This window comes from Streptomyces sp. G5(2025) (assembly GCF_049542075.1).
In the GTDB taxonomy this organism is placed as follows: domain Bacteria; phylum Actinomycetota; class Actinomycetes; order Streptomycetales; family Streptomycetaceae; genus Streptomyces.
Map to the genome: position 1 here is coordinate 2061189 of NZ_JBMUZT010000002.1, position 46578 is coordinate 2107766.

Genomic DNA, 46578 nt, shown 5'->3' on the forward strand with positions numbered 1-46578 from the left:
GGTATGGCGGTCACGACGGTCACCCTCTTTCATACGTTCCGTCATGCTACGGCCCACGCTTTGAACGCGACGACCGGCGCTTCGATCGACGCTTCGACCGGCTCCTCGGCCCGCCGCCTACGATGGCTCCGACCCACCGATCAGCCGATCAAGTCCGTTCCTGGGGAGGAAACCGTGACCGAGCAGCACACCGCAGCCACGACCGACACAACAGCCGCAGCAGACCCGCACGCCTTCATCGCCGGACTGCCCAAGGCGGAACTGCACGTGCACCACGTGGGCTCGGCCTCCCCCCGCATCGTCTCCGAGCTGGCCGCCCGCCACCCCGACTCCTCCGTGCCGACGGACCCCGAGGCGCTCGCCGACTACTTCACGTTCACGGACTTCGCGCACTTCATCCAGGTCTACCTCTCCGTCGTGGACCTGATCCGCACCCCGGAAGACGTACGGCTGCTCACCTACGAGGTGGCCCGCGACATGGCGCGGCAGAACGTCCGCTACGCCGAGCTGACCCTCACCCCGTACTCCTCGGTGCGCCGCGGCATCGACGACCGTGCCTTCATGGACGCCATCGAGGACGCCCGCAAGGCCGCGGAGGACGAGTTCGGCACCGTACTGCGCTGGTGCTTCGACATCCCGGGCGAGGCCGGGATCGTGTCGGCAGAGGAGACGCTCCGGCTCGCCACCAGCGAGAAGCTGCGCCCCGAGGGTCTCGTCTCCTTCGGCCTCGGCGGCCCCGAGATCGGCGTGCCGCGCCCGCAGTTCAAGCCCTACTTCGACCAGGCCATCGCGGCCGGCCTGCACTCCGTGCCGCACGCGGGCGAGACCACCGGCCCCGAGACGGTCTGGGACGCCTTGGTCCACCTCGGCGCCGAACGCATCGGCCACGGCACCACCTCCGCCCAGGACCCGAAGCTGCTCGCCCACCTCGCCGAGCACCGCATCCCGCTGGAGGTCTGCCCGACCTCGAACATCGCGACACGCGCGGTGCGCACCCTCGATGAGCACCCCATCAGGCAGTTCGTCGAGGCGGGGGTCGTGGTCACGATCAACTCCGACGACCCGCCGATGTTCGGCACCGACCTGAACAGCGAATACGCGGTCGCCGCCCGCCTCCTGGGCCTCGATGAGCGCGGCATCGCCGCCCTCGCGAAGAACGCCGTGGAGGCGTCCTTCCTCGACCCGGCCGGCAAGGCCCGGATCGCCGCCGAGATCGACACGTACACGGAGACGTGGCTCGCCCCCTGACCCGGCACCACAATGGGGCCATGCGCACCGTGACAGCCGTGGCCCACCGAGGCGATCCCTATCGCTTCCGCGAGAACACCCTCCCGTCCCTGCGCTCCGCGCTGGAACGGGGCGCGGACGCGGTGGAGATCGACGTCCGCCTGAGCAGCGACGGAGTACCCGTACTGCTGCACGACTCCACGCTCAAGCGCCTGTGGGGGTACGACCGGCCGCTCAGCGTCCTGTCCTCCGCCGAGCTGGACGGTCTCACCGAGGGAGCCGTGCCGACGCTGGAGGCGGCCATCGCCGCCACGGCGGGGCACCGGCTCATGATCGATCTGCCGGGCGCCTCGTACGAGGCCGTGCGCACGGTCGTCGGGGTCATCGCCGACTGCGGGGCGGCCGAGCGCACGTACTACTGCGCGGGCCCGCGGACCATGCTCGCCGTGCGGGAGGCCGATCCCGCCGCCGAGATCGCCCTGACCTGGACGACCCTGGCGCCGCCCCGCCGCGTCCTGCTCGACGCGGTGAAGCCGCGCTGGCTCAACTACCGCTTCCCGCTGGTCGACCGCGAACTGGCCCGCCACGTGCACCGCGAGGGCTTCCTCATCTCGGCGTGGACACCCGACACGCGCCGCTCGATGCGCCGCCTGATCGACGCGGGCGCCGACGCCATCACCACCAACCGCATCGACGTCCTGGCGGCACTGCGCACACCCTGACCCAGGTGCACACACCCTGAGCCAGGTGCGCACCTCCTGAGCCAGGTGCGCAGCCCCTGATCCCTCGGGGCCATCGGGGTACCCGTACCGGATGAGCGAGATTCTGGTGGGGACCTGTTCGTGGACGGATCGCGCGCTGATAGCCAGCGGCTGGTATCCGCGGGGCAGCAAGGACGCGGAGGGGCGCCTGCGGCACTACGCCGACCGCTTCCCCGTGGTGGAGGTCGACTCGACGTATTACGCGCTGCCGAGCGACCGCAATGCCCGGCTGTGGGCGGACCGTACGCCGGACGGTTTCCGCTTCGACGTGAAGGCGTTCTCCCTGCTGACCGGCCACCCCACCCGGCAGGCCGCGCTCCCCGCGGACCTGCGGGGCGAACCGGTCGGCCCCGAGCTGCTGGACGCCGTGTGGCAGCGTTTCAGCGCGGCGCTCGAACCGTTGCGCCAGGCGGACCGGTTGGGGACCCTGCTGTTCCAGTTCCCGCCGTGGCTGTCCCCCGGCCCCCGCGCGGAGAAGGCCCTCGCCGAGAGCGCGCGGCGGGCCGCGGGCTGGCCGGTGGCCGTGGAGTTCCGGCACCCCGACTGGTGGCGGGAGGGCGAACGGGACCGCACCACCGCCCTCCTGTCCGACCTGGGCATGGCCGCGGTGGCGGTCGACACGGTGCAGGGGCTGCCGCACTCCATGCCTCCGGTGGCGCCGGTCAGCGTGGCGCGGCACGCGGTGATCCGCTTCCACGGGCGCAGTGCCGCGTGGGGCACGGGGTCCAAGGAGGACCGGTTCCGCCACGTCTACGCCACGGCCGAACTGGCCGAGTGGCTCCCGCGCGTGCGCTCCATGGCCGAGCGGGCCGACGAGGTCCACGTCCTGTTCAACAACTGCTGTGCGGACGCCGCCGTACGCGCGGCGGAGTCCATGGCGCAGCTCATCGGCTCGGATCACCTAGGGGACATCCCGGTCAACGCCCCGGTGCGCAAGGGGGCTTGAGCGCGTGCCGACCCTGAGTCGGCAGAGGGGCGGCATCCTCCGCACCGACGATCCCCGGCGCCCCCGGGATCACCAGGATGGGAGCTGTACAGCGAAGTCAACGGCTTCATCGACGTCGTGTCCTACAACCCCGACAACACCCTCAATACCCCGGGCCCCCCGGCCCCTCTGCCCGAAGTGGGGGAATTCGCGGAAGGGAGCGTGTCGGTCCATGTCGACCGGGACAGACAGATCCGGATCCGCGTCGGCCGTCCGTTCTGGGAGGACTGAACTCCTCACGATGGCGTCCGAGTGGAACGGGGAAACCGCTGAACGCCTGCCGAGCATCGACGATCCCACTGCGCGCGGAGCGACCCGGCTGGACGATCAAGGCGTACGGAACCCCCGGAACGTCACGTCCTTGCGGGTCTTGAAGCCGAGCCGTTCGTAGAGGGCGATGGCGGCGGTGTTCGCCTCGGCCACGTGCAGGAAGGGCCGCTCGTCCCGCGCCACGACGCGCGCGACGAGCGCGCTCACCAGGCGCGCGGCATGGCCCTGCCCCCGTGCCTCGGGGGCGGTGCAGACCGCGCTGATCTCCGTCCAGCCCGGCGGACGGAGCCGTTCGCCCGCCATCGCCACCAGCGTGCCCTGGTCACGGATGCCGAGGTAGGCGCCGAGTTCGTGGGTGCGCGGCCAGAACGGTCCCGGGCGGGTCCGCTCGACGAGGTCGAGCATCTCGGGCACGTCGTCGGCGCCCAGTTCGACCACGCCGGTGTCGGCCTCGGCGTCCGGCGGGCCGGGGCGGCCGCTGCCGGGCCAGATCATCTGCCGGCCTTCGAGGACGAAGACCGGTTCCCAGTCCGACGGCGGGATCGCCGGGCAGCTGAACATGTCGGCGAACGCGTCCGGACCGAGCAGCCGCGCGAGGTCGGCCCACTCCGCCGCACCGGCGTCGGCGGGCACCGCGGAGAAGGTCGCGACGTCCGGCGAGTACGTGGCGGCCCGGCCGACGCGGCGGCCGAGGTGTGCGTGCGCACCGCGGAGAGAAGCGCCCACCGGGTCGTCGAGTGCGACGACGTCGCGGTCCTCCATCGTGCTGTACCTCTCCTGTCGCGCGCGGGCAGTCGATGCGGCGTCGACTGGTTTACGAACTCCTGTACCCATCCCGCAGTCTAAGGGGGCTAGAGCCCCGCCAACGCGTTCCACCGCTTCGCGAGCTCCGTCCGCTCCTTCGACGTGATGTCGCGCGCGATGGCGAGCCGCCCCGCATCGCGTCGTCCGGGAAGATCAGCGGGTCCTCGGCGAGGGCCGCGAGCTCCTTGTCCTTGGCGGAGGCGAGGACGTCGCGGGCGGCGGGGACGGGGCAGACGTAGTTGACCCAGGCGGCCAGCTCCGCCGCCACCTCCGGCTCGTAGTAGTGGTCGATGAGCCGCTCGGCGTTCCGCTTGTGGCCGGCCAGGTTGGGGATCATCAGGGACTCGGCCCACAGCTCCGCGCCCTCCTCGGGGACCACGAACTCGATGTCCGGGTCGTCCGCCTGGAGTTGGATGACGTCACCGCTGTAGGCCTGGCAGGCCAGGACGTCGCCGCTGGACAGGTCCTTGATGTAGTCGTTGCCGGTGAAGCGGCGGATGTGGTGGGAGTCCACCAACTTCTCGACCCTGTCGCACATCCGGTGGAAGTCGTCCGCCCGCCACTTGGTGATGTCGACGCCGTCGCCCTGGAGCAGCAGCGCGAACGCCTCGTCGAGACCGGACAGCAGCGTGACTCGGCCCTTGAGATCGTCGGCCCACAGGTCGGACACCTGCTTGATCTCCCGGCCGACCTTCCGCTTGTTGTACGCGATGCCGGTGATGCCCGACTGCCACGGCACGGTGAACTTCCGCCCCGGGTCGAAGTGCGGCGAACGCAGCAGCGGGTCCAGGTGCTTGGTGACGTTCGGCTGGCGCGACCGGTCCATCTCCTGCACCCAGCCAAGGCGTACGAAGCGGGCGCACATCCAGTCGCTGATGACGATGAGGTCGCGGCCGGTGTCCTGGTGGTTCATCAGGGACGGGCTGATCTTGCCGAAGAACTCGTCGTTGTCGTTGATCTCCTCCGTGTAGCGGACGTCGATCCCGGTCCGCTTCTCGAAGGCCTCCAACGAGGGGCGCCTCGTCTCGTCCTTGTCGTCCGTGTCGATGTACAGGGGCCAGTTGGCGAACGTCAGCTTCTTGTCCCGTGCCGAGCGGTCGGTGGCGGACCGCTCGTCCGGGGCGATGTACGCGGCGGGGACTCCGCACCCGGCGAGCGTACTGACGGCCACCCCGCCGCCCAGGGCGCGCAGCAGGGAACGGCGGGACACGAAGGAGGCTCTGGGGTTCGCTCGCACACCCGGCAGCATGCGCCCCCGCTCCCCCGCCGGGCAATGGACGCTGCGTCGAGCCGGGCGCGCCTGACCCGACACCCTGTCGATCACCGCGCCGCTCACCCGGCGGGCTCCAGCCACGCCGCCAGGTCGCCCGCCGTGATCCGCTCCAGCGGCGCGGCGTCGACCGGGCCCGGGTAGAGGCGGTACGCCGTGCCGGAAGCGACGTCCTGCGCGCCCGCCAACTCGCCGTGCAGGAGGGCGAGGAGAGCACGGCGGCCCGTCAGCTCCGGCTCGGCCCGGAGCGTGTCCGGCTCCCAGCCGTCGCGGACGCGCACCGCGAAGTCGGCGCGCGGTTCGTCCGCCGCGCGGCGGTAACCCCACAGGACGTGGCCGCGGCCGCGGACATACACCTCGCCGTCGGTGCGGGCCGCGGCGGTCCAGCAGGCCAGGTCCCACAGGGTGGTCCGGCCGCGCGGCTGGAAGGTGTCGAGCAGGTCGTTGCCCAGGCGGCCGATCTGCTTGCGGTAGCGCCACACGTCGTGGTCGACGCCCGTCGTGGCGAGTGTGACGTCGGCCCACCACGCGTGCCGCGTCCGCAGGTCGACGAGCATCGGCACGCGCAGCTTCGCGTCACCCCCGAGGTCGAAGCGCTGCCGCACGGTCCGCGGGTCGTAGACGGCCCGCTCCTTGCCCCGCACCGCCATGAACCCGGCGAAGGCGTCCGGGAGTTCGTCGAAGGGCACGTCGTTGTACGAGATGACCGCCGGCACGACGAACCGCACCCCCGTGCTCGCGAGCCGCGGCAGGTCGAGGTCCAGGTACTCGGTGGCGCCGTGCGGGGCGGGCGCCGAGGTCAGGTCGCCGGAGTGCCGGGCGGCGCCGCCCGCGTACTCCAGGTGTGTGTAGTCGCACAGGCCGATGAAGCGCCACAGGTCGTCGTAGAGCACGACGGACAGGTCGAGGTCGACGCGGGTGCCCTTGGGCTGCGTCCAGTGCAGGAAGAGCCGCACGGTCTCGCTGTCCGCGGGCATGGGCAGCGAGCTGCCACGCGCCATTGCGACCAGCGAGGCCGCCGACGCGCGCTCGGCGAACGGCACGGGCAGGTCGGTGAGCGAGGCGTCCAGGACGGCCACGTCGTACCGCTCCCCCTCGCGCGCGGCCAGGCGCCGGACGGCCTCGGCCTCGATCAGCTCGGTGGCACGGCCCGCCACGCGGGCGGGCAGCGGCGGGCGGTGGTCCTCGACGGCGTACGCCTTGGTGACGCGGCCGCGCGGGAAGAAGACGCGGCGGTGCCACGGCACGGAGCGGATCCGCAGTTGGCCGTACGCGCCGAGGAGCGGGCCGGGAGCGGTGCGCGGCAAGGCGTGCGCGAGCGCCTCGCCGACCGGCTCCGGGAGGGTCGCCGAGCCGGAGCGGGCCAGCAACAGGTCGAGGCGGCGCAGCAGTTCACCGGGGCGGGCGCGCAGGAGCCCGGCGGCGGCCGTGGTGTCCCAGCGGCCGAGCGCCTCCTCGACACGGCTCTGCCAGGTGACGGCGCGCAGCCGGTCTCCGGCGAGCCGGACGCCGTCGTGCCGGGCGGCTTCGGTGAGCAGCACCTCGCTGAGCGGGCCGTCGTCGAGGCGAGTCTCGCGCAGGACGGCGAAGGCGAGCGCCACGCGCGCGTGCCGGTGGGCGCCCTCGAAGGGGTGCAGGAGCTCGCCGACGCGCTTCCACGCTCGCGGGTGGCGGGCCATGTCCTCGGCGAGGCGCGCGAAGTCCAGCCGGTCGAGTAAGGCGAGGAGTTCACGGCGCACGGGACGCGGAAGACCGCGCAGGCGCGGCAGTTCGAGCAGGTCGGGGTCGCCGCTGGAGCGTACGACAAGGAGGCGCAGCACGTCCGTGGCGGTGTTCGCGTACCGCCCGACGAGTGCGCGTGTCTCCGGGAGGTCCAGGAGCGGGGCGAGGGCGAGGGCCTTGCTCTCGCGCAGCGGTATGGACGGGGGCAGCCAGGCGGCGGCGTCGGCCGGGTCGGCGTGCCCGAGGAGCAGGACGAGGTCGTCGTGGTCCTGCGGGCTCAGCGGGGTGCGGCGGGCGAGCAGGGCGGCGAGTTCGGCGGCGGCCTCACCGGGCTCGGCGAGGCGCAGGGCGCGCAGGACGGGGCCGCCGTCGCCGCCGAGGCCGGCGCCGGAGTCGATCCACGGGTCGATGGGCCCGTCCGCCTCGTAACGCTGCTCGCAGATCGGGCAGGCGTACCACTCGCAGCACTGGTCACAGCAGCCCCAGAGGTCCTTCTTCTCGCCGCGGCAGTCGTCGCACAGCAGGTGCGCGCAGGGCGTGAGCGCGCGGACCGGAGCCTTGGTGCCCGCGCAGTTCATGCACGGCTGGTACGGCTGGGCGGCGAGGTACTGGACGACGACGGAGGTGTAGCGGTCGTACGCTTGCTCGTACGCGGTCTCGGCGGGGAACCGCGCGAACAGCGGCGCGTGGCGCCGGTCGGAGCCCATCAGGGCGTCGACGTCGGTGAGGAGTTTCCGCCCGGTCGCGGCGAGGTCGGCCGGGGTCAGCGCGGTCAGGGCGCGGCGCAGCGGGGCGGTCAACAGGTGCCCGCGGTCGACGAGTTCGGCTTCGAGGACGACGACGGCGGCGTCAATCTCGGCGGACCGCCCGGAACCGGAAGGCACGTACACGCTCTGTCGGCGGCGCAGGAGCAGCCCCGCGAGGTCGTCGGTCGTCGTGCTCGTCGTCATCAGGTCCACCCCCGTGGTGCAGAGAAAAGCGGGGACGGGAAGTGGGTGCGCTACGAATCTTTTTGCAGAAGAAGAAAGAAGGAAGCACACCACGGAGCCGCCCCCGCGTACGCAACGGTACGCGGGGGCGGAGACGCGGTCACACGAATTAAGGCGCCGCGGGAGCGCCCCGTCAGGGGCGCGGGGAACTGCGCGAGCAACCCCCACGGCCCGCGTAGGCGAACGGCGACCGACCCGGCAGACGAGCAGGCCGGACCGCCCACGCCGCCCGAGGCGACTAGCCCTCGATGGACGTCATCACGTGCTTGATGCGGGTGTAGTCGTCGAACCCGTACGACGAGAGGTCCTTGCCGTAACCCGACTTCTTGAACCCGCCGTGCGGCATCTCCGCGACCAGCGGGATGTGCGTGTTGATCCACACGCAGCCGAAGTCGAGCACCTTGGACATCCGCATCGCGCGCGCGTGGTCCTTGGTCCACACCGAGGAGGCGAGCGCGTAGTCCACGCCGTTCGCGTACTCGACGGCCTGCGCCTCGTCCGTGAAGGACTGCACGGTGATGACGGGGCCGAAGACCTCGTTCTGGATGATCTCGTCGTCCTGCTTGAGGCCCGAGACGACGGTCGGGGCGTAGAAGTAGCCCTTCTCGCCGACCCGCTGGCCGCCCGCCTCGACCTTGGCGTGCGCGGGCAGCCGCTCGATGAAGCCGGAGACCTGATTCAGCTGGTTGGCGTTGTTCAGCGGGCCGTAGAGCACGTCCTCGTCGTCCGGCTGGCCGGTCTTCGTGTCAGCGGCGGCCTTGGCCAGCGCCGTCACGAACTCGTCGTGGATGGACTCGTGGACGAGCACGCGCGTGGCGGCCGTGCAGTCCTGGCCCGCGTTGAAGAAGCCCGCCGTCGAGATGTCCTCGACGGCCTTCGCGATGTCGGTGTCCTCGAAGACGACGACCGGGGCCTTGCCACCCAGCTCCAGGTGGACCCGCTTGAGGTCCTTGGAGGCCGACTCGGCGACCTGCATGCCGGCGCGCACGGAGCCGGTGATGGAGGCCATCGCCGGGGTCTTGTGCTCGACCATCATGCGGCCGGTGTCGCGGTCGCCCGTGACGACGTTGAAGACGCCGGGCGGCACGATGGAGCCGATGATCTCGGCCATCAGGACGGTCGAGGCGGGGGTGGTGTCCGACGGCTTCAGCACGACCGTGTTACCGGCCGCGAGCGCCGGGGCGAACTTCCAGACGCCCATCATCATGGGGTAGTTCCACGGCGCGACCTGCGCGCAGACGCCGATCGGCTCGCGGCGGATGATGGAGGTCAGACCCTCCATGTACTCGCCGGCCGCGCGGCCTTCGAGCATCCGGGCCGCGCCCGCGAAGAAGCGGATCTGGTCGACCATGGGCGGGATCTCCTCGGACCGCGTGAGTCCGATCGGCTTGCCCGTGTTCTCGACCTCGGCGGCGATGAGTTCCTCGGCCCGCTCCTCGAACGCGTCGGCGATCTTCAGCAGGGCCTTCTGCCGCTCGGCGGGCGTCTGGTCGCGCCAGGCGGGGAACGCGTCGGCGGCGGCCTTCATGGCGGCGTCGACGTCGGCCTGGCCCGACAGCGGCGCGGTGGCGTACGCCTCGCCGGTCGCCGGATTGATCACCTCGGTGGTCCGTCCGTCGGCCGCGTCCCGGAATTCTCCGTTGATGTAGTTGCGCAGACGGCGCAGCTCGGTGCTCACTTCCGGCCCTCCAAGTCAGATGTCCAGTGGATGAGACACCCACCCTAGTCGCTATACCGACGCTTTCAACATACCCAGCGCCCCAGAACTGCGAAATCCGTGACGATCGACATCGCAGACAACGAATTTCATCGATCTGACCTTGCGGAAGTGACGAGACGTCGTGCACAGTGGGGTCGTGGCCAGTCGCAGCGCAGACCCCAGTAACCCCCGCAGCTCCCGCACCGGCAATCCGGGCGGCAGCGGCAGTGGGAACGGCACCCCTCCCGTGGACGCCGTCTCTCTGGCGATCATCGAGCAGCTCCAGGAGGACGGACGCCGTCCGTACGCCGCCATCGGCAAGGCCGTGGGCCTCTCCGAGGCGGCCGTGCGACAGCGCGTCCAGAAGCTGCTCGACCAAGGCGTGATGCAGATCGTCGCCGTCACGGACCCGCTCACCGTGGGCTTCCGCAGGCAGGCGATGGTCGGTATCAACGTCGAGGGCGATGTGGACCCGGTCGCGGACGCCGTGGCCGCCATGCCGGAGGCCGAGTACGTGGTGATGACCGCGGGCTCGCACGACCTCCTCGTGGAGATCGTCTGTGAAGACGACGACCACCTGCTCGACGTCATCAACAAGCGCATCCGCGCCCTCCCCGGCGTGCGCTCCACCGAGAGCTTCGTCTACCTCAAGCTCAAGAAGCAGACCTATATGTGGGGAACCCGATAGCCGTGAGCAAGGACCTGAGCCAAACCGCCTACGACCACCTGTGGATGCACTTCACCCGCATGTCGTCGTACGAGAACGCGCCCGTTCCCACCATCGTGCGTGGCGAGGGCACCTACATCTACGACGACAAGGGCAAGAAGTACCTGGACGGCCTGTCCGGCCTCTTCGTCGTCAACGCAGGACACGGCCGTCACGAACTCGCCGAGACCGCCTACAAGCAGGCGCAGGAGCTGGCCTTCTTCCCGGTCTGGTCCTACGCCCACCCGAAGGCCGTCGAGCTGGCCGAGCGCCTCGCCGACTACGCGCCGGGCGACCTCAACAAGGTCTTCTTCACCACCGGTGGCGGCGAGGCCGTCGAGACCGCGTGGAAGCTGGCGAAGCAGTACCACAAGCTCACCGGCAACCACACCAAGTACAAGGTCATATCCCGCGCGGTGGCCTACCACGGCACCCCGCAGGGCGCCCTGTCCATCACCGGCCTGCCGGCGCTCAAGGCCCCCTTCGAGCCGCTGGTCCCCGGCGCGCACAAGGTGCCGAACACCAACATCTACCGCGCCTCGATCCACGCCGACGACCCGGTGGCCTTCGGCCGCTGGGCCGCCGACCAGATCGAGCAGGAGATCCTCTTCGAGGGCCCGGAGACGGTCGCGGCCGTCTTCCTGGAGCCGGTGCAGAACGCGGGCGGCTGCTTCCCGCCGCCGCCCGGGTACTTCCAGCGCGTGCGCGAGATCTGCGACAAGTACGACGTGCTGCTCGTCTCGGACGAGGTCATCTGCGCCTTCGGCCGTCTCGGCACGATGTTCGCCTGCGACAAGTTCGGCTACGTCCCGGACATGATCACCTGCGCCAAGGGCATGACCTCGGGCTACTCCCCGATCGGCGCGTGCATCATCTCCGACAAGATCGCCGAGCCGTTCTACAAGGGTGACAACACCTTCCTGCACGGCTACACCTTCGGCGGCCACCCGGTCTCGGCCGCGGTCGGCATCGCCAACCTCGACCTCTTCGAGAAGGAGGGTCTGAACCAGCACGTCCTCGACAACGAGGACGCGTTCCACCAGACCCTGAGCAAGCTGCTCGACCTGCCGATCGTCGGCGACGTCCGCGGCAACGGCTTCTTCTACGGCATCGAGCTGGTGAAGGACAAGGCCACCAAGGAGACGTTCAACGACGAGGAGACCGAGCGCGTCCTGTACGGCTTCCTCTCCAAGGCGCTGTACGACAACGGCCTGTACTGCCGTGCCGACGACCGCGGCGACCCGGTCGTGCAGCTGGCCCCGCCGCTGATCTCCACGCAGGAGACCTTCGACGAGATCGAGGGCATCCTGCGGCAGGTGCTCACGGAGGCGTGGACGAAGCTCTGATCGACGCTGATCGGCATCCGATCCGCGCACTGATGGACCAGCGACCGCGCGTGATTGTCTGATCAGTACCGGCCCGGAGGCGACCGTTCGAGTGAGAACGGGCGGCTCCGGGCCGCGTCCTTTCCTGGCAGGTCCGCCCGAATCCTTAGCGTGCCCAGTGACCGATCGGCCCCGCCTTCGTTCCCCCGTATGGGGGAGGCAACTGATCTGAACCGAGGTGTACGCCATGGTGGCCCCGCCGGACAACGACGTGCTGTGGGCACGCGCACTGCATGTCACACACAACGGCTCCCCCGCCCTCACCGGCGTCTCGCTCGGTGTCCGTGAGGGTGAGGTCCTCGCCGTCAGCGGCCCGCGCGGCAGCGGCAAGACGACTCTCCTGCGCTGCCTCTCCGGCCAGTTGCTTCCCCAGCGGGGCGAGGTGTGGTTCAACAGCACCCCCGTCCACAGGATGGGTCCGCTCGTCCGTGAACGCCTGCGCCGCGACCGCTTCGGCTGGATCGACCCCGCGCCGCACCTCGTGCCCGAACTCACCGCCTGGGAGAACGTCGCCCTGCCGCTGATGCTGCGCGGTGCCTCCCACCGCGTCGCCAAGCCCGCCGCGAAGGAGTGGCTGGAGCGCCTCGACGTCGGTGCGTGCGCCGGCAAGCGCCCGCACGCCCTCCTCCAGGCCGAGCGCCAGCGCGTCGCCGTCGCCCGCGCGCTGGTCACCACGCCGTCGGTGATCTTCGCCGACGAGCCCACGGCGCCGCTGCACCGCGCCGACCGCGCGCATGTACTGCGTACGCTCATGACCGCGGCCCGCTCGCACGGCATCACGGTCGTCCTGGCCACGCACGACCCGGACCTCGCCACCCTCGCCGACCGCACGATCCCCCTACTGGACGGCCGCCGCGTGAGCACGCTGCCTCTGCCGCCGGCCACGGCCGGCCTGGCAGTCGGGTGCGACGGGTGCGTCGGGTGCGTCGGGTGAGGGGGAGAGTGAAGGTGCTCGGTGCGTGGAGGCGGTGAGGGCCGAGGGGGCGGAGGAGCCGTCCGGGGGCGAGGGCGCGGCGGAGGCGGTTAAGGGCGCGTCGGGTGGGGGCGGGGGTGACGCCGGGGCGGCGGAGGCTGTGTCGTGCGGGAGCGAGAGAGCCGCGCAGGCGGCAGAGGCCTCGTCGACCGGGGGCGAGGGTGACGCCAGGGCGGCGGAGGCCGCGTCGTCCGGGGGCAAGGGTGACGCCAGGGCGGCAGAGGCCACTCCCAAGCGGGCTTGGCGCCGAGCGCGGGCTTCAAGCTCCTCGGCGGCTTCGGCTGCCGCGAAGGGATCGAGCGCTTCGGCGGCTTCAAGCCCCGCACGCGCCACACGCCGGGCACGCGCTTCGAGCTCTTCCGGGGCTTCGGCTCCCGCGAAGCCTTCAGCGCGCGCGAAGGCCGCAAGCTCGTGGGCGGCTTCGAGGACCGCGAGTCCTTCAAGCCCTCCGCCAGCTTCGAGCACCGCGAACACTACGAGCTCCTCAGCAGCTTCAACTCCCGCGGACGCTTCGCCTACCTCGACAGCACCGGCTGCCGCACAGCCTCCAAGCCCCTCGGCAGCTTCAAGCACCGCGAGTCCTTCAAGCCCCCCGCCAGCCTCAAACACCACGAACGCCACGAGCACCCCACCTACTCCGCGCCCCCCGAACACTACGAGCTCCTCAGCAGCTTCAACTCCCGCGGACGCTTCGCCTACCTCGACAGCACCGGCTGCCGCACGAGCGCCAAGCACCCCGGCAGCTTCAAGCACCGCGGACGCCGCACGCACCTCCGCGGCTCCGAGCCCCGCAGACGAAGCAAGGTCCTCAGCGGCTTCGACTCCTGCGGACGCTTCACGTACCTCGACGGTTTCGAGCACCGTGAACGCTACGAACACCCCGGCGGCTCCACGCCCCGCACACGCCACCAACACCCCGGCAGCTCCGACTCCCGCGAACCCTTCGAGCACCCCGGCCGTTCCGACCATCGCGAGCCCTTCGAGCACCCCGGCAGCCTCAAGCACCGCGAACGCTCCAAGCACCCCGGCAGCTCCGACTCCCGCGAGCCCTTCGAACACCCCGGCAGCCTCAAGCACCGCGAACGCTCCGCGCACCCCGGCAGCTCCGACTCCCGCGAGCCCTTCGAACACCCCGGCAGCCTCAAGCACCGCGAGCCCTACGAGCACTCCGGCAGCTCCGACTCCCGCGAGCCCTTCGAACACCCCGGCAGCCTCAAGCAGCGCGAGCCCTACGAGCACTCCGGCAGCGCCGAGCCGCACAAACGCTTCGAGCGCCCCCACCGCTCCGTGCCCCGCCGACGCGTCGAGCCCCGCCGACGCCAGACACCCTGCGGACGCTTCGAGCGCCCCCACCGCTCCGCGCCCCGCTGACGCCGAACACCCTGCGGACGCTTCGAGCACTGCCGACGCTTCCCACAGCGCGGAGGCTGCGCGTGCTGTTGAGGCTTCCGCCACGTCTGCCTCCCCCGACGCCCCCGGCCCCGCACCCTCTGCCTCCCCCAGCACCGTGGCTTCGGCGCCCCCCGGCGCCCCCACCAGCACCCCCAATGCCGCGACCACCGCCTCGCCCGGCGCCAACCGCACCCCCGGCCCCGCGGCCCTGGTTCCCCCCAACACCACCCGCACCCCCGAGCCATCCCCCTCCACAGAGACCCCGGCCCCAGAAGCCGCAGGCGCCGCAGGTAGCGAGAACGACTCAGTCGGTCCCACCACTTCCGCCACCCCCGGTGGCGCAGCCGACGGGACCTGCGGCAGCCCCCGTGTCTCCGAAGCGGAAGGCCGGGCCGCGTGCTCGCTCTCCGTCTAGCCCGTGGGGCGCACCCGCTCGTGCAGGTGCGGCGGCTGCTCGTCGCCGGCGCGTCCGCGGGGACCGGTTTCCTGCTGCTGTGCACCCTGGCGTACGCGATGGGGCACCCGGGGCCGGCTCCGTGCTGCGCCTGGCCTGGTGCGTCGCGCCCGTCGCCGCGACCGTGTACTTCGCCGTCGCCGTGGCGCGCACCGACCCCGGCACCCGCCCCCGCCCCGGGCTCTCCGCGGTGGGCCTCGGCCCCGGGCGCCTGATGGTGCTCGCCGGTATCTCCACGGCGGTGGCCTGCACCCTCGGCTCCATGCTGGCGCTGCTCTTCTTCCTGCACCTGCGCGGCGACCTGTCGGGGCTGCCCTTCGACGGCGCCGCGGCCGGACTGCTCGCCGCCGACCGGCCGTTGCCGCTCGCCGCCGCGCTGACCCTGCTCGCCGTGGTCCCCGTCGCCGCCTCGGCCGCGAGCGCCGCCGCGCTGCGGCCCCGCCCCGGCAAGGACGAGAGCGCCGAGGAACCGGACGCTCCGGCCCCGGCGCCGAGCGGTCTGCCCTGGGGCGTCGCGCTGCTCGCGGCGGGGCTCGCCGTGGAGACGTACGCGAGCGGCCCGGGGAACGGGCCGGGCGCCGGTTTCAGGATGCCGGGCGGGGCCAGTGGCGCCTCCGCGGGTGTCCTCGCCGGATGGGCCCTGACCGCGCTCGGCCTCGCGCTCGCCGGGCCGGGCCTCACCTACCTCTGCGGCCGGGTCCTCCAGGCCGCGCGGCCCGGTGCGGTGCGGCTGCTCGCCGGGCGCGTCCTCCAGGAAGAGGCGCGGCGCATCGGCCGCCCGCTCGGCGTGCTGTGCGCGGTGGCTTCGGGCGCGTACGCCTCGGTGGTGCTGTACGCGGGGCCGCGCCCCGGCATCGGTCCGCTCACCACACTGGGCACACTGCTCGTCGCGGGCTGCGCCGTGCTGACGCTGGCCACGGCCGCCGTCGAGGCCCGGCAGTCCCGCGCGCACACGACCGCCGCGCTGCTGCGGCTCGGGGCGCCCGCGACCATGCTCCGCGGCTCCGCGGCGCTGCGGGCGGGCACGCTGACCGCCGTGTTCGCCCCGTTGACCTGGGTCGTCGCGGAGCTGGCGGCGCTACCGCTGGGACGTTGAGGAGTGCGTACGGAAATACGGAAAAACCTCGCGGTGAGCGATGAGTTTCGTGTCGAACACGCGTCTAACCCCGCGTACGGCACACGCCCACGTACGGCACACGCCCTCGCACACGCACTCACCGGGAGACACCCCATGTACCAGCAGATGATTTTCGTGAACCTCGCCGTGAACGACGTCGACGCGACGAAGAAGTTCTTCACGGAGCTCGGCTACACCCTCAACCCGCGGTTCTCCACGGACGACTGCGCGTGCGTGGTCATCAGCGACACCATCATCGCGATGATGCTCGGCAAGCAGCGCTACGCGGACTTCACGGAGAAGGAGATCGCCGACTCCACGAAGACCAGTGAGGCGCTGCTGTGTCTGAGCGCGGAGAGCCGCGAGAAGGTCGACGAGATCGTCGACAAGGCGATCGCCGCCGGCGCCACGGCCGGCAAGGTCCAGGACTACGGCACGATGTACGGCCGCGCCTTCGACGACCTGGACGGCCACACCTGGGAGTTCATGTGGATGGACCCCTCCGAGGTGCAGGGCTGAGCCGGGCCCGGGCGCGCGCACTCCGCGCCCGGCGTGGGCGCCCCACGGCGGCCCACGCCGGACGTGGCGTCGGCGGTCAGCAGCGGAAGTGGCCGTGGATGGTCGTGCCCTCGCCGGGGGCGGTGTGGATGCGGACGAGGTCGGCGACCACGTGCACCAGCAGCAGCCCCCGCCCCCCGCTCTGGCCCGGCGGCGGCGGGCAGCGGCCGGCGAGCGGGTCGGCCAGCAGCCCCGCGTCACGCACCTCGCACACCACGGAGTCGTCCTGGCGCCAGACCCGCAGCGCACCGGATCCCCGGCCGTGCACCACGCTGTTGGTCGTCAGCTCGGCCACGGCGAGGGCGAAGTCCTGCAGCCGGGAGTCGGGCAGGCCGAGCTCGGCCGCCCTGCCGGTGGCGAAATGCCGCACGTCGGGCAGGGAGTCCGCCGTGTAAGGCGTCTGTGGCACGTCAGCGGGTGCGGTCAGAGGCTGGTTGTAACGGGAGATCACCGCCTCGGGGGCGTAGGCCGCACTGGTGTCGTGCGCACCGGCCTCGATGATCGTGGGATGTGTGGCATAGGCGTCGTCCAGGACCGTCTGTTCCAGACCCACCGCGTCATACGGACAGAGGATGGTCACCGCCCGGCCCTGGAACGCGAGGTTGATCAGCGCCTCGTGCTGGACGCAGGCGGGGTACTCGGTCGAGGAGCGTCCGGCCCAGATCGGCTCGCCGATGATCCGCACCCGTCCGCCGGGGTGGGCGTCCGCGAAAGCGCGCAGCACCCGCGGGATGATCCGTCCGGGGTTGCGCCCCACCTGCGTCATGTCGAGGAGTTTCACCTGGGCGGCCTGCGCGCCCAACTCGCCGCGGATGAGGTCGAGGTTGGCCCCGGGCACCGCCACCGCCACCGCCTCGCCCGCGTCCAGGCCCTCCTGGAGGAACGGAACGGTGCCCGCCAAGTACTCCCGCTCGCCCCGGTAGAACAGTGCCGGATGGACGAAGGCTCCGGTCTCGGTCATGGCGCTCATGTCGTGGCCACCTCGATTGCAGAAAGGTCGGGCCAGAACAGCTCCAGCACACGGCTCAGGGCGGGCGGCGGGCTTTCCAGAACGAGCCGCTGCCCGCCGCTGAGGCTCCGGGCGGTCATGGCCAGGGCGGTGGCCCCGGCCAGGTCGATGAAGGTCAGGGCCGAAAGCTCGAAGTGATACGAGTCGTGGGGCCGCTGAACCACCCGCTCCAAGGCCTGCTCCCACGCCATGTGCGTGGGCAGACAGACCTCACCGGCCACCTCCAGGCCGGCCCGGTCCGTCAGGGCGAAGATGTGCAATCGCTCGCTGCGAGGCGTCACTTCACCCACCCCCTCTTTCCGCTCGTGCGGGTCGTTCACATCGTCCTCCCGCTTCCGTCCAGGACGTCGCCCCCCAGTATCCCCGTTCAGGCCGGTGCCGAGAGCCGCTTGCCCGCAGCGGCTCACAGACCGCAGCGGCTGGCATGACCGCGGCGGCTCACATGACCCGCACGCCGATCAGGCAGGTGTCGTCGTCGGTGTCGGAGGCGCTGTGCGTCAGGAGTCCGTCGAGTTGCTGCTCCAGGTCGGCGGTGGGGAACCCGCCGTGGTCAGCAGGCGGGCCAAGGAGTCCTGGACCGCTTCGTCACGGCGCTCGACGAGTCCGTCGGTGTACATGAGCAGGGTGTCGCCGGGCTCCAGACGCAGTTCCTGCTCTTCGTAGTCGGTGTCGGCCAGGGCGCCCAGGAGTATGCCGCCGACCGGGGGCAGGGGCGCCGCTTGCCGGCCGCGCAGCAGCACCGGCGGCAGGTGCCCGGCGCGCGCCCAGCGCAGGGTGTGCCGCTCCGGGTCGTACAGACCGCACACCGCTGTCGCCGTGACCTGCGTGGTCAGGTGGTGGGCCACGATGTTGAGCCAGGACAGCAGTTGGGCGGGTCCGGCGCCCGTGACGGCCAGGCCGCGCATGGCGTTGCGCAGGACGACCATGCTGGTGGCGGCCTCGATGCCGTGCCCGGCCACGTCCCCCACGCACAGCATGATCTGCTTGGACGGCAGCGTCACCGCGTCGTACCAGTCCCCGCCCACCATGGATTCCGATTCCGCCGGCCGGTACCGCACGGCGATCTGGAGACCCGGGCTGGACAGCGGGGCCTCGGTGGGCGGCATGATCGCGTGTTGCAGTTGCAGGGTCAGCCGGTTGCTCTCGGCGGCCTGCTGTTCGGTGTGCGCCAGTTGGTCGCGGGTCGCCGCCAGCGCCACCTCGGTCCAGTGCTGGGACGAGATGTCCTGGTAGGCACCGCGCACGGAGAGCAGCCTGCCGTCGGCGTCGAGAACGGGTTCGGCGATCACCCGCATGTGCCGGGTGACGCCGTCGGGACGTTCGAGGCGGAAGGCCGCGGAGGCGGACCTGCGGTGGTGGAGCACGGTGCGCAGGAAACGGCGGATGGTGGTGGCGTCGTCGGAGTGGGCGTACGAGGTGAGTGCTTCCAGCGGCACGGGCGGCGTGTCGTGCGGGCGGCCGTACAGGTCGAACAGCTGGTCGTTCCAGGTGACTTCGCCCGTGGTGAGGTTCTCCTCGAAGCCGCCGATCCTGCCCAGGCGCTGGGCGTGCTGCAAGAGGTGGGCCAGGCGTGCCGCCTCGTCCTCGATGCGCCATATGAGCAGCACACAGCCGCCCTGCCGGCTGACGCTGATGTCGGCGACCGCGGCGAGGGAGACCTGGCCGACCAGCGCGGTCAGGGTCATCCGGCGAGTGCGGAACGGCTCACCGGTCGCGTACACCCGTTCGATCTTCTCGAACAGCTCACTGCCGCCCACGGCCATGGGGTAGGCCTCCAGCAGCCGCGCTCCGTGCACGGCGCTGCGTGGCCGGCCCGCGGGGTCGACGAAGCTGTTGTTGACGTGGTGGACCCGGAAGTCCGTGAGCTGTCCGTCCGCGTCCAGGTACGGGACCAGGACCAGGGCGGGGTCGTACAGCCCGTCCGCGAGGTCCACCAGTTCGGAGACGTCGGGCGGGGGCACCCAGGCGTCCGCCGACGGCGGGGCCGCGGTGTCCGGGCGGCTTTCCAGGGTGTGGGCGCACAGCTCCGCCAGCGCCTCGATCTGGCGGAGGATCTGCGCTGGCTGCGGTTCCAGCGGGCCCGGCCAGCAGATCTCCAGGACGCCGTTGACGCGGCCGCCGGTGCCGACGGGGAGCGCGATACGCCCGCCCCTGGCGTGCCGTGCCCGGCCGATGGACGGCAGGCCCTCCTCGGACATGTCCGTGATGTGCACGGTCTGGCGCTCCGTCAGCGCCCTGCGGGCCAGGGTGGAGACGCCCGGGGGTACGTACCGCCAGCGGCCGGCCTCACCCTCGGCGAACCCCGCGTGCCCCGCCAGGGCCAGGGAGGCGTCGGCTCCCGCGCTCCACACGGCGACGGCGCAGGCCCCCAGCGGGGTCAGGGCGTGGGCGAGGAGCGACTGGGCGGCCGCCTGCGTGTCGCCCGCGGCCAGGGCGCCGCTCTCCGCCGTACGCAGGCGCACGCCGACGGAGGGTTCGTCCTGGTCAGCGGGCGGATCGATATTGGCCTGGCTGGCGAAACCGCTGGCGATCTCGGTGAGGTGGTCCTGGGACGACTGGTTGACGATGTCCGCGGCCAGCTCCAGCTGGGAGACGCCCGCCTCCCCGGCCAGCACGGCCAGTTGCCGCGCGGCCGCGGCGGGACCGCACCGCAGCCGCTCGATCAGCACGCCCTTGGCCAGTTCGATCAGGGCGCGGCCGTCGGCTGCCGCCTGCGCGGCGAGGATCTCGCCGCGCAGCCGCTCCACCGTCGCCGCGAGCCTCCCCACGCCGGTGGTCTCCACTTCGGTGGTCTCCGCTTCGGTGCTGTTCGCGCCGGTGGAATCCGCTACGGTGCTCTCCACCCTGGCGCCGGGCACGTGGTGGTCCGGTGAGGCGGGGCCCTCCAGGGGCTGTGAGGTGGTCATGATGCTGTCGACTCCCCACTGATCCAGGTCCCGACGCAGGCGATGAGGTCATTGGCGTCGACAGGCTTGGTGACGTAGTCGCTGGCCCCGGAGGCCAGGCTCTTCTCCCGGTCGCCCGGCATGGCCTTCGCCGTCACGGCGATGATGGGCAGCGTCGCGTAGGCCGGGTCCTGCCGTATCTCCGCCGTCGCCGCGTACCCGTCCATCTCGGGCATCATCACGTCCATCAGGACCAGGTCGATCTCCGGGTTCGCGCGCAGGGTCTCGATGCCCTTGCGTCCGTTCTCGGCGTGCAGGACCTCGATGCCGTGCATCTCCAGGATGCCGCTGATGGCGTACAGGTTGCGGGCGTCGTCGTCCACGACCAGCACGACGCGCCCGGCCAGTCCGCCAGCGGCCCGCGGGAGCTGCTCGCCGGACTCCTCCCCGCGGACCAGCGGGACCACGTCCCCGGGCTGCTCGGCGGTCAGGTGCAGCGCGATGCGCTCGCGCAGCTCGTCCAGGCTGGAGATCAGCTCCAAGGGGCGCGTGTGGGAACGCGATTGCAGCAGCCGTTCGTGCGCCGGATCCAGCCGGCGGCTGTTGTGCGCGAGAACGGGCACCGACGTGACGGCGGCGTCGCCGTCCATGGCGTCGAGGAACCGCAGCGCCTCGTCCTTCGGCATGTCGAGTTCCAGGACGACGCAGTGGCACGCGCCCGCGGCCAGGCTCTCGGCCGCCTCCACGGCGCCGACGGCGGTGATGACCTCGACGCCCGCCTCCCCGGGCTTCGCGGAGAGCTCACCGCTGCCGGACAGGTCGGCGACAGCGCTCTCCGCGACGAGGGCCAGCAGGCCACGCGCCCGCCCCTCGACCACGAGCAGCCGGCGTTTCCGGTGGGGCGCCGGGTCCGCGTGGGCGCCTTGCCCGGAGGCGCCGCGTACGGAGACACCTTGTCCAAAGGCGCCTTGGCCGTCGCCGGCCGTCAGGGCGGGTGCGGTCCGCGTGGCCGCCACGGCGTCGGTCCTGGCCTCCCATTCGGCGCGGGTCACGGGAAGGTAGAGGGTGAACGTGCTGCCCTGCCCCTGCGTGCTCGCGGCGACGACCACACCGCCCAGCAGGTGGGCGATCTCCCGGCTGATGGACAGGCCGAGGCCGGTGCCGCCGTACTTGCGGCTGGTGGTGCCGTCGGCCTGCTGGAACGCGCCGAAGATGGCTTCGAGCTGGTGCTCGGCGATGCCGATGCCGGTGTCCTTCACCCGGAAGGCCAGCAGCGCCTCACCGCGCCGGACGGACGCCGGGACCTCGCTGGGCCCGGCCATCTCGATGCGCAGCTCGACGCTGCCGCGTTCGGTGAACTTGACCGCGTTCGACAGCAGGTTGCGCAGGACCTGCCGCAGCCGTGAGTCGTCGGTGCGCAGCTCGGACGGCACGTCGGGCGCGGTGCTGATGGTGAAGTCGAGGCTTTTCTGGGTGGTCATCGGGCGGAACGTCGCCTCGACGTACTCCAGGAGCTTGCGCAGGGCCACCGGCTCGGGGTTGATGTCCATCTTGCCGGCCTCGACCTTGGACAGATCGAGGATGTCGTTGATGAGCTGGAGCAGGTCGGAGCCCGCCGAGTGGATGATGCCCGCGTACTCGACCTGCTTCGCGGTGAGGTTGCGGGTCGGGTTCTGCGCGAGCAGCTGGGCGAGGATGAGCAGGCTGTTCAGCGGGGTGCGCAGCTCGTGGCTCATGTTGGCCAGGAACTCCGACTTGTACTTGGAGGTGAGGGACAACTGCTGTGCCCGCGCCTCCAGTTCCTGGCGGGCCTGCTCGATCTCCAGGTTCTTCGTCTCGATGTCGCGGTTCTGGGTCGCCAGCAGGGCCGCCTTCTCCTCCAGTTCGGCGTTGGAGCGCTGCAGTTCGTCCTGCTGGACCTGCAACTCCGCCGAGCGGGCCTGGAGTTCGGCCGTCAGCCGCTGGGACTCCTCAAGGAGTTCGTCAGTGCGCGCGTTGGCGACGATGGTGTTGACGTTCACCCCCAGCGTCTCCATCAGCTGTTCGAGGAAGTCCCGGTGCACGGGGGTGAACTGCTCGAACGATGCCAGCTCGATGACGCCGAGGACCTGCTCCTCGACGAGGATCGGTACGACCATCAAGCTGCCCGGCGCGGCCTGTCCGAGCCCGGAGGAGATGCTGAGGTAGTCCGCCGGGATCTGGTGGACGGCGATGGGCCGCCTGCTGCGCGCCGCCTGCCCCACCAGGGACTCCCCGAGCTGGAAGCGCCTGCGGTCCGCGGCGCCGACGGGGCGGCCGTAGGAGCCGACCAGCGCGAGTTCGGTGGACCCGCCCGTCTCCTCGACGAGGTAGAAGGCCCCGTACTGCGCGGACACGAGGGGGGCCAGCTCGTCCATCACGAGTTCCGCGACCACGGCGAGGTCGCGGTGGCCCTGCATCAGACCGGAGATGCGCGCGACGTTGGACTTGAGCCAGTCCTGCTCCTGGTTGGCCAGGGTCGTCTCGCGCAGCGACTCGACCATGGTGTTGATGTTGTCCTTGAGTTCGGCGACCTCGCCCGAGGCGTCGACGGTGATGGAGCGGGTCAGGTCGCCCTCGGCCACCGCGCTCGCCACCTCGGCGATGGCGCGGACCTGCCGGGTGAGGTTGCCGGCCAGTTCGTTCACGTTCTCGGTCAGGCGCTTCCAGGTGCCCGAGACTCCCTCGACCTCGGCCTGGCCGCCCAGTCTGCCCTCGCTGCCGACCTCGCGCGCCACGCGCGTCACCTCGGCGGCGAACGCCGAGAGCTGGTCGACCATCGTGTTGATGGTCGTCTTCAGCTCCAGGATCTCGCCTCGGGCGTCCACGTCGATCTTCTTCGACAGGTCGCCGTTGGCCACCGCGGTGGTGACCTGGGCGATGTTGCGCACCTGGTTGGTGAGGTTGGTCGCCATCGAGTTGACGTTGTCGGTGAGGTCCTTCCACGTCCCGGCGACGTTGGGGACGCGGGCCTGGCCGCCGAGCTGGCCCTCGGTGCCGACCTCGCGCGCCACGCGCGTGACCTCGTCGGCGAACGCAGAGAGCGTGTCGACCATGGTGTTGATCCCGCCGGCGAGCGCGGCGACCTCGCCCTTGGCCTCGACGGTGATCTTCTGCGAGAGGTCGCCGCGCGCCACCGCCGTGGCGACCTGGGCGATGGAGCGCACCTGGCCCGTCAGGTTGGAGGCCATGACGTTGACGTTGTCGGTCAGGTCCTTCCACGTGCCGGAGACGCCGCGGACCGTCGCCTGGCCGCCGAGGTTGCCCTCGGTGCCGACCTCGCGGGCGACGCGGGTGACCTCGTCGGCGAACGCGGAGAGCTGGTCGACCATCGTGTTGATGGTCTCCTTCAGCTCCAGGATCTCGCCGCGCGCGTTGACCGTGATCTTCTGCGACAGGTCGCCCCCGGCCACCGCGGTGGCCACCTGGGCGATCGAGCGCACCTGGGCCGTCAGGTTCCCCGCCATGAAGTTGACCGAGTCGGTCAGGTCCCGCCACGTGCCGGAGACGCCCTTGACGTCGGCCTGGCCGCCGAGGATGCCTTCCGTGCCCACGTCGCGCGCCATGCGGGTGACCTCGTCGGCGAACGACGAGAGCTGGTCGACCATCGTGTTGATGGTGTTCTTCAGCTCCAGGATCTCGCCCCGGGCGCTGACCGTGATCTTCTGCGACAGGTCGCCCTTGGCGACGGCGGTGGTGACCTGGGCGATGTTGCGGACCTGGCCGGTGAGGTTGCCCGCCATCAGGTTCACCGAATCGGTCAGGTCCCGCCAGACACCGCCGACGCCCGGCACCTGGGCCTGGCCTCCCAGCCGGCCTTCGCTGCCGACCTCGCGGGCGACGCGGGTGACCTCGTCGGCGAACGCGGAGAGCTGGTCGACCATCGTGTTGACGGTGTCCTTCAGCTCCAGGATCTCGCCGCGGGCGTCCACGTCGATCTTCTGCGACAGGTCGCCCTTGGCCACGGCGGTCGCCACCTGGGCGATGTCGCGGACCTGGGTGGTCAGATTGCCCGCCATGGCGTTCACGTTGTCGGTCAGATCCGCCCAGCTTCCGGAGACACCGGGGACGACGGCCTGCCCGCCCAGAGTCCCCTCGGTGCCGACCTCGCGGGCCACGCGGGTCACCTCGGAGGTGAACAGCGAGAGCTGATCGACCATGCCGTTGAAGACGGCGGCGATCTCCCCGATCAGCCCGTCGCCCTCGTCCGGCAGCCTCGTGCCGAAATCGCCGTCCCGTACGGCCGTGAGTCCCGCCAGGAGCTGCCGCAGCTCCGGCTCGCCCACTCCGCTGTCCCCGCGCGAGCCGCCTCCGCGAGAGCTGCCCGCGCGAGAGGACCGCGGTCGTGGCGCCGTGGGCCCCTTCTCGACAGCCGCCTCTGCCATGACCGACCTCGTTTCGCTCAGATACCACGACGAACGGCCACCGGGGCAGGACAGCGCACACGCGCCTGCCGGGGCCGCAAACCGACTTCCACGAACTTCACCAGATGATTACAGCTGCACAAAAGTACGCAGCGGATCCCCTCATCTCTGCACCCGGGGGCACAATCCATGCTCCGTACCCCGTGTGATGTGTTCGTCAGTCCGCGTACGGCTCGTGATCCGCGGCGCCGAGAACGCGCGCTCCGCCGCGACAAGAAACCGACATTCCCCCGTAAGACCGGCTCGAACGCAGGAACTTATCATGGGCGAATGCAGCCCACCGACGAGCCCGAACCCGCATCCACCCGGCAACCGACCGGCGAGCCTCGTGAGATCGAGACCCTCGCCGAGTTCGACGAGGTCTCGGGACGCGGCGCTCTCGCCGGGTGCCGCGTCCAGGCCGTCGACCTGACGGAGCGCACCGCCGCGCTCAAGACCGCCCATGTCGCGGGTGCCGTCTTCCTCGGCTGCCCGATGAGCGAGGACGCGGCGGCGCGGGTGCGGGCCGCCGGCGCGCTGGTCTTCCCGCCGGTCCCGGGGCTGCCGTTCAACCCCTACCGGGGGCTGCTCTACACCCCCGACGACCTGTTCGCCGGCCTCGCCGGGGGCGGGTACGACGCGACGCCGGACGCCCACGCGTACGACTGGTTCCAGCGGACCAAGGCCGACGGCGACGTCTTCTCCTCGATGCTGCGCGCGATACACGACGACTCGATCTCCGACGCCCTGGACGAACTGCTCGCCGGGGCTGGAGTCGTGGGCGTCATGGGCGGCCACGCGATGGCACGCGGTACGCAGGAGTACGCGGGCGCGGCCCGGCTCGGCCGCGCGCTGGCCCGTGCCGGTTTCACGGTCGCGACGGGCGGCGGGCCGGGCGCGATGGAGGCGGCGAACCTCGGGGCGTACGCCGCCGTCTTCGCCGACGGCATGCTGGACGAGGCCCTGGAACTCCTCGCCAAGGCGCCCTCCTTCACGCCGTCGGTCACCGAGTGGGCGCGGGCGGCCTTCGCGGTCCGCGAGCGCTGGCCCTCCGGCGGCGCCTCGGTCGGCATCCCCACCTGGTTCTACGGCCACGAGCCGCCGAACGCGTTCGCCTCCCACTTGGCCAAGTACTTCGCCAACGCGACCCGCGAGGACGGGCTGCTGGCCCGGTCGAACGCGGGCGTCGTCTTCCTGCCGGGCGCCGCGGGCACGGTCCAGGAGGTCTTCGACAACGCCACCCCCAACTACTACCAGTCGCGCGGCGAGCCCACCCCGATGGTCCTGGTCGGCCGCGCGCACTGGACGGAGCACCTCCCGGTCTGGCCCCTGCTCCAGTCACTGGCCCGGGGCAGGTCCATGGAGCCGCGGATCGCCTTGGTGGACCGCGTCGAGGACGCCCCGGCCACGCTGGACTCCCTCCTCTCGGCCCGGGGGTATGCCTCGGAGCCCGCCCCCGGTCACACTCCGCCTCACCCGTAGGGTCACGGGGGCACGGGGTCACGGGGTCACGGGGTCACGGCTCCAGCAGCCCGGCGAGCACCTCGTAGGACCGCCCCCAGTCCCACTCCTCCCGCACCCACGCCCGCCCCTTGTCCCCCATGGAGCGGGCGAGCCCGCGATCCCGCAGCAGGCGTACGAGGCGGTCGGCGACGGCTGCCGGGGAGCGGCCGTCGACCACGTAACCGCTCTCACCGTCCCGCACGGCGTCCGGCGCGCCCCCGGAGTCCCCCGCCACGACAGGGAGTCCGGCGGCGGCCGCCTCCAGGAAAACGATGCCGAGCCCCTCCACCTCAAGGCCGCCCCTGCGGGTGCGGCAGGGCATGGCGAAGGCGTCGCTGGCGGCGTAGAAGGGCGGCATCGCGTGGTGCGGGTGGCCGCCCGCGAAGACGACGCCCTCCAGGACTCCTTGCTCCTCGGCCAGTTGGCGCAGGCGCGCCTCGTACGGCCCGGCGCCGACCAGCAGCAGCGTGGCGTCGGCGACCGCCCTGCGCACCATCGACCACGCCTCGATCAGGGTGTCCTGCCCCTTGCGCGGCACGAGGCGCGCCGCGCACAGGACGACGGGCCTGCCGTCCGTGAGCCCGTACCGCTCGCGCACCGGGCGGCCGTCGACGCCCGGCGCGAACTCCTCGGCGTCGACGCCGGGCACCAGGCGCGCGAACCGCACCCCCGGGTCCATGGCCCGGCGGACGGGTTCCCGGGTGCTCGGCCCGAGATACGTGACGCGGTCGGCGCCCGCCCCGATGCGGCGCAGCAGCATCCGCGCGCCGGGGGTACGGGCCCACCACACCTCGTGGCCGTGGGTCGTGGCGACGACCCTGCGCACCCCGGCCTCCCGCCGCAACCGCCCGGCGAGCAGCCCGAGCGGGGCGGCGGCGCCGAACCACACGCGGTCGCAGCCGTACCGCCGGGCGAGGGCCACGGCCCGCTCCCCCGTGCGCCGCGTCGGCAGCAGGGTGCGGGCCCGGTCGCGTACGACAGGGTGGGGGAACGTGCTGTCGTACGCCGCGTCGCCCGGCTCGGCGGAGGTGTACACGACGGCCGTGCCGGGCGGAAAGCGCCGGGCGAGAGTGTCGACGAAGGTCTCGATGCCGCCCTGCCGGGGCGGGAAGTCGTTGGTGACGATGAGAGTGCGAGGCGTGTGAGGCGTGCGAGGCATGGGTCCGACGTTAGGAACGCGGGTGCGTGCGGCGCGTCGCACGAGGCTCCGGGACCGTGGATCAACCCGTGGCATGACATCCCGAGCCGTTCTCCACCCCGGCGCCGACGCGGCCGTCCCGCCCCGACCGCGAGAATCGGGGCATGAGCACGACCATCCCGAGACGGCCCGGCCCGGTGCATGGGCGCCTGCGCGCCCTCGCCGCCGCCCCCGCCTACCCGTGGTGCACGGGCGCGGCCCTGACCGTGGGCGCGGTCGCCGAACTGACCGTGTTCCCGGGCTCGCTGACCAACGCCACCGCCATCCTGATCTCCACGGCCTCCCTCATGTGGCGCCGGGCCTTTCCGCCGGTCGCCCTGGTGAGTGTGGCCGCCGGGCTGCTGAGCTTCGGTGCCGACTCGTCGCTGTCGATCGCGGTGATGATCAGCGGTCTCGTCGCCTGTTACGTCCTCGGCCGCCGCCGCGTGCTGCATCCGGCGCTGCTGGTCGCGGGCGGGGCGTTCGGGGCCCTCGCGGTGAACCTGTGGCACATCCTGCGCTGGGCCCAGGACGACCGGCTGCCGGACGTGCCGCCGCTCGGTGACGCCGGGTCCCTCGGCCTGTTCGCCGAGGCGTTCGGGCTCTCGGCGGTGATCCTCGGTGCCGTCTGCATGGGCGACGCGGTGCGCGCCCGCGAGGAGACGCGACGTGCACGCGCCCATTCCCAGGCGCAGTTGATCGCCGTGGAGCGGCGGCGGGCGGCCGAGGCCGAGCGCGCGGCCATCGCCCGTGAACTGCACGACATCGTCTCGCACTCGGTGTCGATGATCGCGGTGCAGGCGGAGAGCGCGACGTACACGACGCCGGGGCTGAGCCCGCAGGCCCGTGACGGCTTCCAGCAGATCGCGGGGACCGCCCGCGCGTCCCTGGCCGAGCTGCGCCGGCTGCTCGGCGTCCTGCGCACCCCGGCCCCGCGGCACGAGGAGGCCGCCGCGACCGCCCCGCAGCCCACCCTCGACCACCTCGACGACCTCCTCGACCAGCACCGCGCGGTGGGCGGAGCTGCGGAGCTGAGGATCAGCGGGGAGCGGGTGCCGCTGGCCGCCGTGTGGGAGCTGTCGGCGTACCGCATCGTGCAGGAGTCCCTGACGAACGCCCGCAAACACGCCCCCGGCGCCCGCGCGCTCGTCGAACTCGACTACCGCGAGGACCGGTTGGCACTCCGCGTCACCGACGACGGGCCGGGGCCGCCACGGGGCGGCGGCGCGGGCGGCCACGGGCTGACCGGCATGCGGGAGCGCGCCGCCCTGGTCGGCGGCAGCCTCACCGCGGGCGCGGGCCAGGGCGGCGGGTTCCGCGTGGAGGCGGAACTGCCGTGGTGACGGACGACATCCAGGCTCCAAGCTCCGCGGTGGCTGGCGGCCCTGGTCCAGCCCCGCGCCGCTGACGTCCCGGTTCAGCCCCGCGTCGCTGGCGGCCCCGGTTCAGCCCTGCGTCGCTGGCGGCCCCGGTTCAGCTCCGCCCCACCGCCGCTCTCACCAGTCCCCGCTCGAGCTGAACCGGGGCCGCCAGCGACGCGGGGCTGAACCGGGACGTCAGCGGCGCGGGGCTGGACCAGGGCCGCCAGCCACCGCGGAGCTGAACCGGGGCCGCCAGCGGCGCGGGGCTGAACACGACCATCCGCCGGCGCGAGGCTGAGCCGCGACCATCAGCCGAAGGTGGCCCGCTCCAAGCAGAAGTCGAGTCCAGCTCCGCCCGAGGGCGATTCCGATGCCACCGGGGCGTTCCCAACCCCACCAGGAGCCAGGAAGGAGCTGCACCGATGCCACCCGGCGCACTCCAAGCCCCGCCCGGAGAGGCCTCCGAAGCCACCCGGCCCGCTCCTCGCCCCACCCAAAGGGCGATTCCAATGCCACCCAGCCTATCCCCGCCCCATCCCGGGGGCGACTCCGAAGCCACCCAGCGCACTCCAACCGCCCTATCGGGGACGCCCCCGACGCCGTCCCGGAGACGCCCCTGACGCCATCCCCAAGGCAATCCCCACGCCACCGCCCCGAAGGCCACCCCCGCCCCGCCCTCAGGCGCGACCACTCCACCGCCCTACGCACCGAAGACCTTACGCACCGGACGCACCCACCCCCGCGCCGAAGACACCCCCGCTCCCGGCGCCGCCCCGCCACCCCCGAGGACCACCACGTCCCCGGCGTCGAAGGCGACCCCGACGCGCTCGCCGACCTCCGGTGCCTCCCGCAGCGCGCACGCCGCCTCCAGGCGCGGACCCTCCGCGGGCTGGAGACGCACCGCTACGTGCGTGCCGCGGAAGGTGCGGGCCGTCACGGTGCAGGGCAGGCCCTGGTCGGCGGGGACGATGCGTACCCCGGCCGGCCGTACCAGGAGATCGCGGCGCCCGGCGGGGGCGTCCTTCGGCACGGGGACCTTGCCCCACGCGGTGTCGGCCGTCTCGCCGGTGACCGTCGCAGGGACGACGTTCTCGAAGCCGAGGAACCGCGCGACGAACTCGTCCACCGGCCGCTGCCACACCTCAAGAGGCGTGCCGGACTGGGCGATCCGCCCCTCCCGCATCACGACGACCCGGTCGGCGAGTGCGAAGGCCTCGCCCTGGTCGTGCGTGACGGCCAGCACGGTCGTACCCAACTCGCCGAAGAGTTCCCGCAGTTCGACGACGAGTCGTTCCCGCAGGGAGCGGTCGAGCTGGCCCAGCGGCTCGTCCAGCATCAGCAGCCGCGGCCGCGGGGCCAGCGCACGCGCGAGCGCGACCCGCTGTTGCTCGCCGCCGGACAGCGAGGCGACCGCCCGTCGCTGCGCCTTCGGCAGCCCGACGAGTTCGAGCAACTCGGCGACCCGGTCGGCCTGTTCACCGCGTGACGCACCGCGCATCCGCAGTCCGAAGGCGACGTTGCCCGCCACGTCGCGCTGCGGGAAGAGCTGGTGGTCCTGGAACATCAGACCGACGCCCCGCTTGTGCGCGGGCACCCCGCCCTGGTCGCGCCCGCCGAGCTCGATCCGCCCCGCGTCGAGCGACTGAAGCCCGGCGACCGCCCGCAGCAACGTCGACTTGCCGCTGCCGCTCGGCCCGAGCACGCAGACGATCTCGTGCTCGGCGACCTCCAGATCCACGGCGTCGAGCACGGCCCGCGCCCCGAACCGGACCGTCGCCTCACGCAGGCTCAGCAAGGCGGTCGTCATCAGAACTCCCCCGAAGTACGGTCCGTACGGATGCGTTCCAGAAGCAGCAGCGACACCGCGCACACCACCATCAGGATGGTCGAGAGGGCCATCGCCTGGCCGTAGTTGAGGTCCCCGGCCCGCCCGAGCAGCCGCGCCACGGCCACCGGCAGGGTCGGGTTGTCGGGCCGCGCGATGAAGACGGTCGCCCCGAACTCGCCGAGCGACACCGCGAAGGCGAACCCGGCGGCGATCAGCAGCGCCCGCCGCACCATCGGCAGGTCCACCTCCCGCCAGGCCCGCAGCGGCGACGCCCCGAGCACGGCCGCCGCCTCCCGGAGCCGTCCGTCCACCGCGCGCAGGACGGGCAGCATGGTGCGTACGACGAAGGGCACGCCGACCAGGGCCTGGGCGAGCGGCACCAGAATCCAGGAGGCCCGCAGATCAAGGGGCGGCTCGTCCAGCGCGATCAGGAACCCGAAGCCGACGGTCACCGCCGACACCCCGAGCGGCAACATCAGCAGCGCGTCGAACCCGCGTACGAGACGACCGGCTCTCCGCGTCAGCGCGGCCGCCGCGAGCCCGCCGATGAGGACCGCGATGCCGGTGGCCACCACCGCGTACCGGAGTGAGTTCCAGACCGCCTCGATCGGCGGCACGAGGAAGGCGCCTCCCTCCGCCGACGTCAGCTCCCTGTAGTACGCCACTCCGAAGCCGCCGGGGCCCGCGAAGGACCGCTGGATCAGCACCCCGAGCGGCAGCAGGATCAATGCGGCGACCGTGGCCATGACCAGCCCGAGCAGCGCCCACTGCCCCGCGCCGCGCGGGCGCCGCACCACGCCCGCCGCGTCGACCAGCCTCAGCGCGCTCTCACGCCGCCGCACCGTCCAGGCGTGGATCGCGAGGATGAGCCCCACCGCCGCGAACTGCACGAGGGTCAGGACGGCGGCCGTGGGCAGGTCGAGCAGCTGCGCGGTCTGCCGGTAGATCTCCACTTCGAGCGTGGAGTACGCGGGTCCGCCGAGGATCTGGACGATGCCGAAGGAGGTGAAGGTGAAGAGGAAGACCATGAGGGAGGCGGCCGCGACGGCCGGCCCGAGCGCGGGCAGCGTCACCGTCCGCCAGGCCGTCCAGCGTGAGGCGCCGAGCATCCGCGCGGCCTCCTCCTGGCGTGGATCGAGCTGCGACCACAGCCCGCCGACCGTGCGGACGACGACCGCGTAGTTGAAGAAGACGTGTGCGAGCAGGATCGCCCACACGGTGGTGTCGAGCCGCACACCCCACAGCTCGTCCAGCAGCCCGCCCCGCCCGAGCAGCGCCAGGAACGCCGTCCCCACGACGACCGTCGGCAGCACGAACGGCACGGTGACGACGGCCCGCAGCACCTGCTTGCCCGGGAAGTCGAAGCGCGCGAAGACATACGCGCCGGGGAGCGCGATCAGCAGCGTGAGCGCGGTCGACGCGAGCGCCTGCCAGGTGGTGAACCACAGCACGTGCCGGATGTCGGACTGCCCGAGCACGTCGGCGATCCGCCCGAACCGCCAGACACCGTCCACGTGCAATCCGCGCGCCACGATCGCCGTGACCGGATAGGCGAAGAAGAGCGCGAAGAACGCGACGGGCACGGCCATCAGACCGAGCCGCACCGCGCTCCCGCGGCCGAAACCCGCGCGAAAGCGGGGCTTCGTCACCTTCATCGCATTCGTCACTTCAGTACGAGCGAGGTCCACGACTTGATCCACGGCTCGCGGTTGTCGGCGATCTTCTTCGGATCCATGGTCTGCGGCTTGTCGACGCTCACACCGTGCTTCGTGAACAGCTCGGGCAGCGCCACGCCCTCACGCACCGGGTTCACGAACATGTTCAGCGGCATGTCCGCCTGGAACTCCTTGCTCGCCAGGAAGTCCAGGAGCGCCTTGCCGCCCTTGGCGTTGCCGAGCAGCCCCGCGTACTCGACCTGGCGGAAGCAGGTGCCGGTCGCGACGCCGGTCGGGGCCTCCTTGGGCTGCGGCTCGCCGTAGAGCACCTCGACGGGCGGCGACGAGGCGTAGGAGACGACGAGCGGCCGGTCGCCCTTGGCCTTCTTGCCGCCCGCGGACCCGGAGAACTCCTCGTTGTACGCCTGCTCCCAGCCGTCGACGACCTTGACGCCGTTGGCCTTGAGCTTTTTCCAGTAGCTCTCCCAGCCCTTGTCGCCGTACTTCGCGGCGGTGCCGAGCAGGAAACCGAGGCCGGGCGAGGAGGTCGAGGCGTTCTCGGTGACCAGCAGGTCCTTGTAGGCGGGCCGGGTGAGGTCCTCGAAGGACTGCGGCGGCGCCAGCTTCTTGTCGGCGAAGTACTTCTTGTCGTAGTTGACGCAGATGTCACCGCTGTCGACGGGCGTCACGCGGTGCTTGCCCTGGTCGACGCGGTACTCCGGCTTGATCTTGTCGGAGTCCTTGGCCTCGTACGACTGGAAGAGGCCGTTGTCGAGCGCCCGCGACAGCAGGGTGTTGTCGACGCCGAAGAAGACGTCGCCCTGCGGGTTGCCCTTGGAGAGGATCGCCTTGTTCACGGCGGCGCCCGCGTCCCCGTCCTTGAGGACCTTGACCTGGTACCCCGACCGCTTCTCGAACTCCTTGAGCACGTCCTTGGAGACGTTGAAGGAGTCGTGGGTGACGAGCGTGACGCTCTTGGAGCCGGCCCCCGTGGAATCACCGCCGGAGCCGCCGCACGCGCAGAGCGCGACGAGCCCGATGCCCACCGCGACGGCGGTGAACGTGTTCTTCTTGGCAGTGGTCTTCTTGGTGGTGGCCTTCTTGGTGGTGCTCACTGACTTGTCCTCCTGGGTGTCCAGGAAGAGACGCGGCCCTGCCCGCGGGCGAAAGGCCTGCGGGCAGGGCGCAACAGCTTGAGTAATGCCCGAACTTCCTACCCGGAATGACCCGGGCGAGGTTCAGAGGGTCTGCGGCCCACCTGTCCAAGGTGCCGCACTCTCAGCGCTGTGGCGCTCCCCTGTCGGAATATGCAGATGTGTGTACGACCGCCACACTACCTCTCGGCGGCGGCGAGCTGACCACACGCCCCGTCGATCTCCTGGCCCCTGGTGTCCCGGATCGTGACCGGTACACCATGCGCGGCGATGGCCTCCACGAACGCCTTCTCGTCCTCGGGCCGTGACGCCGTCCACTTCGAGCCCGGCGTGGGGTTCAGCGGAATCAGGTTCACGTGCACCGGCTTGCCCTTGAGCAGCCGGCCCAGGCGGTCACCGCGCCACGCGTGGTCGTTGATGTCGCGGATCAGGGCGTACTCGATGGAGAGGCGGCGCCCCGACTTGGCCGCGTACTCCCAGCCGGCGTCGAGCACCTCCCGCACCTTCCACTTGGTGTTGACCGGCACGAGGGTGTCGCGCAGGTCGTCGTCCGGGGCGTGCAGCGAGATCGCGAGGCGGCACTTGAAGCCCTCGTCGGAGAACCGGTGGATGGCGGGTACGAGCCCGACCGTCGACACCGTGATCCCGCGCTGCGAGAGGCCGAGGCCGTCCGGCTCGGGGTCGGTGAGGCGGCGGATGGCACCGGTCACGCGGTTGTAGTTGGCCAGCGGCTCGCCCATGCCCATGAAGACGATGTTGGACAGGCGGGCGGGGCCACCGGGGATCTCACCGTCGCGCAGCGCGCGCATGCCGTCGACGATCTGGTGCACGATCTCGCCCGTCGACAGGTTCCGGTCGAGGCCGGCCTGGCCGGTGGCGCAGAACGGGCAGTTCATGCCGCAGCCCGCCTGGGAGCTGATGCACATGGTGACCCGGTCGGGGTAGCGCATGAGCACCGACTCGACGAGCGTCCCGTCGAAGAGCCGCCAGAGCGTCTTGCGGGTGGTGTCGTCGTCACAGCTGATGTGCCGCACCACGGACATCAGGTCGGGCAGCAGAGCCTCACGGAGCTTGTCGCGCGCACCGGCGGGGATGTCGGTCCACTCGGCGGGGTCGTGGGCGTACCGCGCGAAGTAGTGCTGCGAGAGCTGCTTGGCGCGGAACGGCTTCTCGCCGATGGCGGCGACGGCCTCCTTGCGCTCGGCGGGCGTGAGGTCGGCGAGGTGCCGCGGGGGCTTCTTGGCTCCGCGGGGCGCGACGAAGGTGAGTTCTCCGGGTACAGGCATGGTCCATCCAGTGTCGCAGACATACGACCAGGGGCCCGCCGCCCTGTGGACAACGAGCCCCTTACGCACATCCGCGCAGGTCAGACGGCCGAGGTGGCCGGCCTGGCACCGCGACCGGACCGTCAGCCGGACCCCACGAAGATCACCAGCAGGAGCCAGACGACCGGCGCCGTCGGCAGCAGTGAGTCCAGCCGGTCCATGATGCCGCCGTGCCCCGGCAGCAGCGTGCCCATGTCCTTGATGCCGAGGTCCCGCTTGATCATCGACTCGCCGAGGTCACCGAGCGTGGCGCTCGCGGCGACCGCGAGACCGATGAGCAGCCCCTGCCACCACGTTCCGCCGTCGATGAGGAACTCCATGCACAGCGCGCCCGCGGCCATGGCGAACGTCACCGCGCCGAGCAGCCCCTCACGGGTCTTGCCGGGGCTGATGCGCGGCGCCAGCTTGTGCTTGCCGAAGCGCCAGCCGACCGCGTACGCCCCGGTGTCGCTGACCACGGTGAGCAGCAGGAACGTCAGCACCCGCCACGCCCCGTCGTCCGCGGTGAGCATCAGCGCCACGAACGTCGCGAGGAAGGGGACGTAGAAGGCGGCGAAGACGCCCGCCGTGACGTCCTTCAGATAGCCCTCGGGGGGCTCCGTCATCCGCCAGACCAGCACGGCGAGCGCGGTGAGCGCCATCGCCACCCAGGCGCCCTCGGGCCCCCGGACGTACCCGGCGACGACCATCGCCGCGCCGCCCACCGCGAGCGGCACGAGCGGGGCCTTGATGTCCTTGCGCTCGCCGAGCCGGGAGGTCAGCTCCCAGAGGCCGACGACGACGGCGACCACTATGACGCCGATGAAGACGGCCTTGACGACGAACAGCGACGCGATGATCACCGCGCCGAGGCCCACACCGACTCCTATGGCCGCACCGAGATCACGGCCCGCGCTCTTGCCCGCGCTCTTCTTCGGCGCTGGCTGCGGCGCTGCCGGGGCGGGCTGTGGTGCGCTGGGCATGGGCTCCTGCGGGGGCGCGGGGGTGTCGGGCACGACGGGCATCGGCTGCGTCGCGGACGGCAGCAGCACGTCCTGCGCATCGTACGCGGGACCTGCCGGGGGCGCCCCCCGACCAGACCCCTGGTCGGGCGGCACCCAGTACCCGGCTGTGGGCCGCGCCCCCCAGGAAGAGTCGTTCACGGATCGGTTTCCTGATTCCTCGGGCTGAGCCTCAGACTCGGACTGAGCCTCAGACTTCGAGCAGCTCGGTTTCCTTGTGCTTGAGCAGCTCGTCCACCTGGGTGACGTACTTCGCGGTGGTGTCGTCGAGGTCCTTCTCCGCGCGGCGGCCCTCGTCCTCGCCGATGTCGCCGTCCTTGACCGCCTTGTCGATGGCTTCCTTGGCCTTGCGGCGGATGGAGCGGATCGAGATCTTGGAGTCCTCGGCCTTGGTCTTGGCGACCTTGATGAACTCCTTGCGGCGGTCCTGCGTCAGCTCCGGGAAGGTCACCCGGATGATGTTGCCGTCGTTGCTCGGGTTGACGCCGAGGTCGGAGTCGCGGATCGCCTGCTCGATGTTGCGCAGCGCGCTCTTGTCGAACGGGGTCACCACGGCCATCCTCGGCTCGGGCACCGAGAACGAGGCCAGCTGGTTGATCGGCGTCAGCGCGCCGTAGTAGTCCGCCACGATCTTGTTGAACATCGCCGGGTGCGCACGGCCGGTGCGGATCGCGGCGAAGTCCTCCTTGGCGACCACGACGGCCTTCTCCATCTTCTCCTCGGCCTCGAGGAGGGTCTCTTCGATCACCACTTGCTCCTGCGTGTCTTGAGTAGGCCCGGCTAGCACAGGGCGGCCGGCTGCGTCGCGTGTCTTTCCTGCACGGTGTCCGACCGGCAGGGCTTTGTCCATCCCCTCAAGGGGCGTCTCGCGTACGTCCCTTGACTCGCGTACGTCCCTTGAGACGGGCTCAGATCTCTGAGGCCCTGAGGCCCTGAGGCCTTGCGGCCCCGGGATCCTGAGGTCAGTCCCGGCTTCCCTGGTCGCCCACGAGAGTGCCGATCTTCTCACCCTTGACGGCCCGGGCGATATTGCCTTCGGAGAGCAGCTCGAAGACGAGGATGGGCAGCTTGTTGTCCCGGCACAGCGTGATCGCGGTCATGTCGGCGACCTTGAGGTCGCGGGTGATGACCTCGCCGTAACCGAGGGCGTCGAACTTCACCGCGTCGGGGTTGGTCTTCGGGTCGGAGTCATAGACGCCGTCCACGCCGTTCTTGCCCATGAGCAGCGCCTCGGCGTCGATCTCCAGGGCACGCTGCGCGGCGGTGGTGTCGGTGGAGAAGTACGGCATGCCCATACCGGCACCGAAGATGACCACACGGCCCTTCTCCAGGTGGCGCACGGCGCGCAGCGGGATGTACGGCTCCGCGACCTGGCCCATGGTGATGGCGGTCTGGACGCGGCAGTCGATGCCCTCCTTCTCCAGGAAGTCCTGGAGGGCGAGACAGTTCATGACCGTGCCGAGCATGCCCATGTAGTCCGAGCGGGCACGGTCCATGCCGCGCTGCTGGAGCTCGGCGCCGCGGAAGAAGTTGCCGCCGCCGATGACGACGGCGATCTGGGCGCCGTCGCGGACCACGGCCGCGATCTCCCGGGCGATGGCGTGCACCACGTCGGGGTCGACCCCGAGGCCGCCTCCACCGGCGAACGCCTCACCGGAGAGCTTCAGCAGGAAGCGTCCGGCAACTTTGCCGTCGTCACTCTTCGAGTCGGCCTTGGTGGTCATGGTGTTCTCGCTTCTCTTACTTGACACACATACGAAGAAGGCCACTGCCGGTGGGGTGTCGTTCGCATCCCATGCTCGGCAGTGGCCTCCTCGTCAGATCCTGCGGTCGTACGTCGCGTACGGGTGCCCCTTCCGGGGCTCCCCACGCGGGCGACCGCTGTCGACCCTATAGGGGTCTACCGTCGATCGCGGTACGGACTCAGATGCCGACCTTGATGCGCGAGAAGCGCTTCAGGGTGACACCGGCCTCGGCGAGAACCTTCTCGACCGACTTCTTGTTGTCCAGCGCGTACGGCTGGCCGAGGAGGGTGGCCTCCTTGAAGAAGCCGTTGACGCGACCCTCGACGATCTTCGGGAGGGCGGCCTCGGGCTTGCCCTCGGCGCGGGTGGTCTCCTCGGCGACGCGACGCTCGGACTCGACGACCTCGGCCGGCACGTCCTCCTTGGAGAGGTACTTCGGCGCGAAGGCGGCGATGTGCTGCGCGATGCCCTTGGCGACGTCGGCGTCGGCCTTGTCCAGCTCGACGAGGACACCGATCTGCGGGGGCAGGTCGGGCATCGTACGGTGCATGTACGCGGTGACGTAGGCGCCGGAGAACTGCGCGAAGCGGTCCAGGACGATCTTCTCACCGAGGTTGGCGTTGGCCTCGTCCACGTACGCCTGGACGGTCTTGCCGGCCTCGATCTCGGAGGCGAGCAGCGCCTCCAGGTCGGCCGGGGACGTCTTGGCGATGTGGGCGGCGAGGTTGTTCGCCACGGCCTGGAACTTCTCACCCTTGGCGACGAAGTCCGTCTCGCACTTCAGCTCGACGATGACACCGGAGGTGTTGTCGTCGGCGATGAGGGAGACCACGGCGCCGTTCTCGGCAGAACGGCCCTCGCGCTTGGCGACGCCCTTCTGGCCCTTGATGCGGAGCGCCTCGACGGCCTTGTCGACGTTGCCCTCGGCCTCGTCGAGCGCCTTCTTGCAGTCCATCATGCCGGCGCCCGTGAGCTCACGGAGCTTCTTGACGTCAGCGGCGGTGTAGTTCGCCATGATCGAAATTCTCTCTCGAAGTCTTGAAAGATCTACGGAGGTCTACGGGTGAACGGCGGGGGCCGATCGGGCCCCCGCCGTCAACCACCGAACCTGTGAGGTCAGGCCTGCTCGGCGTCCGCGGCCGGGGCCTCGGCCTCAGCGGCGGGAGCCTCGGCGGCCGGAGCCTCAGCGACGTCCTCGGCCGGCTTCTCGTCAGCCTTCGGGGCCTCGGGGGCCTCGGCGTCGTCGGCCTTCTTCTCGCCCTCGAGCAGGTCGCGCTCCCACTCGGCGAGCGGCTCGCCGGCGGCCTTCTCGCCCGGCTTCGAGTCACCGGTGGCGACACCGGAACGGGCGATGAGGCCCTCGGCGACGGCGTCGGCGATCACGCGGGTGAGCAGCGTGACCGAGCGGATCGCGTCGTCGTTGCCGGGGATCTTGTAGTCGACCTCGTCCGGGTCGCAGTTGGTGTCGAGGATGGCGACGACCGGGATGTTGAGCTTCCGGGCCTCACCGACCGCGATGTGCTCCTTCTTGGTGTCCACGATCCAGACGGCGCTGGGCACCTTCTGCATCTCGCGGATACCACCGAGGGTCTTCTCCAGCTTGGCCTTCTCGCGCGAGAGCACGAGAAGCTCCTTCTTGGTGAGACCGGAGGCGGCGACGTCCTCGAAGTCGATCTGCTCAAGCTCCTTGAGGCGCTGCAGACGCTTGTAGACGGTCGAGAAGTTGGTGAGCATGCCGCCCAGCCAGCGCTGGTTGACGTAGGGCATGCCGACGCGGGTGGCCTGCTCCGCGATGGCCTCCTGCGCCTGCTTCTTCGTGCCGACGAACATGACCGTGCCGCCGTGGGCGACGGTCTCCTTGACGAACTCGTAGGCGCGGTCGATGTACGACAGCGACTGGAGCAGGTCGATGATGTAGATGCCGTTGCGCTCGGTGAAGATGAAGCGCTTCATCTTCGGGTTCCAGCGACGGGTCTGGTGACCGAAGTGGACGCCGCTTTCCAGCAGCTCCCGCATCGTGACGACGGCCATGGCCGTTCTCCTTGAGATTCTCGGTTGTGCCGCGTGTGCCGGACGGCACTCGCGCCTGACGCCCGCTGTGCGCCTTGCCACGAAGGACCGAGGGGCGCTGACACCGGCTTGTGATGGCCTGATGTCGGGGCGTGCGAAGTCGACCCGGTGACCCGGATCGCCACAAGAAGTGTACGGGACCCGCGGGGCGCCAGGTGACGCCACCGCCCTTGACCTGGCGCCGGAGCCGGCTGAGTCGTTTCTGAGCCGTCTGAGCCCGTCATGGCATCGAGCTGCCCCGTCACTCACACGGGTGACGGGGCTGTCCACAACCGGCCGGTAGTCCACAGATCCGGACCATGATCCCCATGGATCGCCGGGGCGCGGGACGGTTCTCGCATGCGCCTGCAACTGTTCCTGACGACGCTGGCCGCGCTGCTGGCGACCGCCCTGCACCCGACACCGCCCCCGGCCCCGGCCCCTGCCTCCCCTCCACCACCGGTGGCGAGGAACTGGCCGGTGGGCACCCCTATGGGCACCCGTCCCCCGGTCGTACGCGCCTGGGATCCGCCCTCGACCGCGTACGGCGCGGGTCACCGGGGCGTCGATCTCTCCGCACCGCCCGGCACGGCTGTACGGGCGGTGGCACCGGGCCGGGTGTCGTTCGCGGGCAGGGTGGCGGGCGAAGGCGTGGTCTCGGTGGAGTTGGACGGCACCGGGGATCCCCCGCTGCGCACGACGTACGAACCGGTGCGACCCACCGTGAAGAAGGGTGCCGAGGTCGCCGCCGGCGCGAAGGTCGGCACCCTGGAGCCGCCGACCGGCCACTGCCCCGGGGGCTGCCTGCACTGGGGCCTGCTCAGGGGTGAGGCCTACCTGAACCCCCTGAGCCTGCTCCCGCCATGGCTGCTGCGCCGGGGACCGTCACGACTGCTGCCCCTGACCGAGGCACCGCCTGCGTGGCGGATGGGCGTGGGGTGGGGCGGATGAGATCGGCGGTGGGTGAGAGCTACAGGCGCGTGAAATCCACGGCCGGGCCGCAGCCCCGCAGGGACCTGGCCTCAGCCCCGCACACCCCGCAGCGCCATGGCCACGGCCGCCTCGGTGATGGACTCGGGCTGCTCGGCCACGCCGAGCTCGATCCGCCGCACGGCCGCGTCCACGATGCCCTGCAACAGCATCGCCGCCATCCGGGGCTGCTCGTGCCCGAGCTCTTCGAGCGCCTCGACGATCATCGCGATGAGCCCGCCGTGCGCGGCCCGGATCTTCTCCCGGGCCCCCGCGTCGAGCTCACTCGCGGAGATGGCGACCACGGCGCGGTGCCGGCGGTCCCCCACCAGGGCGAGCTGGCGCCGCACATAGGCCTCGACCTTGCCCTCGGCCGACTCCGCGTTCTCCATGGCCGCCGACACCTCGGCCGCCCAGACGGGAAAGTCCACCTCGCACAGCTCTTCGACCACGGCCGCCCGCGACCGGAAGTACTCATAGACGGACGACCGGGCGAGCCCGGTGCGCTCGGCGAGGGCGGGGAAGGTCAGCGCCTCCGTCCCGCCTTCGGACAACAGGGACCGTGCGGCGTCCAGCAGGGCCCCGCGCTGCATCGACCGGTGCTCGGCCACAGAGGCCGCTCGAATCCTTGGCACGGCTCCACTTTACGGACGGGACGCGCCGCGCGGGAGGCGCGGCGGGGCGCACAACCGGCGGGCAGGGACGATTCAGCTCACTCGACGCACCGCGTCAGCGCCCGAAACTGGCCAGCTTCGCGCGCAGCTGCAACACCGATTTCGTGTGGATCTGGCTCACCCGGCTCTCGGTCACCCCGAGCACGTTGCCGATCTCGGCGAGCGTGAGTCCTTCGTAGTAGTAGAGCGTCACGACGGTCTTCTCGCGCTCGGGCAGCGTGTTGATCGCCCGCGCCAGCAGCCTGCGCAGCTCCCGGTCCTCGGCGACCTCCACGGGGTTGTCGGCCGCGTGGTCCTCAAGGGTGTCCATCAGGCTCAGCCGGTCGCCGCCGTCACCGCCGACGTGCAGCAGCTCTTCGAGCGCCACCACGTTCGCCAGGGACAACTGGCTGAAGACCGCGTGCAGTTCCTCCAGCGCGATCCCCATCTCGGCGGCGACCTCGCTCTCCGAGGGGGTGCGCCGCAGCTGCGCCTCCAAGGTCGCGTAGGCACGCTCGACGTTGCGCGCCTTCTGGCGCACCGAGCGGGGGATCCAGTCGAGCGCCCGCAGCTCGTCGATCATCGCCCCGCGGATACGGGTGATGGCATAGGTCTCGAACTTGATCGACCGCTCGATGTCGAACTTCTCGATCGCGTCGATCAGCCCGAACACCCCGGACGAGACGAAGTCGGCCTGCTCCACGTTGGGCGGCAGCCCCACGCTCACCCGGCCCGCGACGTACTTCACCAGTGGCGAGTAGTGCAGGATCAGCTGCTCCCGCAGCCGCCCGTCCCCGGTCTCCTTGTACGACCGCCACAACTCGTCCAGCGACGAGGGGGCGGGGGGCCGCTCCTGCTCGCCGCTACGGGCGGCGGGAGGGCCCGCCGCCCGGTCGGACCCTGAGGTGTGCTGGGGCATTCGTCGCCTTGAGCCGTTCTGCCGTGAACCGGTGAGGTCGCGTGGGTCGGTGCCGTCGCGCGAAGCGGCGAATCCACCGGGGCCGCTCGCGCTCGTGTGGTGCTGTGCTTGCGTGAAGTGAATGAGGTTGTCCGTCTGGTCGCCTGTCCGCGTCGGAATCCTTGTGAGCGTAGCGTGACTGCAGTGTCGCAGTGAGCGAAGACTATGGGATCGTGCGTGCGCAGATACGTTCCGCTGGGTGTCCCCCGGAGTCGCTCCCGTCGCGGTGAGTGACGACGTCGGCGCATCAACTGCGCGATTTCCCAAGGTCGTCGGGGGTTCATCCGTCCGGCGGAACACGCTCGGTCACGATTCACCTCCAGTGGCGAAGACCGACACAAACGCCTGGCGTGTCAACTGCCAGCCATCGCCGTGTCGTTCGACGAACCCCAACGACTGAAGTTCGTACAGTCGCCCTACCGCGTCATCCACGCTCGTCGCCGCGCCGACGGCGACGTCCCGGGCCGTCGCTCGCCCTCGCGCGGGCAGCGCGGCCAGGACGCGGGCCGCCCCCGGTGCGAGCAGATCGCGTGGCAGGACGGGGCCTCGCCGCTCCGGGGCCAGGTCGCCCATGTCGCCGACCAGCTCGACCACTTCCGCGGCATCGGTCACCAGGACGCCGTCACCCCGCAGCAGTTCATGGACCCCGGCGGAGAGGCCGCTGGTCGCGGGCCCCGGCACCCCCATGGTGAAGCGCCCCAACTCATGGGCGTCACGAGCCGTCGCCAGCGCCCCGCTGCGGTGGGCGGCCTCCACCACCACCGTCCCCCGGGTGAGCGCGGCGATGACCCTGTTCCGGAGGATGAAGCTTCTCTGCACTTCACTCGATCGGGAGTCGATGTTGATCATTTGTCCTCCTCGGGGCGAGGGGTGGGCAGGCCCAGGTCGATGACGGGCCGCTGAAGGAGCCGGGCAGCTTCGGCTTGCTTGGCTCGGAGGAAGGTCAAGGTGGTGTCGATGCCTTCAACTTCGCCGAACCAGTGCTCCTCTTCTGCGCGCTTGCGGCGCATGAGTAGGTCCTTCTCGATCTCGGCGAGGCGAGGCAGCATCTTCGGATTGACCTGGAGCATCGGGCAGCGGATGCAGGCGTGTTCGTGGCTGCATGGAGTTCCGTAGGGGCGAGCGCAGTTGCCGAGCTCGACCTTGCGCTTGTCGAAGTGCTCCTCGAAGTCGGCCCATTCCTCGGAAGTGACCTCGACGTATTCCTCCGCGGGCCGCAGGCTCCGGCGGTGGTTGAGGAACTTCTGGTAGTGGGCGACCACGTCCTCGGCGAAGACCGCGACGTAGCCCTGGAGTGTTTGCAGGCTGAGGTGGCCAAGCAGCGCCGCACCGATATGGATGGGGAGGCCGCCGTTGATGACGTCGGTCGCGAACAACCTTCGGAAGTCGTGGGGTGTGAAGGTGAGGTCCTCGAAGGCGGGGTTGGCATCCGCCAGTTCCTCGCAGCTGCGGGCGAGCATGTGCAGCACGGTGGTAGGCGCCATCACCCCGTGGAGGGTGCCCATCTGCCTCTGGAAGAGGAACGGCATGGGCTCTGACCAGGTCTTTTCGTATGGGTCATAGCGGCTGAGGACGCGGATGGGCTGTCCGTCCGCAGTGTGCCGGCGGATGATCTGGGCGATGGCATGGAAGAGGTCGGCGGACATGGGGATGACACGTTCGCGTTCGCTCTTGGAGGGCGCCACGACCAGGAGGGCGATGACCTCTCCGTTGGGCCGCTGGTATTGGCGGATGCTGAGGTGGGTGAGTTCGACGAGCTCCTCGACGCGGATGCCGCTGTGCCGCATGACCTCGACCTGGGCCCATTCCCAGAAGGCGGTCTCCTCAGCAGCGGTCACGTCGATCGTTTCGCCGTCCGGGTCGATGACCCTGACCGGCGGGTTCGCCTCCTTCCGCTCGCGCTGACGATCACGCCAGGAGTTCGTGCGGTGATAGGTGCTGCCCTGGAAGGTGAAGGGCTCTCCGAGCACCACCTGTCGGGCAGCGTCTAAGAGGCCGACCAGGTACTCGTGGCGGGACTCGATGTGAGCGGACAGCGCCGGCAGCAGAGGCTGACGAGCCCGGACCCGCTCGGCCATGCGCTGGTTGACCTCGCGCTTGCGCTTCCCGAACCCCTTCAGATCCCGACGCCGGACCGGGCAGGGAGCCACCCACTGAGCCCACTGCTCGGGCTCGCCAACCGACCAGCTGTGCAGGTCCATGTAGAAGGCACGGACCGCGAGGAGGATGGTGGAGGTGTCCTTGCGCTGCTTGGTCGGGTGCTTGTCCCAGACCTGGATCTCGGCCCGCCACTGGTCGTAAAGGCCCGGGCTGATCACAAGGTCTTGCTGGCCTGGGTTGATCTTCTCGATCTTCGCCCAGAACTGGCTCGCCAGGCGGCGGGACAGCCCTTCGAGCGAGACGTAGTCCATCTCCGTCTGCCGCCGGGTGAGGTAGTCGATCAGGAGCTGGCGGACGCCCTGGTGGCTGATCGAGTAACGGTCGACGAGCTGGGTGACGGTTCGCTGACCGGTGTAGATGAACGCGCGCAACGTCGGCGGCGTCCCCGGCGGGAAGTGCTCTATGGCGTGAAGCACCTGCCAGGCCCCGAGCGCGGCGAACCGGCCGGTCTGTCCAGTAGAGCTGGGGACGACGCCTAAGCGTCGGCACTCCACCGAGTAGTGCAGCAGGGCCGAGGGTGTCAGGTCCTCCAGGGCGATGCCCTGCGTGGTCAGCGCGGCCACGGTGTCGAACCTCGCCTTGGCCTTGTGGACGTCCCGGAAGTGCTTGGTCGCATCGACCGCCTTGAAGAACTCGTCCAGATACCGGTCGTTGTGGATCTTGCGGAAAGGGCCCGGGTAGTCACCGAATCTGTTGGCTCGCAACCCGGCGACGGACGGCTGGATGACACGCAGGCAGAAGAGCCACTTCAGTGCGGAGATCAGATAAGACCGGCCGTAGCGGTCGCCCTCGTGGGCCAGCACGGTGACGGACGGGGCGTGATCGGCATCGAAGCCGGCGGCCTGCCACCGCTCCTGCCAGGTGTCGCCGGGATGCTGCTTGAGGTGCCCGAGCAGCCGCTCCAGCCCGCGCAGGTGGCTGCGGCAGTTCGGCGGCCGGACGTCTCGCTGCACCAATCGGCAGATCTCCGTGATGGGGGCCCGGGACAGGTCGCCGAACGGCCCGGGGTGGGTCTTGGGCGGAGGTGCCGGGGCAGCTTTGATCGAGGTGTCGAAGCGGGAGGCGGGGGCCGGGATGAACGGCTCCTCGCGGTAATTCGTGCGCCGGTTGCGGCTGGTGTAGGTGTCCTGAGTGGTCGTGATGTCAGCCACCGAACACCACCTTGAAGTCCTCGGGGTCGTAGCCCGGGGCGATGCTCGGCTGGACGCGCGGCCGGTTGTAGTGGGCCTGGAGAGCGTCGAAGAGGTCCTCGACGCGGGCCCGCAGATAGCGGCCGGTAGTGGCAAGGTCGCTGTGGCGCAGAACGGCCCGCACTTCGACCAGCGTCAGGTGCGGGTCGTTGGCCATGCGCTCAGCAGCCGTGTGCCTCAGGTCATGCAAGGACCAGTTGGTCTTCAGCTTCTCGTTGGCCCGCTGGATAACGCGGCGCATCGCCCAGTAGCTGAGCGGCTTCTCCGGACCGCGGCGGGTTCGGAACACCGGCTCGTGGGCCGGAGGCAGTCCGGCCCAGTCGAGATAGGCCGCGAGTACCACCAGGGCTTGCGGGCTGGTGGGGATCGGTTCGCGCAGCTTGGTGCCCTTGGAGATGACGTAGACGATCTGTTTTTGCCAGTCGATGTCCGCCGGGGTGACACCCAGCAGCTCTGCGGCACGGGCCCCGCTGGAGACATAGAGCAGGACAGCGGCCCGGTCGCGGTCGTGGTTCATCGCCGCAAAGAATTCGTCCCACATCGCGTCCGGGATCGCTCGCGGGTCGCCCTTCGGCACTCGCTGCCGAAGCCGAGCGCGCCGGAAGGGTCGCACCGGCTCATCCTGGCTCTTATGGGCGAGGGCCTGCCTACGGGCCGGGGACTGCGGCACCGGGTTGAGAACCGGCCCCCGACCGTGCTCCTGGTGGAAGTCGTAGAAACTGCTGACGACCGACAGCGAATGGTTGATCGTGGTGGGTTGATAGCCGACCTGGAGGTACCGCTTGCCGGTGCGTGGGTTGACCGAGCCGGGCGGGGGCGAGGCAGGCTTGCTCCGGCGCCGTTGAGGATTTGCTGCCGTACGCAGCCATCCCACTATGGCGGCTACCTCCGCTTCCACCGCCTTCTCCCACGGGACGCCGAGACACCACAGGACGCGGAACCACCGCAACAGGTCGTACGAGTAGCTTCTCCCCGTCAGGGGGCTGTTGTCACTGAGCGACAGATCCCGCAGATAAGGCACTGCCGGTTCGACAGGCTCCCCGGCCTCATCCATCACCATGTACGGCGGATGCTGAGTCTTCAGCTGAACTACCGAGCCGATCCGAGGTACGTCGATCCGCCCCTCGATCAGCTGCTGGTGCAAGGTCTCCGTCACACGGGCCTCCTTGAGCAGACGAATGTCGTCTCGCTCAACGAGCCCCAGAAGGTGCAGTTAACAAACC

General features: G+C 70.8%; 30 protein-coding genes and 5 pseudogenes. 12 read left to right on the top strand and 23 right to left on the bottom strand.

Features of this window, described 5'->3' with window-relative positions:
• The first annotated feature begins 174 nt into the window (after positions 1–174).
• The 3 genes from ACOBQB_RS09190 to ACOBQB_RS09200 all read left to right on the top strand — a co-directional run bounded on the left by ACOBQB_RS09190 (position 175) and on the right by ACOBQB_RS09200 (position 2934).
• Positions 175–1248, top strand: coding sequence for an adenosine deaminase (locus tag ACOBQB_RS09190; protein WP_423590253.1), 1074 nt, complete (start codon positions 175–177; stop codon positions 1246–1248).
• A gap of 20 nt (positions 1249–1268) precedes the next feature.
• Positions 1269–1949: a glycerophosphodiester phosphodiesterase gene (locus tag ACOBQB_RS09195; protein ID WP_423590255.1), complete on the top strand. Its 681-nt coding sequence runs from the start codon at positions 1269–1271 to the stop codon at positions 1947–1949.
• Positions 1950–2040: 91 nt separating this feature from the next.
• The gene (locus ACOBQB_RS09200; protein ID WP_423590256.1) at positions 2041–2934 is read left to right on the top strand and encodes a DUF72 domain-containing protein; all 894 of its coding nucleotides are present in this window, start codon (positions 2041–2043) and stop codon (positions 2932–2934) included.
• Between the two features lie 366 nt (positions 2935–3300).
• Here ACOBQB_RS09200 and ACOBQB_RS09205 read toward each other — a convergent pair whose 3' ends face one another.
• The 4 genes and pseudogenes from ACOBQB_RS09205 to ACOBQB_RS09220 form a co-directional block, all read right to left on the bottom strand.
• On the bottom strand, positions 3301–4005 hold the full coding sequence (locus ACOBQB_RS09205) for a GNAT family N-acetyltransferase (RefSeq protein ID WP_423590258.1): 705 nt from the start codon (positions 4003–4005) through the stop codon (positions 3301–3303).
• Positions 4006–4094: 89 nt separating this feature from the next.
• Positions 4095–5296 (bottom strand): annotated as a pseudogene (locus ACOBQB_RS09210) (ABC transporter substrate-binding protein).
• 83 nt (positions 5297–5379) lie between these two features.
• Entirely contained in the window at positions 5380–7989 is a 2610-nt protein-coding gene (locus ACOBQB_RS09215) for an MXAN_6230/SCO0854 family RING domain-containing protein (protein ID WP_423590260.1), read from the bottom strand.
• A 277-nt stretch (positions 7990–8266) separates the two neighbouring features.
• Complete coding sequence (locus ACOBQB_RS09220) at positions 8267–9706, bottom strand: gamma-aminobutyraldehyde dehydrogenase (RefSeq protein WP_423590262.1); 1440 nt, start codon at positions 9704–9706, stop codon at positions 8267–8269.
• 163 nt (positions 9707–9869) lie between these two features.
• Here ACOBQB_RS09220 and ACOBQB_RS09225 point away from each other — a divergent pair, with 163 nt between their 5' ends.
• The 6 genes and pseudogenes from ACOBQB_RS09225 to ACOBQB_RS09250 all read left to right on the top strand — a co-directional run bounded on the left by ACOBQB_RS09225 (position 9870) and on the right by ACOBQB_RS09250 (position 16273).
• Positions 9870–10415 (top strand): Lrp/AsnC family transcriptional regulator, encoded by a 546-nt coding sequence (locus ACOBQB_RS09225; protein WP_423590263.1) that lies wholly within the window; start codon positions 9870–9872, stop codon positions 10413–10415.
• Complete coding sequence (locus ACOBQB_RS09230; protein WP_423590265.1) at positions 10400–11779, top strand: aspartate aminotransferase family protein; 1380 nt, start codon at positions 10400–10402, stop codon at positions 11777–11779. Before ACOBQB_RS09225 ends, ACOBQB_RS09230 begins: the two co-directional genes overlap by 16 nt.
• Before the next feature lie 226 nt (positions 11780–12005).
• Positions 12006–12752 (top strand): ABC transporter ATP-binding protein, encoded by a 747-nt coding sequence (locus ACOBQB_RS09235; RefSeq protein ID WP_423590267.1) that lies wholly within the window; start codon positions 12006–12008, stop codon positions 12750–12752.
• A gap of 279 nt (positions 12753–13031) precedes the next feature.
• Positions 13032–14162 (top strand): hypothetical protein, encoded by a 1131-nt coding sequence (locus tag ACOBQB_RS09240; RefSeq protein ID WP_423590269.1) that lies wholly within the window; start codon positions 13032–13034, stop codon positions 14160–14162.
• Positions 14163–14579: 417 nt separating this feature from the next.
• Positions 14580–15733, top strand: a pseudogene (locus tag ACOBQB_RS09245) (hypothetical protein).
• 135 nt (positions 15734–15868) lie between these two features.
• Positions 15869–16273, top strand: coding sequence for a VOC family protein (locus ACOBQB_RS09250; protein WP_423590270.1), 405 nt, complete (start codon positions 15869–15871; stop codon positions 16271–16273).
• 76 nt (positions 16274–16349) lie between these two features.
• On the opposite strand, the gene ACOBQB_RS09255 is transcribed toward ACOBQB_RS09250, so the two are convergent.
• From ACOBQB_RS09255 to ACOBQB_RS09270, 4 genes and pseudogenes are all read right to left on the bottom strand, one after another.
• Positions 16350–17282 carry an anti-sigma factor RsbA family regulatory protein gene (locus ACOBQB_RS09255; RefSeq protein WP_423590272.1) on the bottom strand — a complete coding sequence of 311 codons (933 nt, stop codon included), beginning with the start codon at positions 17280–17282 and terminating at the stop codon, positions 16350–16352.
• Entirely contained in the window at positions 17279–17641 is a 363-nt protein-coding gene (locus tag ACOBQB_RS09260) for an STAS domain-containing protein (RefSeq protein ID WP_423590274.1), read from the bottom strand. The genes ACOBQB_RS09255 and ACOBQB_RS09260 overlap by 4 nt, the downstream gene beginning before the upstream one ends.
• A 118-nt stretch (positions 17642–17759) precedes the next feature.
• A pseudogene (locus ACOBQB_RS09265) lies at positions 17760–20227 on the bottom strand (SpoIIE family protein phosphatase).
• Entirely contained in the window at positions 20224–24609 is a 4386-nt protein-coding gene (locus ACOBQB_RS09270; RefSeq protein ID WP_423590276.1) for a HAMP domain-containing protein, read from the bottom strand. Before ACOBQB_RS09270 ends, ACOBQB_RS09265 begins: the two are co-directional and overlap by 4 nt.
• Positions 24610–24918: 309 nt before the next feature.
• On the opposite strand from ACOBQB_RS09270, the gene ACOBQB_RS09275 reads away from it, so the two are divergent.
• Positions 24919–26109 carry an LOG family protein gene (locus ACOBQB_RS09275; RefSeq protein WP_423590278.1) on the top strand — a complete coding sequence of 397 codons (1191 nt, stop codon included), beginning with the start codon at positions 24919–24921 and terminating at the stop codon, positions 26107–26109.
• A 34-nt stretch (positions 26110–26143) separates the two neighbouring features.
• Here ACOBQB_RS09275 and ACOBQB_RS09280 read toward each other — a convergent pair whose 3' ends face one another.
• Positions 26144–27289 (bottom strand): glycosyltransferase family 4 protein, encoded by a 1146-nt coding sequence (locus ACOBQB_RS09280; RefSeq protein WP_423590280.1) that lies wholly within the window; start codon positions 27287–27289, stop codon positions 26144–26146.
• A 143-nt stretch (positions 27290–27432) separates the two neighbouring features.
• Here ACOBQB_RS09280 and ACOBQB_RS09285 point away from each other — a divergent pair, with 143 nt between their 5' ends.
• Positions 27433–28650, top strand: a complete 1218-nt coding sequence (locus ACOBQB_RS09285; protein ID WP_423590282.1) for a sensor histidine kinase — start codon at positions 27433–27435, stop codon at positions 28648–28650.
• A 790-nt stretch (positions 28651–29440) separates the two neighbouring features.
• Here ACOBQB_RS09285 and ACOBQB_RS09290 read toward each other — a convergent pair.
• From ACOBQB_RS09290 to rpsB, 9 genes and pseudogenes are all read right to left on the bottom strand, one after another.
• Positions 29441–30475: pseudogene (locus tag ACOBQB_RS09290) on the bottom strand (ABC transporter ATP-binding protein); the annotation flags it as partial.
• Entirely contained in the window at positions 30475–32151 is a 1677-nt protein-coding gene (locus tag ACOBQB_RS09295; protein WP_423590505.1) for an ABC transporter permease, read from the bottom strand. The gene ACOBQB_RS09295 and the pseudogene ACOBQB_RS09290, both read right to left, overlap by 1 nt.
• Before the next feature lie 8 nt (positions 32152–32159).
• Positions 32160–33266 carry a thiamine ABC transporter substrate-binding protein gene (locus ACOBQB_RS09300; protein WP_423590284.1) on the bottom strand — a complete coding sequence of 369 codons (1107 nt, stop codon included), beginning with the start codon at positions 33264–33266 and terminating at the stop codon, positions 32160–32162.
• Positions 33267–33484: 218 nt separating this feature from the next.
• Entirely contained in the window at positions 33485–34591 is a 1107-nt protein-coding gene (gene rlmN, locus ACOBQB_RS09305; protein WP_055534624.1) for a 23S rRNA (adenine(2503)-C(2))-methyltransferase RlmN, read from the bottom strand.
• Between the two features lie 122 nt (positions 34592–34713).
• Positions 34714–35772 carry a phosphatidate cytidylyltransferase gene (locus ACOBQB_RS09310; protein WP_423590286.1) on the bottom strand — a complete coding sequence of 353 codons (1059 nt, stop codon included), beginning with the start codon at positions 35770–35772 and terminating at the stop codon, positions 34714–34716.
• 49 nt (positions 35773–35821) lie between these two features.
• Positions 35822–36379, bottom strand: coding sequence for a ribosome recycling factor (gene frr / locus ACOBQB_RS09315; protein WP_358579114.1), 558 nt, complete (start codon positions 36377–36379; stop codon positions 35822–35824).
• A gap of 214 nt (positions 36380–36593) precedes the next feature.
• Positions 36594–37355: a UMP kinase gene (gene pyrH / locus ACOBQB_RS09320; RefSeq protein WP_127911325.1), complete on the bottom strand. Its 762-nt coding sequence runs from the start codon at positions 37353–37355 to the stop codon at positions 36594–36596.
• Positions 37356–37554: 199 nt separating this feature from the next.
• On the bottom strand, positions 37555–38391 hold the full coding sequence (tsf, locus tag ACOBQB_RS09325; RefSeq protein WP_423590288.1) for a translation elongation factor Ts: 837 nt from the start codon (positions 38389–38391) through the stop codon (positions 37555–37557).
• A 101-nt stretch (positions 38392–38492) separates the two neighbouring features.
• Positions 38493–39407, bottom strand: coding sequence for a 30S ribosomal protein S2 (gene rpsB / locus ACOBQB_RS09330; RefSeq protein WP_423590290.1), 915 nt, complete (start codon positions 39405–39407; stop codon positions 38493–38495).
• Positions 39408–39785: 378 nt separating this feature from the next.
• On the opposite strand from rpsB, the gene ACOBQB_RS09335 reads away from it, so the two are divergent.
• Positions 39786–40376 (top strand): peptidoglycan DD-metalloendopeptidase family protein, encoded by a 591-nt coding sequence (locus ACOBQB_RS09335; RefSeq protein ID WP_423590291.1) that lies wholly within the window; start codon positions 39786–39788, stop codon positions 40374–40376.
• A 71-nt stretch (positions 40377–40447) separates the two neighbouring features.
• On the opposite strand, the gene ACOBQB_RS09340 is transcribed toward ACOBQB_RS09335, so the two are convergent.
• The 5 genes and pseudogenes from ACOBQB_RS09340 to ACOBQB_RS09360 form a co-directional block, all read right to left on the bottom strand.
• On the bottom strand, positions 40448–41005 hold the full coding sequence (locus tag ACOBQB_RS09340; protein WP_423590507.1) for a TetR/AcrR family transcriptional regulator: 558 nt from the start codon (positions 41003–41005) through the stop codon (positions 40448–40450).
• Between the two features lie 118 nt (positions 41006–41123).
• Complete coding sequence (whiG, locus tag ACOBQB_RS09345) at positions 41124–41966, bottom strand: RNA polymerase sigma factor WhiG (RefSeq protein ID WP_205034874.1); 843 nt, start codon at positions 41964–41966, stop codon at positions 41124–41126.
• Between the two features lie 345 nt (positions 41967–42311).
• A pseudogene (locus ACOBQB_RS09350) lies at positions 42312–42821 on the bottom strand (DNA-processing protein DprA); the annotation flags it as partial.
• A 29-nt stretch (positions 42822–42850) separates the two neighbouring features.
• Complete coding sequence (locus ACOBQB_RS09355; protein WP_423590294.1) at positions 42851–45316, bottom strand: tyrosine-type recombinase/integrase; 2466 nt, start codon at positions 45314–45316, stop codon at positions 42851–42853.
• Positions 45309–46511 carry a tyrosine-type recombinase/integrase gene (locus ACOBQB_RS09360; RefSeq protein ID WP_423590296.1) on the bottom strand — a complete coding sequence of 401 codons (1203 nt, stop codon included), beginning with the start codon at positions 46509–46511 and terminating at the stop codon, positions 45309–45311. The genes ACOBQB_RS09355 and ACOBQB_RS09360 overlap by 8 nt, the downstream gene beginning before the upstream one ends.
• Positions 46512–46578: the final 67 nt, after the last annotated feature.

What these genes read in the sequence shown, in the direction of transcription:
- tsf (WP_423590288.1), bottom strand. Translation starts at nt 38,391, where the DNA reads ATGGCGAACTACACCGCCGCTGACGTCAAGAAGCTCCGTGAGCTCACG.
- ACOBQB_RS09195 (WP_423590255.1), top strand. Translation starts at nt 1,269, where the DNA reads ATGCGCACCGTGACAGCCGTGGCCCACCGAGGCGATCCCTATCGCTTC.
- ACOBQB_RS09255 (WP_423590272.1), bottom strand. Translation starts at nt 17,282, where the DNA reads ATGAGCGCCATGACCGAGACCGGAGCCTTCGTCCATCCGGCACTGTTC.
- ACOBQB_RS09335 (WP_423590291.1), top strand. Translation starts at nt 39,786, where the DNA reads ATGCGCCTGCAACTGTTCCTGACGACGCTGGCCGCGCTGCTGGCGACC.
- ACOBQB_RS09200 (WP_423590256.1), top strand. Translation starts at nt 2,041, where the DNA reads ATGAGCGAGATTCTGGTGGGGACCTGTTCGTGGACGGATCGCGCGCTG.
- ACOBQB_RS09295 (WP_423590505.1), bottom strand. Translation starts at nt 32,151, where the DNA reads ATGAAGGTGACGAAGCCCCGCTTTCGCGCGGGTTTCGGCCGCGGGAGC.
- rlmN (WP_055534624.1), bottom strand. Translation starts at nt 34,591, where the DNA reads ATGCCTGTACCCGGAGAACTCACCTTCGTCGCGCCCCGCGGAGCCAAG.
- ACOBQB_RS09235 (WP_423590267.1), top strand. Translation starts at nt 12,006, where the DNA reads ATGGTGGCCCCGCCGGACAACGACGTGCTGTGGGCACGCGCACTGCAT.
- ACOBQB_RS09280 (WP_423590280.1), bottom strand. Translation starts at nt 27,289, where the DNA reads ATGCCTCGCACGCCTCACACGCCTCGCACTCTCATCGTCACCAACGAC.
- ACOBQB_RS09270 (WP_423590276.1), bottom strand. Translation starts at nt 24,609, where the DNA reads ATGGCAGAGGCGGCTGTCGAGAAGGGGCCCACGGCGCCACGACCGCGG.
- ACOBQB_RS09250 (WP_423590270.1), top strand. Translation starts at nt 15,869, where the DNA reads ATGTACCAGCAGATGATTTTCGTGAACCTCGCCGTGAACGACGTCGAC.
- pyrH (WP_127911325.1), bottom strand. Translation starts at nt 37,355, where the DNA reads ATGACCACCAAGGCCGACTCGAAGAGTGACGACGGCAAAGTTGCCGGA.
- rpsB (WP_423590290.1), bottom strand. Translation starts at nt 39,407, where the DNA reads ATGGCCGTCGTCACGATGCGGGAGCTGCTGGAAAGCGGCGTCCACTTC.
- ACOBQB_RS09285 (WP_423590282.1), top strand. Translation starts at nt 27,433, where the DNA reads ATGAGCACGACCATCCCGAGACGGCCCGGCCCGGTGCATGGGCGCCTG.
- ACOBQB_RS09275 (WP_423590278.1), top strand. Translation starts at nt 24,919, where the DNA reads ATGCAGCCCACCGACGAGCCCGAACCCGCATCCACCCGGCAACCGACC.
- ACOBQB_RS09215 (WP_423590260.1), bottom strand. Translation starts at nt 7,989, where the DNA reads ATGACGACGAGCACGACGACCGACGACCTCGCGGGGCTGCTCCTGCGC.
- ACOBQB_RS09205 (WP_423590258.1), bottom strand. Translation starts at nt 4,005, where the DNA reads ATGGAGGACCGCGACGTCGTCGCACTCGACGACCCGGTGGGCGCTTCT.
- whiG (WP_205034874.1), bottom strand. Translation starts at nt 41,966, where the DNA reads ATGCCCCAGCACACCTCAGGGTCCGACCGGGCGGCGGGCCCTCCCGCC.